The organism is Streptosporangium sp. NPDC051023 (assembly GCF_040689595.1).
Taxonomy (GTDB): domain Bacteria; phylum Actinomycetota; class Actinomycetes; order Streptosporangiales; family Streptosporangiaceae; genus Streptosporangium.
The window spans coordinates 115343-164729 of record NZ_JBFBCE010000012.1; the positions used below are offsets into that span (position 1 = coordinate 115343).

Sequence of the window (49387 nt, forward strand, 5' to 3'; positions counted from 1 at the left end):
GACCGCCTCCCAGGGGATGGCGGGAGTACTGGTGACCAGCCGCCCCCAGCGTGTCGGCGCCGAGGCGCTGGCCACAGGGCGCGTCAGGCGCAGCAGGGCCGCGTCCAGACGGCCCTCGGCGCACCAGGCCACCTCGCACGGGATCGAGGCGGGATCGTCCAGTGACCGGACGACGACGGGACCGCGAGGCGGATCGTCACCGCCGCGAGTCCCGGCGCCGAGGACGTGCTTGGCGGTCAGCACCAGATCAGGGGTGACCAGGTAGCCCGACCCGAACGAGCCCGTCCCGTCCGGAGTGGCCGCCCAGACATCCACCACACGCCCGATGTCCACCCGTGTTCCCTCCACGAGGATCCGGATCTCCACGGTGCCCCGTATCTCCTTGCCGGGACACCGGCACCGGATCGCCGGGCGGAACGGGTTCCGAGCGCATGACGTTCGAACTCGGAGCGAGCCGGGCTCCCCGCGCCCGGACCACCATAGCCGGGCACATCACTCCGGCCATGCCAAACGCCGAATACCGCGCACAATCACTGACGCCGAACGGCAAAGGCGATTATCAACCAGACATTTCCGGCGTTACCTATCAGACATTCCTCGAATCATCTCGGCATAAAAGCCCTGGTCGCGGACAAGGGCACGACCTGCCACGATGCGGCCGGAAACCGGAACGGCCGGGCGCGCCTCGCCGTACGGCCGGAGCATCTCCCCAAAACGCCATCAATCGCGTTATACGCCCTCCCAATGAAGGTGAAGCGCTCTATCGTGTGAATCGCGCCGTCAGACGGGAGCCGAGCATGGGTGACGAGCCACTGTCGCTGGCCGAGGCGATGGAGCTGGTCCGAGGAGAGGTCGCCAGGGCCCGCAGCCGGGCCGAGGCGCTGGGCGAGGAGCTGCGTTTCACCGTCGGCACGGTCGAGGTGGAGTTCCTGGTGCAGATCACCCGCGAACGCGGCGGTGAGGGCAAGCTCACCCTCGGCGTGGTCGAGGCCGGCGCCTCGGGCAAGGGCACCCGCGCCGACACCCACCGCGTCATGTTCTCCCTGACCCCGTTCTCCACGGCCACCGGCAGGCCTCCCACCATCGGCGACGAGACCCCCCAGCCCCCACCACGCCCTTCCTATCCATAGCCCCCGAAGCCGGCCCGCAAGGTCGCGGCGGCCAACGGGGTCAACCGCTCGCCGTCACCTCTCCGACGGCCAGTTTCGCAGCGCGACCTCGGCCGCCCTGAGCAGCTCGTCCCGGCTCGCGCCCCCGGCGGCCTGGACCGCGATGCCGTCGGTGAGCAGGATGACGAGGCGGGCCAGGTCCGCGGGATCGCAGCCGGCGGGCAGGTCGCCGTCCTCCTGTGCCCGCGTCAGGCGGGCCGCGAGCGCCACCTCGCCCGCCCGCCTGCGCGCCACCACCTCGTCCCTGACCTGGTCCGTCTCGGGGCCGCCCGGCTGCGCGCAGCGGACGCTCAGGCAGCCGCGGGGGGTTGCGGGGCCCGCGGTCAGCTCGATCGCGCCGTAGACCAGGCGCTCGACCACCTCCCGTGCCCGCAGCGCCTCGAGGGCCCGCGCGGCGTACCCGCCGGGCCCGTCGACGTAGCGGTCGAACACCTTGCGGAAGAGCTCCTCCTTGTTGCCGAAGGCGGCGTAGAGGCTGGGGCGGTTGATGCCCATGGCGGCGGTCAGATCGGATATCGCCGTTCCCTCGTACCCCTGGCGCCAGAAGACCTCGAGCGCGCGGTCGAGCGCGGCCTCGGGGTCGAACGCGCGTGGACGCCCTCCCGGCATGCGCACCTCCAAGTTTCTTACCAATCGGTACGTTACCCCGTTGACACCGTCTCGCGGGCCGGACTAGTTTTTTACCGATCGATACATAATTTGTGCGGGAAACACGAGCGAAGGAGAGACATGAGCACGGCATTCGCGCGCCCGATCCGCGTCGGGGTCGTCGGCGCCAGCCCTGGCCGGGGATGGGGCACGGCGGCGCACCTGCCGGCACTCCTCGGTCTGGAGGAGTACACCGTGACCGCGGTCGCGACCACCAAGCCGGACAGTGCCCGCCGTACCGCGGCGGCGTTCGGGATCGAGCACGCGTTCGCCGACGTGGGCGAGCTGGCCGCCCATCCGGACGTCGACGTGGTCGCCGCGGTGGTGAGGGCGCCCGGCCACGCGGAGGCGGTGCGGACCGCGCTCGCCCACGGCAAGCACGTCGTGTCGGAATGGCCGCTGGGAGTGAACCTGGCCGAGGCCGTCGAGCTGGCCGAGGCCGCGACCGCCGCGGGGGTCGTCCACGCCGTCGTCCTGCAGGGCTTCCACTCCCATCCCGCCGCCTTCGTCAAGGAGCTGATCGCCGAGGGCCGGATCGGCGAGCTGGAGTCGATCACCGTCGTGGCCGCGGGCGATCCGCTCGGCGGCGACCGCATCTTCCCGGACCTCGCCTGGAGCGTCGATCCGGCGGCGGGGTCGAACCTCCTGACCATCATGGCCGGGCACTTCCTGGCGATGGCCGAACACCTGGCGGGCCCGCTGACGGAGGTCTCCGCCTCGCTCGCGTACCGCCATCGCGAGGTCGTCGTGGCGGAGACCGGCGAGCGGGTGCCCAGCGGGGTGCCCAGCCACGTGGCCGCCCACGGACTTCTGGAGAGCGGGGCGACGGCCGCGCTGAGCGTGCACGGGGGAGGCGGGACGCCCAGCGGCTTCCAGATCAAGATCACCGGAAACGAGGGCGCGCTGACCGTCACCCCGGTCCGATCGTCGGAGTACATGCACTGGGGAGACTGGACGATCGTCCACTCGGCCCCGGACGGCACCCGCGCCGAGCTGCCCCTGCCGAGCCACCACGCGCCGCCCGGCGGCTTCCGGGGCCCGGCCACCCACATCGCCGCCTTCTACCGGCGGGTGGCCCCGGCGTTCGCGGAGGGCCGGCAGGCGTTTCCCTCCTTCCACGACGCCGTGCGGCAGCACCGCGTGCTGGCCGCCGTCGAGCACGCCTCCCGGACCGGCGCCCGCCAGAAGATCGTCCCCTGAGACCGCGCGTCTCCCGGTGAGGACTCAGGCTCGAGGCTGAGGGCGCCGGGCCTGGGGTTCAGGCCGCCGACGTGGAGACGGTCGGGGCGAAAGAGCCCGTCAGCGTGGAAGACCGGTGCGTTCTGGCGAGGAAGGGCAGCAGCGCCTCGGCGAGAGCCTCGGGGAACTCCGCCTGCGGGTAGTGGCCCGCGCCCTCGATCAGCGCCTGCGACGCCCCCATCCTGGCGGCCTGGAGTCCGGCCACGGCCGTGGGGTCGGCGAAATCGGGGTCGGCGGTGCCCATGACCACCAGCGCGGGGCAGGTCACGCGGTCCAGCCATTCCTCGCCCATCGGGCCCGCGGTGACGTAGGCGCGCGTCGCCTTCCTGCGGGCGGGCAGCGCGTCGACGGAGCGGGCGCGGTACTCGGCGAAGTCGGCGGGCGGCGCGGTGGGGTAGGCCATCTTGAGATAGACGCCCCACACGGCGGGGAAGGCCACGACCGCCCGGCCGACCAGCGCCAGCAGCGCCCGCTTGACCGGTCCCACCGGCAGGTTCGGGACGAAGCTCGCGATCGGCACCACACCCGCGACCAGCTCCGGGGACTCGGCGGCGGCGCACATGATGGACCCCGCGGCGTAGGAGTTGCCGACCAGGACGGCGGGCCCCGCGTCCAGGTGCGCGACCAGGGTGGTGATGTCGCGGCCCTGGGCGGCGTAGGAGTAGTCGTCCCAGTCGATGGAGGATTCCCCGTAGCCGCGGATGTCCATCGTCACCACCCGGTAGCCCGCCTCGACGAGCAGCGGGCGCAGGAACCGGTAGGACTCCCGGCTGTCGAGCATGCCCGGGATCATGACCACCGGGGGGCCGTCGCCCTCGTCGTCGTAGGCGATCCGACCTGCTTCGACCTGCAGGAACTGGGACTTCATGATTCCCCCATGAGCATTAGTCACTTTTGAGAACACTGCTCTCGATGGGGTAATCATGCCCCTCCCCCCGGAGCGAGTCAAGAGCAGTGCTCTCTATTTGGACTTATGATCCCTCGTGGTCGCCGCTTCCGGCGGCCGACCGCGGGAGGCGCGCTTCACCCGGAGGCCGCCCCCGTCGGCTGAATCCGCGAGGTCAGGGGCGCCGCGACGTCCCGCGCCGCTCTCCCCTCGTCTCGCTCTCCAGCACCATGGTCATGTACGCCAGAAGATCGGACCGACGACGCAGCGGGTTGCGATAGAGGGGCGGCCCGCCGTTCCTGATCCGCAGGGCTTCGCGGACGATCCGGTGCCAACGTTCGTCGAACACCTTTAGGGCGTACTCACCCGCGGCGGTCTTGGACCCTATCTCGCCCGTCACGAGAGTGTGGTGGAGCCGGGTGACGCCGAGCGCGCCCCACGTGGTCTGGTAGGCGCCGAGAACCGCGACTCCCCACGGCGACAGCAGCCGCGAGCCGTTCTCGACCCGTCGGCGTCCAGTAGGTCGCCAGGTTCTCCCGGGTACGGCGGGCCAGGGCGTCCCGGTCGGTGTGGATGCCGAGTTCCGCGACGGAGGGGCCGCGCACGGCCACCCCTCCCCGGGAAAGGACGTGCCAGGTCACCAGATGCCGCTCGAACCTGCTCGACTCCTCGAAGCGCCACTCGTGCACGGCGGGCCCCGCCGGGGTCTCCTCCGGATCCCGCCGCAGGTCATCCCAGGTGACGTACAGGCCGTCGAAGAACGGCCCGGGGTGACGCCTCCTCAGCTCGGCGTGCACCTCGCGCAGGGATCCCGCCTCGGGCCGCGAACAATCCGATCGGAGACAGACCCCGTGAACGACCTTCCGGTCCATTGTTCACAGGAAACGTGAACAATGGATTTCCCTTCGAACTTTTTCCCGCCAAGAACGTGAAAGCGGAGGCAGGTGGGGCCGTCACCGGAAAAGATGATTTTCAAGGGCGGGACGGGAAGTTATGGTGAAGGCACCGCCCGAGGGCGAGAGGAGTCGATATGGCCGAGCGCGACTGGAATCCCGATCCAGGCGTCGAGAACGAATCCACCGGCCGCCGCATCGCGCGGATACGGAAACGGCGAGGCCTCACCCAGACCGGCCTGGCCGCCAGGGCCCACGTCTCCCGCAGCCTGATCGCGCAGGTGGAGTCGGGCCACAAACCCGCCACCCCGGCCCTCGTCGCCGCCGTGGCCCGCGCCTGCGCGATCGACGTCGCCGAACTCAACGGCCAGCCCTACCGTGGACCGGACAAGCGCACCGACGCCGTACACGCCGCGATTCCCGTTATCAGACGTACCCTTGCCTACATCGACATTCCCCCCGAACTGGAAATCCCTCCCAGATCACTGGAAGAGCTGGCCGAAGAACTGATCAGCCTTCAGAAGCTACAAGAAGCAACCGCCCATATCAGTCTGAGCAGCCGCCTACCGGCCACCATCGAAGAGCTGACAACTCACGCATTGGAGTCAAATGCCCCGAAGGCATGGCACCTGCTGAACCACTCATATGCCTTGGCGGCGTCCCTGGCACGTCGGCTCGGCTACAACGACCTGGCGCAGGTCGGTATCGATCGGGCCGCAACCACCGCGTCACGCGCCAACGACCCCTACCTGCGACACCTGGTCCCACTGGGCCGCGCACTTCTGCTGCTCAACCTTGGATTCGGCGACATCGCACTGACGACGGCGAAACAGGCGGCAGACGACGTGGACCGCTCCGAACCTGCGGGGCAGGAGATCTACGCCTCGCTTCATCTCCGTGCCGCCGTGTCCGCAGCACGAATGGGACGGGCGTCGGAAGCCTGGGAGCATCACGGCCTCGCAACCGAAACAGCGGCTCGCATGACCTCGCGAAATCGACTGGATCCGTACGGATCGGAAGCAAGCCCCATTAACGTGGCCATCCACGGATGTGCGGTGGCGACCGAGCTCGGCGACTATGACGAGGCGGTCCGCCTGGACGCGGATTTCACGCTTCCCCCCACTCTCTACGCCGAACGCAGGGCACACCACGAGATCGACATGGCCAGAACCCACCTCTGGCTCAACGACCACGACAAAACTCTCAAGCGCATTCTCAACGCCGACAGAATCGCCCCCCAGATGACCCGCTTCCACCCCACCGCCCGGGAAACGGTCAGACAGCTCGGCACCCACTACCGCACCGTCCCCGAGCGGCTCCGCAATCTGGAAACCCGCATGGCCCTGTAGTCGTCCTTTTCTCCGGACAGTTGTTCACCCCGAACCGTGAACAGCCACCACCATCACCCTCCGTAATGTCGTCGTCACGATCAGGACGGCATTCCTCGCCGTCCGAGTCCGATCTCCGGCCCTGAGAGCGGCCAGGCCGCTGCGCGACGCGCCGCCCGCCCCGAGAACGCGGCCGAGGTCCACGACGGGTACGGCCCTGCGCTGCTGCGCGCCAGGGCCGGACCGGCGGCCTGGCGCGACGGGGACGAACCGGTCTCCCCCGGTTCGATTTCGGCCAGTACAGTACCTGGGTGTCGAATCTACGAGAGCAGATCCTCACCGAACTCGGCGTCAAGGCGACCATCGTCCCCAAGGTCGAAATCCGGCAACGGGTCGACTTCCTCAAGGACTACCTGCGCTCGACCCCGGCCAAGGGCTACGTGCTCGGGATCAGCGGCGGCCAGGACAGCACGCTGACCGGCAGGTTGTGCCAGCTCGCCAGCGAGGAACTGCGCGCCGAGGGGCACGAGGCCACCTTCGTCGCGGTGCGGCTGCCCTACGGTGTGCAGGCCGACGAGCACGACGCGCAGATCGCGCTGAAGTTCATCCAGCCCGACCGGTCGATCACCGTGAACGTCAAGCCGAGCGCGGACGCCGTCGCCGCCGAGGCGGCGCTCGGCCTGCGGGAGCTGCTGGGCGACGAGCCCAAGCTGCGGGACTTCGTCCGCGGCAACATCAAGGCCCGCGAACGCATGGTGGTCCAGTACTCGATCGCCGGGCAGCTGGGCCTGCTCGTCGTGGGCACCGACCACGCGGCCGAGGCGGTGACCGGCTTCTTCACCAAGTACGGCGACGGCGGTGTCGACGTCACCCCGCTGACCGGACTGACCAAGCGCCAGGGCGCCGCTCTGCTGCAGGAACTGGGCGCACCACCGAGTGTCTGGGAGAAGGTGCCGACCGCCGACCTCGAGGACGACCGGCCCGCACTGCCCGACGAGGTGGCGCTCGGCCTGAAGTACACCCAGATCGACGACTATCTGGAAGGCGCCGACGTCACACCGGACGTGGCGGCGAAGGTGGAGTCGGTCTACCTCGCGACCCGGCACAAGCGGGTCGTTCCGGTCACCCCACTCGACGCCTGGTGGCGTTGATCCCACGGTGATCGCCCCGGCCACACCGCATGAGACGGTCATCAGCACAGGGCATGGGGCTCATTGTGGTGCTTCGTTGCGTCCGAAGGCGCCTGGGCCCGCGTGGAAGAGGCCAATGAGCAGGACGCTCACGCCGATGGAGGCAAAGGCCGATTCGGGGTGTCGGTCGATGTGCGCCCACCACAGCAGCAGGCCGCCGAGGACGAGGCCGGCCCATCCCGCGACGAGGTTGGGGACGGGCCCGCTGCCCAGTGCGCTCGGGTAGTGCCTTCTGGTGATGCCGCGGATGAAATGAGGCAGTCCGTTGCCGGCGACGAGGCCGCCGAGGAAACCGAGAACGATCGTTTGCCACACTGCGAGGGGTCCTTATCGTCGGCCGATTTGATGGCTGAGCATGGGAAGCAGCACCGCGTCCACGAGCGTGTGCAGGAACGGGTCGTCGAGAGGTTCGCCGGTGACGAGGAGGCGAGACAGCAGCGCGGCCGAGCTGATCTCGGCGAGGAGTGCGTGGTCGATCGTCTGGGGAACCTCGCCTCGGGCTGCGGCTCGGGCCATGACGGCCGCGAACACATCGCGTTTGTGGTCGAGGACGTGCCGTCGTACGGTCTGCGCGAGATCGGAGTCGCGGCGCATCGCGGCGAGGAGCCCGAGAATGAGCGCGCTGTCCTGACCGGTGAGGCTGGCCCGCAGTGCCAGCAGTACCGCCACCAGGTCGTCACGCAGGTTCGTGGTGTCGGGCGGGGCAGCCACCGGTGTTCCGGCGTACCGCCGGATGGCCGTTCCCACCAGGTCGGCTTTGCCCGGCCATCGTCGATAGATCGTGGCCTTGCTGGCGTGGGCACGCTCCGCGATGGCCTCGATGGTCAACTGGTCGTAGCCGACCTCGCTCAGCAGGCTCATGGCCGCGAGCAGGATGGCTTCCTCCCGGATCTCGCCGCGTCGGCGCGTCGGCATCCCCACCTCCTATCGAAACGGTGCCGTTCACATACAAAAAGTGTACGCACACGTTTCGATTCCACGGAAGAGATCCACCCGAATCGGCTCGATCAGTTCGCCGTCCGCTCGCCGTGGCGCTTCGAAACTCATCACGCGGAACCTGGACCGGGAGTCCCCCGGAGCGGTTCAGAGCCCTGTGACTCCTCCACCCCCTAAAAGGAGCGGAGGAGTCACCGTTTTTCCCCGGCTGGAAGTCCGCGGGGAGCTTGTCAGGCATTCACACCGCGCGCCGAACGCTCGGTGAGAGCGCGGTCCGGGGCCTGTCTCAGGAGCAGTCTCCGTCGCCCGTCGGGCACGCCGATGTGGATGGCGGCCCGACGAGAAGAGTGGAGATGAGGGAGGTGCCCCGGCCGGTGCGGCCGCCCGGGCCAGGCTGGTAGTCGACCTGCTCGGCCGTCAGTTCGTCGCCGCACGACCGGCAGGTCACGGCGGCCTGGGTGTCGTTGCCACAGGTGTGGTGCCGGATGATCAGCGGCGGGCCCGCGTCACCGGCTTCCCAGCGGTCGCCCCACGCGGTCAGCGCGAGCAGGATCGGCACCAGGTCCCGCCCCTTTTCGGTCAGGTGGTACTCGTATCGGTCGGGCCGCTGCGAGTACCGCTCGCGCCGTAGCACGCCGCCCTCCACCAGCCGCTCGAGCCGTTGGCTCAGCACGTTGGTAGCCGCGCCGAGGTCGTGCTGGAGCTCGTCGAACCGGTGAAGGCCGAGCGCCACGTCGCGCACTATCAGCAATGCCCAGGGGTCGCCCACGATCGCCGCGGAACGGGCGATCGAACATGCGATCCCGGCGAAGTCGGTTCTGGTCATGTCTTAGTCCCTTGCTTTAAGCAAGTCAGCAGGATACCGTACGCCTCATGTATCACGCGATCGTACGATCAGTCGTCAGGAGGACCTGGCGCAAGGTGAACACCGGCGATTACGAGGCAGCGGTTTCGATGGCCGCGCCCGATCTGCGGTTCCGGTTCGTCGGCGACACCGCGCTGGGCGCGGACGTGCGCGGCCCGGAGGCGTTCCGGGCGTGGTTCGCACGGTTCACCGAGCACCTCCCCGGCGTCCGCCTCCGGCTCGTGGACGTCGTGGCCGGTGGCTGGCCGTGGAACACCAAGGTCGCGGTGTGGCTGCAGGTCGCGGGCACGCTGGAGGACGGGACGCCCTACCGCAACATCGCCATGCAGTGGGTCACTCTCCGCTGGGGCCGCATGGTCGACGACATCGTCGTCGAGGACACCCTCAAGCTCGACGCCGCGCTGCGCCGACAGCAGCGCCACCTCTTGGCCACGGCACAGCCGTCCGGCGACTAGCCAGGCGTGCGTCACGTCCGGCCACATATCTCACCTGAGGTCACACCCCCTCGTTGACGCACGCGACGCGCACGGTGGTCTCGTGGTGGACGGCGGGCTCGTCGGGTGTGCGGGGGCCACTCAGACGGGCCCTCCGGTACCGGCTGGAACCGCGTCGGCAATGGCGGTTTCCTCGCCTGGGAGCCGACGGGCCAGGTGACCGACTCCCCCGCTTCCTCGCACGCCTCTCGGCCTCTTCGGGAAACGGCGGTCGTCAAGGGGCCCGCGAGGCCGCGCCGATCTTTTCCAGAATCGGCGGACGCGTTCTCAGGGTATTCCACCGGAGACGGGACTCCGGTTTTCGGGCATCCATAAACGGGAAAGCAGGGAGCCGGGACGCCATCTCGTATTTCCCGGGGAAGTGCCAGTATTGGGGCACCGGATTAAGCTTACCCTTATGCGCTGAGGCGTCCCCGGATGAAAACATGGACAAATCCCCTCAAAAGCACTTCGTATCGCATCAAACGATTACTTCGCGGAAGAAAAAAGCCGCCTTCCGCGAGTGTTCCCCCCGCCCCGGAGGTCCGATCCGAACCGCCGCCCGGCGAGCCGAGGCCCACCGCGAGCGAACCGCAGGGCAGCCGTCACAGCCCCTTTCTCGACTGGTTCAACGCGATCGGGACCCTGGTGACCGGCCTCGCGACGGCCGGTGCCCTGATCTTCGCGGGCGGCTCGGTGCAGACGTCGTCGGACGCGGTGAAGGTCGCGCGCGAACAGTTGAAACAGGCGCAGGACAACCAGATCACTGAGCGCTTCACCAAGGCCGTGAACCAGCTCTCCTCCCGGGAGCCCACGGTCCGGCTGAGCGGCATATACACCCTGGAGCGAGTGGCCGGCGACTCGGCGCGTGACCAGCCGGTGGTCACCGAGGCGTTGTGCGCCTTCATCCGCGTCAAGACGGAACAGATCCTCTCCAGAAAGAATGGAAGACTCCCGGATCACCCCGACCTCGACACGCAGGCGGCTCTGAGCGTGATCGGCCGCCGCACGATTCAGAGGCAGCCGGAGGTGGTCGACCTCAGGAAAACCCACCTCGTCGGCGCGGACCTGATGTACGCGCATCTCGCCAACGCGAACCTCGAAATGGTGAACCTCTCCTTCTCGCAGCTCAAGAACGCCTCTTTGACGGGGGCGAAGCTGTCCAACGCCCGTTTCCCGAGCACGGACTTCACCCACGCAGAACTCGGGGGCGCGACGATGCCGGACATCTCGGCCGCCCATGCGAAATTCGTCGACGCCGACCTGCGCGGAGCGACGCTGAGAAACGCCAAGCTCAGCAGCGCCGACTTCAAAAACGCCAAGCTGGGGCAGGCCGACCTCGATTCGGCGGATCTGCGCGGCGCCCGGAACATCACCCTTGGCCAGCTCAGGTCCGCGAAGCGGATAACGGCGGGGACAAGGCTCCCCGAGGGTTTCCTGTGGACCGCGGCAAAAGGAGTGCGGAAGAAATGACCCTCCGCCATCCGATGCCCTCTGATGACCACGATCCGACGCGCTTCAGGGAGCACGCCCCGATTTCTCCCGGCGATCGCCGCCCGGCGCATTCCGGCGAGTACGGCCCGGCGCGTTCCGGTGAGCATCGCGGGAAGTACGCGGGAGCGCACGGCGTGATCTCGCGAAGGCGGACTCCGCTCACCGTTCTCACGCTCCTGCTGATCCTTGGAGCCTCCGTCACGGGCGGCTGCTCGACGAGTCAGGAACGGATCGTCTCCCTGTCCCCCTCCGCCACGGAGACCCTCTTCGAGATCGGCGCGGGAGAGGAGGTCGTGAGCGTTGACGAGCACTCCGACTACCCGAAGGAGGTCAGGGAGAGAAGGGACTCCGAGCTCTCCGGTCTCAATCCGGACCTGAACCGGATACTGACCTACCGGCCCACCATAGTGATCTTCTCGGAGCGCCCTCCCGCCACCGGTGTCAACAGCGTCGTCCCCGCTCTCGAGGAGAAAGGGGTCAAGGTGCTGATCGAACCGGCCCCCGAGGACGTCAAAGGCGTTTATCAGCAGGTCCAAGAGCTGGGCCTGGAAACCGGGCACGAGGAACAGGCGAAAAAGCTCGTCTCGGACATGCGACAGCGCATCAGCAGAATCATCAGGACAACCAAGAAGCCTGCCTCCGTACAGCGTTACTACCACGAACTCGACAACACCTACTATTCGGTCACCTCGGACACCTTCATCGGGTCGATCTACGACATGTTCGGGCTCGACAACATAGCCGATGAGTTCGATACCGAGGGATCCGGTTATCCCAAACTGTCCAGCAGGGACATCGTGCACGCCAATCCGGACATCATATTTCTGGCCGACACAAAATGCTGCGGGCAGAACGCCGCGACCGTCACCGACCGCCCCAGGTGGAAGAGGATCTCCGCGGTCCGCAACAGGAAAATCATCGCACTCGACGACGACATCGCGTCCCGTTGGGGTCCTCGCCTGGTAAACCTTTTCCAGATCATCTCAAAAGAGATCAGGTGATCTCCTCGGACACGTTCCGGCCCTCCGGAGAAACCCCTTAACCTCACATCCGGAAAAGTCGGCATAAACGGCTGCGGACAATCGAAGACGATAACGAAAGGCTTGAGCGTCTCAAAGAAGCACAAAAGTCCAAGGAAGGCAGTACCGCATGGATTCGGAAAACAGCCAGGACGGTCACATGCACCGGCGGTCGCTCCTCAGGAGCGGCCTGGCGGTGGCCGCCGCCGCCTCCGGGGTGGTCGCGCCGGACCTGGTGGGCGGCGCGACCCCGGCGTTCGCCGACAAGGCGCGGCAGCACACCGCGCAGGCCACGCGGGCCTCAGGGACGGCGGAGGCGGCGGGCCCGCTCGTGCCGCCCGTGGTCCGCTCCCGTGAGGAGCTCGCCCAGAGAGGAGTGGACTTCCCCGCACCCCCGAGGACCGCGACCGTGCTGCCCATCACCCCGAACGGGACGACCTACGAGATGGCGCAGACCCTGGCCTGGCTGGACGACGACCATTTCGCCGTTGGGCGCTGGGACGGGTCGATGACCGTCTTCAGGTTCACGACCTCGGCCACGGCGGGCCCGCTCATCAACGAGGCGGTCAACAGCCCGGCCTTCCAGGGGGTGCGGATGCTCGCCCCGCTGGGCCGCCGGGCGATCGTCACCTCGAACGACGACCGGTCCATCGCGCTGTGGGTCTCGCCGAGCGGGAAGTGGTCCGATCTGCGCCTGGCGAGGACGTACGGCTACGACGGCTCACTCGGGGCCGCGACCGGCGGGAACGGCGTCTCCGCCGGATCGCCGAACAGCCTGGTGGTCGGGCACTCGACGGGGCACCTCTCGATCTGGACCTACCATCCCGGGCACGAGACGCTCACCTTCCTGCGGTCGGCCGACATCAGGAACCCCAGGCCCGTCAATCCGTGGGACCTGCACGACGTCTACTCGGTCGAGGCGGTGACCGACTCGAGGAATCTGGCGCGCGTGGTCACCGGCTCCGAGGACGGGTACGTCTGCGTGGTGGAGGTGCCGTCGGGAAGAATCCTGTCGCAGACGGTCTTCAACCCCCAGGCCCAGCGGGGCATCAACCACCTCAGCGTGCGTGGCGAGTCGCTGCTGGTCGCCAACTGCTCGGTCGGCCCCGACGACCACAATCTCTGGTACTTCTCGATCGACAGGACGACCTGGCAGATCACCCTGCGCGACAAGGCCAACCTGATCGTCGACTCCCGCAGGCCGCAGGCGTTCAACTTCAGCACGATCTGGGGCGCCTCCTCGCGGGGGCCGTGCTGGTTCGCCTCGACCGAGGAGGGCGCCCTCTGGATGGGCACCGCGGACGCCGCCCTCGACGTCATCGGCTATCAGGAGGTCACCAGCCCCCTCGGCTCCGCCCTCGGCTGGAACGACTCCCCAGGACGGCTCGTCATGGTCGCCTACGACCTCTACGAGTTCACCACCTGAGGACGACCGTTCCCGGCCCGCCTCTCCTGCGCGGAGGCGGGCCGGGAGCGGGAAAGCAAAGTCCCAACGTGACGGAATCGCATTCCTTCCGAGATTGACAGGGGCGGCGACTACACCCGCGAACCCGGGAAACCACGCGGTGGAATCGCCCTGACATCTTCTCTCGTTTATTGACGCCCTCCCCGTTTCACGTAGATCCAGTAGCGGAAAAGCCTTACTGGCGGCATTCGCGGCACGGGTTATCTGACTTCGCGGACAACTCATTGTCAGGCAATCTATGGCGTTAGGCCCCCCCTTCTGCGGATGGCTTCGCACCGGCCCGGCTGAAAGGCCGGGCGATCCGCCGGAAAACAGAAAAGAGAGAACCGTGAACTACGTGAAAGAAACGAGAAGGCGACACCTCGGGAAAACATGCGCCGCCCTCACGCTCACCTTGCTGGCCACGCTGGCTGCGCCCTCGCCGGCGTCCGCGAGCAGCGCCGAGGTGGGCTGCGGCACCGTCGTGACCTCGGACGTGACCCTCACCGAGGACCTGAACTGCACCCCCGGCGGCGCGCTGACGATCGGCGCGGACAACGTCACCGTCGACCTCAACGGCCACACCATCTCCGGTGAGAGCAGCACGGGCGTCTCCGTCCTGCGTCACACGGGGGTGACCGTGCGCAACGGCACGATCGGTTCGGGAGTCCGGGTCGACCTCAACAGCTCCCTCACGCTCTCCCGGGTGAAGCTCACCTCAGGTGCGACAGTGGACCGTGACTCCTCGCTCACCGTCACCGGAACCCTCAGCAGCTGCCGCGTCGGGGGCCTGAGCCTGAGCAACCGCTCGACCCTGACGATGGAGCGGTGCACCACGTACGGCACCATCGTCGCCTCGGACACGCACAACTCGACGGTGAAGTGGAGTGAGATCCACAGTGCGCTGACCCTCAGCGGAGGCGGCTCGAACGCGTTCACCGGCAACGTGTTCGACGGCGCCTGGACGACCCTGAAGGACGGCTCGAACGACAACCTGTTCGCCGACAACACCTTCCAGAACTCCATCGTCGCCTTCACCGCGGGCGCCTCACAGGGGGCACCGAACAAGGTCGAGGACAACACCTTCAAGAACAACGACCTGGGAATGCTCTTCGGCCCCGCCTTCAACAACATATCCATCAGGGACAACCTGTTCCAGGGGAACAGCACGGCCGGGATATACGTCAACACCGGCTCTCCTGTCATCACCAACAGCTACCCGGTCGCCGACAACGTCTTCGAGGGCAACGGCCTGAACCCCAGCGGAATCGTCGACAGGGCGGGAAACACCGTCCAGGGAGGCCTCTACTTCCACAGCAGGTACTGGCAGGGCACGCTGACCCACAACACCGGCAGCGGCAACGGCGGGTTCCTCATCTGGGCGCCCACGGGCCTGGTGACCGACGGCGGGAACAACCAGGGCCCCTGCGGCCCCAACGGCAACTCCGCCCTGACCTGTAGCTGACCCTCGCCCCTCGCCCCGCGTCAGGGCGTCAGGGCACCCCGTCGGCGGGCAGGAGTTCGAGGCGACACGTCATGGGTCGCCCGCGACCTCCATGAGCCAGCCACCCGAAGACGACCGTGCCGGGCCCGCCCCTCCCGTGCGGCGGGCCCGGCACGGAAAGCGAAATCCACAGTGTGACGGAATCGCATTCCTCGCGAGATTGACACCCATGACGATTACGCCCGTGAACCCGAGAAACCACCCAGCGGAATCACGGTGACACTTTCTCTCATCAGTCGAGGCCTTCTCTCCTTCACGGTCAAGCCAGTAACGGAAAAGCCTTACTACTGGCATTTACGGCATAGCTTCTCTGACTTATCGAACCATCGGAGATCATGCAATCTATGGCGTTAGCACCTCCTTCCGCAGACGTTTCGCATCGGCCGGGCAAAAAGCCGGAGGCGATCCGCCCAAAACAGGAAAGAGGCGACCGTGAATCACGGAAAAGAACCGGGACGACGGCATCCGGCGAAGGTGGGCGCCGCCTTCGCCCTCACCCTGCTGGCCGCGCTGGGGGCGCCCCTGCCCGCGTCCGCGAGCGACGACGAGGTGCGCTGCGGCGCCGTACTGACCTCGGACGTGACCCTCACCGGGAACCTGAACTGCGCCGGCGACGCGCTGACGATCGGCGCGAACGGCGTGACCGTCGACCTCAACGGCCACACCATCACCGGCGACGGGACCGGCAGGGGCATCACGCTCGAGAAGAAGGCCGACGTCACCGTGCAGAACGGCACGATCACCAGATTCAAGCTGGGAGCCGAGGCCACAGAGAGCCACCTCACGTTCTCCCAGGTGCAGCTCGTCGGCAACCCGGTGAAGGCGACCCGCGTTTCCTCCCTCACCCTCGCCGGGACACCCGAAACCTGCCTGGCGGAAGGTGTGGACGTGACCGACTTCTCCGTTCTGACGATCGACCGATGTACCGTGCACGGCCTCATCCACGGTGTCGACGGGCGCCAATGGACGGTGAAGGGAAGCACGCTGAGCAACGGCTACGCGCAGCTCGTCGAGAACGGTTCCGCCGCCTTCACCGGAAACGTCTTCGACAACTTCCCGGTTGACCTGGTCGGGGGGACCAACAACAACCTGTACGCCAACAACGTCTTCCAGAACGCGTCGGTCGCCTTCAGGGCGGAGTTCTCCATGGGAGCCCCGAACACACTGGAGGACAACGTCTTCAGGAACAACGACTTCGGCATGGCCTTCTGGTCCACCTTCTACAACGTGTCCGTGAGCAACAACCTGTTCGAGGGCAACCGCGCGGCCGGCATCCTCATCGACCCCTCGCGCACCATCGCCACCAACCCCTATCCGATCATCGACAACGTCTTCGAGGGCAACGGCCTGGCGCCCAACGGAGCCGCCGACAGGGCGGGCAACCCCGTCAAGGACGGCATCCATGTCGCCATCTCCACCGGGACGCCGGTCAAGCTGACGCACAACAGCGGCGGCGGCAACGGCGGGTTCGTCATCTGGGGACCGGCGGGCCAGGTGACCGACGGCGGGAACAACCACGGCCCCTGCGGCCCCGAGGCCAACCCCGGCCTGGACTGCTACTGACCCTCTCCGCGCGGCGGGGAGACGGTGAGCCATGAGGGACCCTCGGACGCGGTGAAGGCGAGGGTCACCGCGGGCGAGGGTCAGCGCGCGGGCCGGGGTGTCCTCCCAGGAAACCGGGGCGGCGGAGGGGACGGCTGCCCGGTCCCTCCGCCGTCAGACCCGCTCCCAGCAGTTGCGCACCCAGTGGATCTGCTCCTCGGTCTGACTGAGGAACATCTGGACGAATCCGCAGGAGACGCAGGTGTAGAGATTGACCTTCTCGGCGTGAAGCATCTTAAACAAAGCGGTCGGGGTCTCCAGGTGAATCCGCGCGGTGTAGATTTCCTCACCCCCGCAGACGTCACAGCCACCATTTCTCATGTCAACCATTGCCGCATGATAATCCGTTCCGGCGAAACAAAGAGGATGTTTCCCCGCCCCCCGGCGGGAAAGCAGCCATAGCTTTTGGGCATCGGATATGGCGTGCCGTGCCACGGGAAACCGGTTCCCGCCGGGAAACCGTCTCCGTACCGGGGCACGGGCCTTCCCCGGTCAGTGGGCGCGGGCGGCGGCCCGGACGGCTTCGAGGGTGCGCTCGACGTCGTCGCGGGCGGCGCGGAAATCGGTGACGCAGACCCGCAGGACGTAGTGGCCGCCGACCGTGACCGGGAAGGGCGATCAGAGCCTCGCGGCCAGCCAGCCCGAGGGAACCATGAGCGCGGCGACGACGACCATGAACGTCAGCGCCGCCGTCCACGTCCCCGTCATGTCCCGTAGCAGCCCCGCGAGCAGCGGACCGGCGGCGGACATGAGATAGCCGCAGCTCTGCACCACGCTCGACAGCCGGTCCGCCTGGGAGGGGCCGCCCGCCCTCGCCGTCACCATGGCGAGGGCCAGGGGAAAGGCGGCGACGCCGAGCCCGAGCAGGAACGCCCACACGTACGGCACCGCCCCCGGCGCGGCCAGCAGTCCCGCCAATCCCGCAGCGCCCGCGGCCCCACACGCCATGGCGTACCACGCCTGGCCGCGGGAAGTCCGCGCCAGGGTCGACACCACCAGTCCCGTGGGCAGGCTGACGAGCTGGACCAGCGACAACGGCAGCCCCGCCTCCGCGGGGGCCATCCCCGCGTCGGTGAGGATACGGGGGAGCCAGGCGAGCACGACGTAGAAGACGATCGACTGCAGCCCGAAGAAGACCGCCAGAGCGGCCACCGTCCGCCGTCCGATCGCCTGCCCCTCCGCCGCCTCGCTCCCGTCCGTCTCGCCCTCGCCGGGACCTCCGAAGCCGGGACTCCCGACGCCGGGACCGTCGCGCTCGCCGGACACCGCACGGTCCGCCCCCTCAGACAGCACGCGACCCGCCGTCCTGGGCACCGTCCCCGAGGGGACCGCCCGTGTCAGGAGTGCCAGGGGCAGCGCGGCGGCGAGGGCGGGCAGCGCCCACACCGCGAGAGCGGGGCGCCAGCCGTGCGTCAGATCGTCCAGCGGCCTGGCCAGGGCGGCGGCGAACATCGCGCCGCCGCCGATCGCGGCGGCGTAGACGCCGGTCATGACACCGATCCTGCCGGGGAAACGCCGCTTGACCATGCCGGGCAGCAGCACGTTGCCGATCGCGATGGCCACCCCGACCAGGACGGTGCCGCCGATGAGGGCCGCGATGCCGCCCGCGCCGCGCACCAGGATTCCCACCGCGAGAAGGGGCATCGTCACCGCGAGCGCGCGCTCGGCGCCGAACCTGCGGCCGAGGACAGGGGCCAGCAGGGCGAACACCCCGAAACAGAGCAGGGGCAGGGTGGTCACCAGCGAGATCGTGCCCGCGCCGAGCCCGAGCTCGGCCCCCGCCTCCCCGGCGAGCGGGGAGAACCCGGCCAGCGCGGGGCGCAGGTTGAGAGCCAGTGCGACGACCGCCGCCACCGCGACCGCCGTCGCCGCGGCTCCCCTCCCGCCCGGGATCGCCGACCCTCCGGTCTCCCGTGCACCGGCCCCATGGAGGTTCCGGCCCTCCGGGGCTCGGCCCTCAGGCATTCCTGTCATCCGTCCCGCCACTGGTTCCTCCGAAGATTCACCCGAATCGTCCGGTGACACGATGCCAGACCCGTCATGGCTCACCGGCCGGTGCCCCTGGCGGCGGGCGAACAGGTGCTCGTGGAGCGTCCGGCTGACCTCGGCCTGGCCTCAGCTCTCCGCCGGCCTGGCGCGCAGTGCCGCGACCAGGTCGGCCTTGTGCCGGTAGGCGGCGGCCAGCGGCGCGCCCTCCCGCAGCGCGGCCGCCACCGCCTCCTCCGCCTCGGCGTAGGCGACGGCGTCGGCCAGCACCCGCGGGCCGGGGCCGGCCACCACCCCGCCCTCGTCCATGAGGATCGTGTCGCCGTCGGCGACCCGCACGCCCGCCACGGAAACCGGCTCCCCCACGGCCGCGACGTGCACCAGCGGTCCCGGTCCGGCAGTGGCCTCGCGGAGCGCCCACAGCGGCAGGCCCAGCTCCCGCACCGCGCCGACGTCGCGCGCTCCGCCTTCGACCAGGGCGCCGACGGCGCCCGCGTTCAGGGCCGCCAGAGTGAGGATCTCACCCCACACCGCCCCTTGCGCCGCCTCCGCCCCGGCGACGACGACCACGCGTCCGCCGAGGTCCTCGTCGAGGAGCCGGTGCAGGGGCTTGAGGCCCTCGGGGCCGGGGCCGGGTGCCAGCAGCACCGTCCGTGCCTCTCCCCGTACGGCGGGAGCCCGGTGGACGGGCAGCAGGGGCGGGCTGAGCCACCCCCGCAGGCCACGGAGCTGGAGCACGTCGGCGACGGCACTGGCCGGTGGCAGCACGTCAGATCATCCCTTCAACAGAAATTTCCGGATCTTGCCTACCGAGGTGCGGGGCAGTGCCTCGACGATCTCGAACCGCACCGGCCGCTTGGACCTTGCCAGTCTGGCCGCGCACCAGTCGGCGAGGTCGTCCAGGCCCGCGCCGTCCTTCGGCACCACGAAGGCGACCGGAACCTCGTCCCTGACCGGATCGCGCTCCCCGACGACCGCGGCCTCATACACACCGGGGTGGGCGGCGAGCACGGACTCGACCTCGACGACCGACACGTTCTCCCCCGCGACCTTCAGGATGTCGCCGCCGCGTCCGGCGAAGTACACGTTGCCGTCGGAGTCGACGGTGGCGAGGTCGCCGGTGGCGAACCATCCGTCCCGGAAACAGACGGCCGTCGTCTCGGGATCGTCCAGGTAGCCGCCGAACAGCGTCTCGCCGGGCGTCCCGCCCACGAGGATCTCGCCGACCTCGCCCGGCCGTACCGGCAGGCCCGTCGCCGGGGACACGACCCGCACCGCGCAGCCCGGTGTCGGCACGCCCATGGCCCGCGGGACCGGGGCGAGCATCCGGTTGGTCAGCACGGCGGGAAGGGTCTCGGTCATGCCGTACAGCTGGCGGGGACGACAGCCGAGCAGGGCGGCCATCGCCTCGTACTGGTCGTCGGTGAGGTTCTGCGCGTACCAGCAGTTGACCAGCCGCAACCCCTCGACCGGGGTCGCCCCCCTGGCGAGGATCATCCGCATCGGCGCGGCGAACAGGCTGGCGTGGGTCACCCGGTGACGGGCGGCCTGGGACAGGAAACGGCTGGCCGAGAAGGCGTGCACCAGCACCACGCTCGCGCCGACCGCGATGGCGGGCGCGAAGGAGTAGTACTGCGCGTTGGCGTGGAACACCGGCAGCACGACCAGTTGCCGGTCGTCCGGCCGCAGGGCGGAGGCGGCGGCCATCACATCGCCCGCGAAGGCGTAGTTCGCCTGGGTGACCACCACGCACTTGGGCGCGGAGGTCGTGCCCGAGGTGAACATCAGGCCGAGGGGCGCCTCGGGAGGCGGCAGCTCGCTCCACAGCGGCGGCTCCCCGGCCAGCCCGTCGAGCGTGACGTCCGACTCCGGCACCTCGACGACCACGACCCCCGCCACCTGGGAGGCCGCGACCCGGAAGGCGGTCGCCCGTTCCGGCGCGCAGACCCCCAGCACGGCGCCTGCGCGCCTCAGGTGGACGGCGAGTTCGGGAGCCGTCGAGGAGGGGTCGGAGGGGACCATCGCCGCGCCGAGTTTCGCGCAGGCCAGCCAGATCGCGACGAACGCCGGGGAGTTGCGCAGGGCCACGCCGACGCGCGAGCCCGCCGTGACCCCCCTTGCCGCAAGGCCGCCCGCCACACGGTCCGCCAGGGCGTCGAACTCGGCGTAGGTCCAGCGGGTCACGGACCCGTCCGGCCCCTCCCAGATGAGGAAGGGGTGATCCGGACGGGCCGCCACCGCGTCCCACCAGCGGGCGGCGAACGTGACGGTCATGCCCGCGATCCACCCGCGGGCGGGGCGGGCGCCACCCCGGAGACCGCGCCGGCGGCGGCCTCCCGGGTGTCCTCCACAGGCGTGCCGTACCCTCCGCCGCCCGGCAGCTCCAGCCGGACGACGTCGCCCGGCTGGAGGGTGATGCGGGCCTGGGTGCGGACCGGCTCCCCGTTGACGAGGAAGCTGCCCGTCGCCCCGGCCTCGCCGCCGAAGACGCCGAGCGGCCCCCTGGCCAGGCGGCTGGTCACCGCGTTGAGCGTCCACGGCGCCTTGGTGTCCACGGTGAACTCGATCGTCTGGCCGAGACCGCCGGTGTGCAGGCCCCGGCCGCCGGAGTCGCGGCGCAGTTCCTTGCGGAGGAACCGGATCGGGGCGGAGCCCTCGACCACCTCGATGGGCACCGCGGAGACGCCCGTCGGATAGGAGGTGGCGGAAAGGCCGGGCTTCGACGCGCGGGCGCCGACCCCGCCCGCGTAGGTGAACATCGCGGTGATGAAGGGGCGGCCGTCGTCGTGCTGCCCGCTGACCTGCATGGTCCACACCGCCGCCGAGCCCTCGGCCATCACCGCCTCGGGCAGCACCTGGGACATGGCCTGCAGCAGCGGCATCGGCAGGAACATGCCGACCACGTGCCGAGCCGTGCACGGGGACGGCGGCACCGCGTTGACGATGCTGCCCTCGGGGGCCTCGACGCGGATGGGGGCCAGCGAGCCCGCGTTGTTCGGGATGTCGGGGTTGAGCAGGCTGCGCAGCGTGAACGTGGTGTAGGCGTGGGTGTAGTTCTTCACCACGTTGATGCCGTACGGGCTGGCGCCGGAGGATCCCGCGTAGTCGACGAGGATCTCGCCGCGCTCGTTGTCGACCGTCAGCGCGACCTGGATGATGATCTCCGAGCCATCGGCCAGGTCGAGCACCGAGGACGCCTCGTAGCGCCCGCCGGGCAGGGCCCTGATCGCGCGCCGGGTGGCGTCCTCCGAGCGTTCGACGACCACGTCGGCGAGGTCCTCGATGTCGTCGAGGCCGTAGGCGTCGAGCAGGGTCCGCAGCCGTTGCGCCCCGACCTCGCCGGAGGCCATCTGCGCGTGCAGGTCACCGGCCATGTGGGTGGGCTGGCGGACATTGGCCAGGATGAGGTCCCAGACCGGGGTGTTGCGCTCGCCGCGCACCATCAGCTTGGTGATCGGGATCCACAGGCCCTCCTCGAAGACGTCCCTGGCCCCCGCACCGATGCCGTACCCGCCGACGTCGGTGTGGTGGATCGTGGAGCAGAAGAAGGCGATCGCCCGGCCGTTCCTGAAGACGGGGACCAGCACGGTCACGTCGAGCAGCTGCCCGGCGGTCTTGTAGGGATCGTTGGTGATCAGCACGTCGCCGGGTTCGAGCGAGTCGACCGGGTGCTTGTCCAGCACGTGGCGCACCGCGATGGCCAGCGAGTTGATGTGGCCCGGGGTGCCGGTCACCGCCTGGGCGACCATCCGACCCCGCCGGTCGAACAGCGCGTTGGCGAGGTCGCCCGCCTCACGCACGATCGGGCTGAAGGCCGCCCGCTGCAGTGCCCTGGCCTGCTCGTTGACGGTCGAGATCAGCGAGCCCCAGAGCACCTCGAGCTCGATCGCGTCAAAGGTCCTGCTCATCTCAGGCCTCCCTGGTTGCGATGACGGAGCCGTCGGCGGAGACCTCGCAGGTCCAGCCGTCCGGCACGACGGAGGTGGTCTCGCGTTCCTCGATCAGCGCGGGACCGCTGAAACGGTCTCCTGCGCCGAGGGAGGCCCGGCGGTAGACGGGGACGTCGAGGGGCGCCTCGCCGCGGCGGAACCGGGCCCGGCGGGTGCCCTTGGGGACGGGGGCGCCGGTCCCCTCCGGCAGGGCGGGCACCTCGAACGGCGGGGCGTCCGACCAGGCGGCGACCCGCCAGGTCACGACCTCAACGTCCACGTCCGGGATGCGCAGGCCGTACACCCGCTCGTAGGCCTGGTGGAAGGCCTCCGCCGCCTCGGCGACAGCCCCCGGCCAGCTCTCTCCCTCGCCGACCCAGACGGTGATCTCGTTGCCCTGCCCGGCGTAGCGGGCGTCCAGGCCGTAGCGGAACTGAACGTTCGCCACGTCGGCCCCGGCGGCGGTGAGGACCCGGCGGCCCTCCTCGCGCATCTCGTCGAGCAGCGCGTCGCGGTCGGCCTCGACGCCGTCGCCGAGCACGCGGAGCATGCTGCGGGCCAGGTCGATGCGGACCGGGCTGACCAGGGTGCCGAAGGCCGACAGCACGCTCGCGTTGACCGGGAAGATCACCCGGGGGGCCTCAAGGAGCGTGGCGACCCCGCAGGCGTGCACCGGGCCCGCGCCGCCGAAGGCGATGAGCGAGACGCCGCGCAGGTCGATGCCCCGCTCGACGGCGTGCATGCGCGCGGCGGCGGCCATGTTCTGGTTGATGACCTCGTAGACGCCGACCGCGGCCTCGTCGGCGCCCGCCTCCAGGGCCTCGGCGAGCGGCCCGAAGGCGTTCCTCGCCCGGTCCAGGTCGAGCGGCATCTCGCCACCGAGGAAGTAGTCCGGGTCGAGCAGGCCCATGACGAGGTCGGCGTCGGTGGTCGCGGGGATCGTGCCACCCCTGCCGTAGCTCACCGGTCCCGGGTCGGCCCCGGCGGAGTCCGGGCCGACCTTGAGCAGGCCGAGGTCGTCGATGCGGGCCAGGCTGCCGCCACCGGCACCGATCTCCACCAGGTCGACCGAGGGCACCGAGCACGGGTAGCCGGAGCCCTTCTTGAACCGGTAGACCCTGGCGACCTCGAACTCGTTGGTCAGCTCGGGCCGGTGGTCCTCGATCAGGCAGGACTTGGCCGTGGTGCCGCCGAGGTCGAAGCAGAACAGTCGGTCCTCGCCGAGCCTGCGGGAGTACCAGACTCCGGCGAGCGCGCCCGCCGCGGGGCCCGACTCGACCAGCCGGATCGGCACCTTGCGCGCGTCGGCGGCGGAGACGACCCCGCCGTTGGAGAGCATCATCAGCACCGAGGCGCCGAAGCCGCTCATCCGCAGCCAGCGCTCCAGTTCCTCGAGGTAGGGGCCGATCACCGGCATGGTGGCCGCGTTACAGGCCGTGGTGATCATGCGGGGGTACTCGCGGATCTGCGGGGTGACCTCGTAGGAGGCGCAGACCGGCACGCCGAGCCGCTTGGCCAGGCCCTCGGCGACCACCCGTTCGTTGTCGGCGTTGGCGTAGGAGTTGAGCAGGCAGACCGCGACGGCCTCGACGCCCCGCATGCTCTCGGCCAGCTCGTCGAGGGCGGCCTCGGTTGGCGCGAGCCGTACCTCGCCGGTCGCCGTCACGCGCTCGTCGATCTCGAAGACCAGTTCCCTGGGGATGGGCGGGGCGGGGAACTCGATCTGCAGGTCGTACATGTCGTAGCGGTGCTCGGTGCGGATCTCCAGCGTGTCGCCGAAGCCCCGGGTGGTGACGAGCGCGGCGCGTCCCGTCTTGCCCTCGATGAGCGCGTTGGTGATCAGTGTCGTCGCGTGCACGATGGGCCGGGTGATGTCGCCGGGCTCGATCCCGGCCTTGGCCAGGGCCGAGGTCACGCCGTCGCGCACGCCGCCCAGCGGCGCCGAGGGCGTGGTGAGTGTCTTCTCCACGACCACTCGGCCCGAGTCGGCGTCCAGCAGGACGATGTCGGTGAAGGTGCCGCCGATGTCGACGGCGAGGCGCCAGTCAGTCACTCGCTGCGCTCCCCTCGGTGATGGTCCACGTGTCGGGACCGTTGAGCAGGGTGGCGAGGTCGCCCTCGCCCTGGGTCTGTACGGCCCGGCCGAGCTGGTCGGCCATGAGCTCGTCGTAGGAGGGCCGGTCGACGTCGCGGAAGACGCCGATCGGGGTGGGGTCCGAGACTCGGGAGGCGACGAAGGCCTCGCCGAGGTCGTCGGTGGTCTCGACCTCACGGAACAGGTCGTCCCTGGAGAAGGCGCCGTCGTTGAAGATCGGGCAGTTCTGGTAGATCTCCACGAACGAGGCGCCTCGGTGGGCTGCGGCCCTGCGGAGCACGCCCTGCAGGTGCCTGCGGTCGGAGTCGATGGTCCTGGCCACGAAGGTGGCTTCGGCGCCGAGGGCCAGCGAGACGGGGTTGAACGGCCGGTCGATGGAACCCACCGGCGACGATTTCGTGATTTTCCCGATTTCTGAGGTCGGGGAGTACTGGCCCTTGGTCAGGCCGTAGATCCTGTTGTTGAACAGCAGGATGTTCAGGTTGACGTTGCGGCGCAGCGCGTGGATGAGGTGGTTGCCACCGATCGAGAGGCCGTCGCCGTCACCGGTGATCACCCAGACCGACAGGTCGGGCCTGGAGGAGGCCAGACCGGTGGCGATGGCCGGGGCGCGGCCGTGGATGGAGTGGAAGCCGTAGGTGTCGAGATAGTAGGGGAACCGGGAGGAGCAGCCGATCCCGGAGACGAACACGATCCGCTCCTTGGGAACGCCCAGCTCGGGCAGGAACCCCTGCATCGCGGCGAGGATCGCGTAGTCCCCGCAGCCGGGGCACCAGCGGACCTCCTGGTCGGACTTGAAGTCCTTCATGCTCAGCTTGACGCCGGACTTCGGCACCGGGGACAGGCCCAGGCCGTTCTGGATCTCACTCACTGTCGATCACGTCCTGGATCACACCGGCCAGCTCGGCCGCCTTGAACGGCATCCCGCGGACCTGGGTGTAGGAGATCGCGTCCACCAGGTAGCGGGCGCGCACCAGCGTCGCGAGCTGGCCGAGGTTGAGTTCGGGGATCAGCACCCGGTCGTAGGAGCGCAGCACGTCACCGGTGTTGGCGGGCAGCGGGTTCAGGTGGCGCAGGTGGGCTTGGGCGACCTGTCCCCCTGTCTTCCTGACCCGCCGTACGGCTGCCGCCACCGGCCCCTGGGTCGACCCCCAGCCGAGCACGAGCACCCGTGCCTCACCTCCGGGGTCGTCTGCTTCGAGGGCGGGGACGTCGATACGGTCGATCTTGGCCTGGCGCAGCCGTACCATCCGGTCGTGGTTGCCGGGGTCGTAGGAGATCTCCCCGGTGCCGTGGGCCTTCTCGATGCCGCCGATCCGGTGTTCGAGGCCGGGTGTCCCGGGGATCGCCCAGGGCCTGGCCAGGGTCTCCTCGTCGCGGGAGAAAGGCAGGAAGCCGTCGGGGCCCGCGGGCCCGGTCGCGAACTCGACCGAGATGTCGGGCAGGTCGGCGACGTCGGGGATGCGCCACGGCTCGGAGCCGTTGGCCAGGTAGCCGTCCGACAGCAGCACGACCGGCGTCCGGTACTTCAGCGCGATCCGCGCCGCCTCGATCGCCGCGTCGAAACAGTCCGAAGGGGAAGCGGCGGCGACCACCGGGACCGGCGACTCGCCGTTGCGGCCGAACAAGGCCATCAGCAGGTCGGCCTGCTCGGTCTTGGTCGGCATGCCCGTCGAGGGCCCTGCCCGCTGCACGTCCACCACGACGAGCGGCAGCTCGACCGCCACGGCCAGGCCGATCGTCTCAGCCTTCAGCGCCAAGCCGGGTCCCGAGGTCACGGTGACGCCGAGGGCGCCGCCGTAGGAGGCGCCGAGCGCGGCGCCGACCCCGGCGATCTCGTCCTCCGCCTGAAAGGTCCGCACACCGAAGTTCTTGTGCTTGGACAGCTCGTGCAGGACATCGGAGGCCGGGGTGATCGGGTAGGCGCCCAGGAAGAGCGGCAGCCCGGCCCGCTTTGAGGCCGCGACCAGGCCGAGCGCCAGGGCGGTGTTGCCGGAGATCGTCCGATAGCGGCCCGGCGCCAGCCTGGCGGGCTTGACCTCGTAGGAGACCGCGAAGTCCTCGGTCGTCTCGCCGAAGTTCCAGCCCGCCTTGAAGGCGGCGACGTTGGCGTCCCTGACGTCGGGGCGGCCGGCGAACCTGCGGTTCAGGAAGTCGACGGTCGTGGTGACCTGGCGGCCAAACAGCCAGGACAGCAGACCGAGGGCGAACATGTTCCTGGCGCGGACCGCGTCCTTGCGCGTCAGCCCGAACTGCTCGACCGCCGCCATGGTGAGCGAGGTCAGGTCCAGGGCGCTCACCGCGAAGCCGTCCAGCGAGCCGTCGGTGAGGGGGCTGGCGCCGTACCCCGCCTTGGCGAGGTTGCGGGAGGTGAACTCGGAGGTGTCCACGATGATCCGCCCGCCGCGCGGCAGCTCCGCGAGGTTGGCCCTGAGCGCGGCCGGGTTCATCGCCACGAGCACGTCGGGCGCGTCGCCGGGGGTGAGGATGTCGTGGTCGGCGAAGTGGAGCTGGAAGCTGGAGACCCCGGGCAGGGTCCCGGCGGGAGCGCGGATCTCCGCCGGGAAGTTGGGGAAGGTCGCCAGGTCGTTGCCGAGACGGCCGGTCTCGGAGGTGAACCGGTCGCCGGTGAGCTGCATCCCGTCGCCGGAGTCGCCGGCGAACCTGACGATCACCCGGTCGAGCTGCTTTACCTGCTTCATCGCCCGCCGCCCGCGTCCCACGGCGCCCCGGCGACCTCGCCGCCCGCGCCGGTCATGCCCATGCCCGTCGTGTCGCGCGGCGCTACGCCGCTCACGCCGGTCCGCCGTGCACGGCCTGACGCAGCCGCTCGACGAGCAGGCGCGGCTTCTCCGAACCCCAGACGTTGCGGCCGAACGCGACGCCCGCCCCGCCCACCTCGACGACGCCGCGCGCGACCGCGACCACGTCGTCTTCGGTCTTCATCTTCGGGCCGCCGAGCGCGACCACCGGGACCGGGCAGGTCTCCACCACGGCGGCGAACTCCTCCGGCGGCCCGGGGCAGACGGTCTTGACGATGTCGGCGCCCAGCTCGGCGCCGATGCGGGCGGCCCTGGCCACGTTCTCGGTCGTCCACGGCACGGCCTGCCCCCAGCCGCCGGGGATCATCTCCGCCATGACCGGCAGGCCGAGCATCTCCGCCTCGGAGCACAGCCGGGCCAGCCGGGTCAGCGACAGGTCCTCGTCGGGGGCGCCGGGGAAGGCCAGCACGACCAGGCAGTCCGCGCCGATCTTCAGGGCTTCCTCGGCGCGGTGCAGGATCTGGTTGAGGTCGGTGACCGCGCGCTCGCCGAGCTCAGAGGAGCCACCGTCGACCCGCAACACCAGCCCGGCGCCGGCGAAGGCGTCGGCGTAGGCGCGGGCCAGGTGCCAGGTGGCCAGCACCGCGTCGGGACCTCCCGCCGCGATCTCGTGCATCGGCTCGCCCAGCGGCGGGCCCTCGCCCATGTAGGCGGCGTGATCGATGGCGACGAAGACGGCACGGCCATCCGCGCCGAACATGCGGCGCATGCGGCGGAGCTTGCCCGCCCCGATGGCGGAGGTGTTCAGCAAGGCTGCTTTCCTTTCCTGGAAGATCCCTGGAAGACTCCGAAAGGATCCGTACGTGCTCTCAGCTGGAGATCTGGCGGGCGAACTCCTCGCCGTCCCAGTAGTCGACCCGGTGGGCGACGAGGCCGTCGGCGACCACGAAGCGGAACATGCCGCGGATGGCGACGGGCCGCCCCCGGTGGGTGCAGGTCATCCGGTACGGCACCGCCGCCCTGGCCCCGTCCACGATCAGGTCCTCGATCTCGTAGCGCAGTCCGGCGAACTCCGTCAGGAACCCCTTCAGGCGTTCCCGGTAGGCGTCCCTGCCGTGCAGATCCACCCCGGCCGCCGAGGTGTGCTCGTTGTGGAAGGCCGGGGTGACACAGGCCGCGATCTCGTCGGGGTCGTGCCGATTGAGCGCGGCGAGGTAGCGCTCGACCGCCTGGCGGGTCGGCTCCTGGCGGGTCGGCTCCTGGCGGGTCAGCTCCCCCACAGGGTGCGGACCTCCTCGAAGACCTGCTGGTTGTGCGAGATCTCCACGACGTTGCCGTCGGGGTCCTTCAGCGCGCAGATGTATCCGACCGGCGCGGGCAGCTCCATGGGCTCCCAGTGCAGGCAGCCCATCTCCCGCGCCTCGGCGGCGATGCGGTCCACGTCCTCGCGGTTGGGCACCTCCATGCCGAGGTGCGCGAACGGCGAAAGCTGCGGCTGCTGCTTTCCCTTGTCCTTGGCGAACTCGACCAGCACCAGCACGAACGGGGTCTCCACCTGCTTGTCGTTGGACAGCCAGGCGTTGCGCCCGTCCTTGTCCTCGTGGCGGGAGACGACCACCAGCGGGGTCATGGTGGTGTAGAACTCGATCGCCTTGTCCAGGTCGCAGCTGGGCAGCGCGATGTGCGTCCAGCGCGCCTCGGTGAGCTTCTTCTCCAGCACGTCCGTTCTCCTTCTAGTCCTTGTCCACTGGCCCGTCGAACTCGTCCGGGTCGAGTGGCGTGGCCACGTCCCGGCGGATGGCCTGCATCATGTGCTGGGCCCTTCCCTCCCACAGGCTGGGCGGACCCACCCGGTAGAAGGGCGAGCGCAGGTTCTCCATGAGCTGCGTCACCATGTCGGTGTCTTCCTTGTTGGTCTGCGCGAGACCGTCCAGTTCCCGGTTCTGCGCCTCAAGGTCGTCGGTGAGCCCGTAGATCCGGGAGAACAACCGCGAGCGGTCCGGCGCGACCGGGTCCACTCTGACCATGATGAGCTGGGAGGCGTAGGGCAGCGGAGTGAGGTTCGGGTAGATGAACTCCGCGTAGCTGCCACGCAGGTCCTGGGTCTCGAGGTCGGTACGGCCAGCCGACATGTCGTAGTTGTCGGAGTGCGGCTTGTAGCCGCTGGTCGTGCGTCCCTCGAAGCGGACGATGGTGTCCATCTGCTTGCGCACCTTGTTCAGCCGCCGGTGCACGAAGCGCACGTGGTAGTCGTCGTTGGAGTTCTCGACGAAGGCCTTCCAGTTGATCGGGAAGGTCTCGTCCAGCTCCCGGTGGTAGCGCTTGAAGGTGTCGATCCGGTACCGCTCGTAGCGCGGCAGCAGGGGCGCGATCCACTCGTCGAAGGACGGGGCCTTGCGCGACAGGCAGCCGAAGACCAGCTTGCCGAAGGCGACCTTGACCCTGATGGGGACCAGGCCGTAGTCCTCCTTGGGGAAGTCGGGGCCGTACATGCGGTCCATGTCGGGGATGCTCAGCAGCCTGCCGTCGAGCCCGTACGTCCACGCGTGGTATGGGCAGGCCAGGGCCTTGCAGTGGCCCGCGGGCCGGAAGGCGAGGCCGGCCGCGCGGTGCCTGCAGTTGTTGAGGAAGCCCTTGACCGAGCCGTCCTCCTGCTTGATCACGACGACGGGCTGGACGCCGATCTGGCCGGTGATGTAGTCACCCGGCTTCTCCAGGTCCTCGACGTCGCCGAGCCAGACCCATGACCGGCCGAAGACGCGGATCATCTCCAGGTCGAAGAGATCCCTGTCCCAGACCTCCCACGGTTGCAACATGTCGCTGGGCAGCGGAGGGTTCACGAGTCCGCGTGACTCGTCCGCCCACTCGCTCTGCCGCCGCGCGACCCGTTCGTCCAGGGCCTGCTCCGCGGATCGATCTACGAGCACGAGCTGCCTCCTGTCCTGCTCAAGGGGGGTGACGCCGATGTCCGGACGCTATGTCCCGCCCGCCTGGCGCCTCCATGTGCCCGCCGCACAAAGAACCGGGGGTCGCGCTGCTCCCGGGCAACATCGGTGCCCACCGGGCGGCATGGCAGGGTCGGTGTCGTGAACCATCGCACGCTCGGCCGTACCGGCATCCAGGTAAGCCCGCTCTGCCTCGGCACGATGATGCTCGGGGCCTGGGGAAACACCGACCCCGACGAGTGCGGGCGCATCGTCGCCACCGCGCTCGACGCGGGCATCAACATGATCGACACCGCCGACGTCTACGCGTTCGGCGAGAGCGAGGAGATCGTTGGCCGGGCCATCAGGGGCCGCAGGGACGAGGTGGTGCTCGCCACGAAGTTCAGCAGCCCGATGGACGGCTCACCCGACCGCCGGGGCGCCTCCCGGCGCTGGATCATGCGGGCCGTCGAGGACAGCCTGCGCCGCCTGGGCACCGACCACATCGATCTGTACCAGGTCCACCGGCCCGACCCGCTCACCGACGTCGACGAGACCCTCGGCGCCCTGTCCGACCTCGTACGGCAGGGCAAGGTACGGGCGATCGGCACCTCCTCCTTCCCCGCGGAGGAGGTCGTCGAGGCCCAGTGGGCCGCCGAGCGCCGTCATCGGGAGCGGTTCGCGACCGAGCAGCTGTCCTACTCGATCCTGGCCCGGCACGCCGAGGCCGCGGTGCTTCCGGTGGCCGAGCGGTACAACCTGGGCGTGCTGGTGTGGAGCCCGCTGAACGGCGGCTGGCTGACCGGCAAGTACCGCCGCGACACCGTCCCTCCGGCCGACTCCCGCGCGACCCGCAACGCCGACCACTTCGACTTCCGCGCCGAGGACGTCCGGGCCCGCAAGCTCGACCTGGTCGAGAAGCTGGAGGCGCTGGCCGCCCAAGCGGGCCTGTCGCTGATCCACCTGGCGCTGGGCTTCGTGCTCTCCCACCGCGCCGTCACCTCGGCCGTGATCGGCCCGCGCACGCTGGAGCAGCTGAAGGGGCAGCTGGGGGCGGACGCGGTACGGCTGTCGCCGGACGTCCTGGACGCGATCGACGCCCTGGTCCCACCCGGCGCGAACGTCAGCCCCGACGACGTCGGCCACGTCCCCGCCCCCCTCACCGACCCCGCCCTCCGCCGCCGCTGAGCCGTACCGGGTGGGCCACTTCCGGCCCACCCGATGAAGCAGGGCCTCGACAGCGCGGCTGCCCATCGTGGCCGTGCGCCCTCGTATCCCTCTCAGGTCCTGGGGCGCTGCTTCGTCCCGGCCGCCAGCAAGCTGACCATTTCGGCGATTCGCTGGGCTCGCACCTCGGGGCGGCGTTTGGTGCCGTCGATCCAGCGCAGGTAGGCCCGCCGATAGAACTGGGCCAGGGAGTCGAAGAACGCGCCCGCCGCCGGATCGGCCTCCAGCGCCGCCGCGACATCCTCGGCGAGCTCCGCTCGCTGCGGGCCTTCCGGCGCCAGCACCACGCTCACCTGCGTGCCCGGCTCCAGCCCGCCCCGCAGCCAGCCGGGGCCGAGCAGAAAACCGCGTTGTCCCTCGTGTTCGGTGATCACGGCGCGGATGCCCATCCCGTTGAGCGTGCCCGTCACATGGTGCACCGGCTTGGGCGCCCAGACCGCATCCGGATCGAACGACACCGGGACGAACAGGCGTCCCCGCCCACCCGGCCGGCTTTCGACGGTGTACCGCTGCTCCTGCACGCTCCGATACTGCCACAGCGAACCTTTCCAGCCGAGCCGACAGCACCGCCACCGGCCACGACCTCGACGCCCCCCTGACCCACGCCGCAGTCCCTATGGTGCCCCCCGTCCATCGTTGCCGAGAAGCCGGTCAAGAGGTCAAGAGCCTTCTGTCGAAGCCTGCGCGCAGGAGAACCTCGTAGGCGGCGTGCACAACCTCTGGAACATCCTGGGCGACGGCGAACCCGAGCCTGGGGTATTCGATGACTCGCTGGAGGTCACCGACGAGCATGTCGATGACGAGCTTGCCGTCTCCGATGGCCTTGACGTAGTCGTCAAGTTCCAGTGGTTCGGAGGCACACACGGCGTCGACCTCGGGCCACAGTTTGCGCGCGGTGGCGAACGAGCGGCGCTCCATGTACGGCTTGGAGATCAGCAGCACCGATCGGGGGTGGATACCGGCCTCGGCCAGGAGTTGGCGTGACAGGGCGATGTTGTGCCCCGTGTTGGTGGCGTTGGGCTCCAGCAGAATCACCTCATCCGGGACACCGAGTTTCAGAGCATGCTCGCGAAAGTGCACGGCTTCGCCACGCGGGAACCGCGCTGCGGTTGTGGGACTGTTCCCTCCGGTGAAGACCAGGTGCGGGAACAGCCCCGCGTGATACAGGTGGGCGGAGAACGCGGCGACGCCGAGATCGTGGCTGCCCAGGCCGATCGCCACATCGCACGGCCGCAGGGCATGGTGCATCTGGTGGTAGTCCCAGATCAGTGTCGCCTGGCGCCAGTGCTCTTCGGTGATGGCCTGCTCATCGTCGCCCACGATCGCTCCCCTGGTCGCTGTCGCGAGAGCGCGCTGCCCTCTTGACTCGTCTGCTGGATGGTCTCAATGCAGCCCGGCTGAGGAGATGCCGTGTCCCCACGGGATATCGGCATGCGAGACGGCTCAGACAGGAAACCCATGCGCCTACAACGGTCTCGGCTGTCAGCGCCGGGCACCTTCCGGCCAGATGATATGAACCGGCAGCCCTCGTCTCCTGGCTTCGGCCACGACATCGGCCGTCCCGCCGTATCCCCTGGCAGGCTTGCCGTCCCAGACGGCGAGCAGTTCGTCGGCGTGATCGAGCATGAAACGGCTAGCGACCATGTGCGACTCGGATGTGGACTCGACGAAGTCCATCGTGTGCACCCGCTCGGCTTCAACGAGTAGCGAGTCGTACTCCTGATGCGCCTCGGCGGGCAGGCCCTCCCGATATCGCCTGGCGGGAGTCACCACCTCCAGCGATCCCCCCAGATCGATGACGGCTCGGGCGAAAACCTGATCGGCTCCGTCCGCGAGACATGACAGACCCGTGATTGTAGGGGTGTGCTCGGCGAGCAGCGAGCGGATGGCGTCGTCGATCAAGGTAGTGGTCGCGCTGGAAAGGCCTCGGTGGCCGGAGACCGCGATACGGATCACGTTTTTCCTTCTACGAGAGAATCAGTCGAAGACGTTCGTCGAAGTCGCGAACGCTGCAGGTCATCGGACCGTCATAGGTCCGGCGGAATCGCCTGACACGTTGAATGATCCGCTCCGAGCCGTAGGTCGTCCCTACTGTGAAGGCGTCCGACACCAGCTGGAAAGCCTCGTCGTGGTCCCCGGACATGGCCTTGGCTGTGGCTATCTCGGTCATCAGCACTCCGCGCTGCTTGACGGCGGGCTGGGCTGAGGACAGCGACTCGGCGAACGCGGCCACGGCCTCGTCGGAGCGACCGAGTCGTACCATGACCAAGGCGCGATACCCCGCGAGCTTCGCGTGATCGAATGGGAAGACCCAGGGCCACGGCGGTGCCACCGCCCTCTCGCTGGCCATCACCGCGGATTCGGCCTGTCTCAGAGCGACCAGGGCCGCAGAAGCGTCACGGGCACTCGCGTGGCCAAGCGCCTCGATGCTGAACAACCACGCCCGCGCGGTTGCCGGTGGCCGCTCTCCCAGTTCTTTTCGCGCTTGGGCGAGCAGTTCCAGCGCCAGTACGGGATCACCGGCGTCGATCTCAAAGGCGGCCAAACTCCCGATCATGTAAGCCGCCAGCAGGGAGTGCTCGGCCTGACGGGCACTGTCGACGGCCAGACGGTAGTAGGTGCGTGAGGTACCTGCATCGTGCATATCAGCGTGGACCCATGCGGCGAAACCCGCAGCCTCACTCATTACCGCACGGATGTCATCGGCGAACCGGGACTGAGCGGCGCGTCCGAGAATGTGGCTCGTCAGATTCACATGGGTTACGGCTCCCCGGGCCAGCTCGCGAGCAGGTGTCGTTGCCTCCAAACGCCGTTGAGCACCGGTAATGCTGGTTAGCGTAGATGCGGTGGTTTCGTCTACCTCAGCACGTTTGGGTAGTGGTAATGCGGTAAGCGCCGTAAGAGCCATCGCCTTACCGAAGTCTCTGCGTTTCGTTGGATCGTCATCTCCTCGGGTACCGAATCGGAGTAGATGAAGAGGAATCCCGATTCGAAGTGATATTTCCCGGACCTGGTCCACCATGAGTGGCTGACGATTCCGTAGGACTTTGGAAACCCAGCTCTGGGAGTAGCCAACCGCCTCGGCCAGCTGGCCCTGCGTCCACCCATTGGCCCGCTGCACCTCGGCGAGGACCACGGGGATGTCACACTCCGCAAGGGCGGCTGCCACGGTAGGCGAGGACCAGAACTGAAGCGAAAGCCGCCCCTGCTTCTGACTCATGACATTAGGTTAGGCACCAGGGTGCTACCACATCGGCATTCGTAAGAAGAATAACCTCAGTGCCGTCAGCGCTAGGCATTAAGCAAGTCCGGCACCCGCAGCGATGATCGCCCTATGAGCGCTCTTCCACTCCGTAAGGAAGCGGCTACGATCCGCGTCTGCGCGCTTCACCTCTCCGACGTGCAGCGGAGACACGGCCTGACTCTCGCTTCCATTTGGGTGAATGACCTCGACCGTCGGCGACGAATGAGACAGGCACCAAACAAACGAGCTACTAGGACAGAAAAGCCCGTTTAACGACAAACCCGCCGGGACGACGAACGAGCGTCATAGAGGGGTGGATCCGCCTCAGCGGTCGCACACTGAGCGGGTCCCTTGACCGCACGGTGGAGGTGCGATCCATGGGCAACTCCAAGGCTGCCGCGTGTGAGCGAGGAACAGGAGACGATCAAGAGCATCAGTTCATACATCTGGTGCGCCTGGCCTGGGATCTGCGGGGGCTGGGGCTGGAGATCTCGGTGGAGCTTCCGCGCGGGGCGGAGCCGTACGTGGTGGTGCGGCGAATGTCCGGACCGCTGCGGGTCGCGGCGACGAAACACGATCAGGGGTGGGTGTTCTCCTGGGGACGTGGCCCTGACCGGCAGGCGCCCGCCCTGGACGCGGAGGTCCCGCACCGTATCCGGCAGGTGGCGCGGTGAAGGCTCTGACGCTGGGCGTCGTCGACCTGCCGGGCCGTGAGTGTTCGGTGGCGGTGGCGCGCAGGTACGTGGCGGATCTGCTCAGGGCGTCGGGGCACGTCGACGTCGACGACGCGGTGCTGGCGGTGAGCGAGGTCGTCACCAACGCCGTGGTGCACACCGCCTCGGGCAGAGAGGGGGGTGTGGTGACCGTGGAGGTCACTCATCTGGGGCCGTGCCTGGTGTGCGTCGAGGTGATCGACGACGGCCCGTCCGCGTCCTGTGTCCCACCAGGTGTTCCGGTGATGCGTCGCCACGAGGAGGGGAAAGCGACGTTGGAGACGGGCGGGCGCGGGCTGTGGCTGGTCGACGAGGTCACCGAGAGCTGGGGCGTCCGCCAGGTGGAAAAGGGCCGGGGGGCGGTGTGGATGCGGATCTCCACCTCGGCGAAAGCGGACGAGCGTTCATGACGACACTCGCGTCGAGCGGCGAGGACGACCGAAACCCTGAGAAAGACGCACTCATGGGTGGCCCCTGGAGGGCTTCCAGAAGTCCGACGACGATCGGACGGCGGGGCCCGGCACGGACTCACCCGAAAGGCCGGGGTCGGATACGACTGTCCGGGTGAGCCGGCGCCGGGCCCCGCGGGGGCCGGTCAGTTGTCGGCGGGCTTCCACCACATGACGATCTGGTTGCCCCAGGGGTCGAGGAACGAGGCGTGGTAGCCGTCGAACTCCTCCCAGTAGCCCTGCTCCCACAGCGCGGTCGCGCCGAGGATCACGGCCTTGTTGAGATACTCGCCGGGCGAGGCGTCGACCAGGATGTAGGTGCGGGCCTGCAGGCCGGAGCGCGGCTGCGGCGGCCTCGGCGCGGGGTCGGGGAACTGCTCGATCTCGCTCCAGAGCCCGAGGTGCAGTCCCTCCCCCGGCACGACCTGGTGGAAGACGCCCTCGGGGCGGCCGTTGACGGTCCAGCCGAACAGCTCCCGGTAGAACTCCGACGCCGCCTTGACGTCAGAGGTGGGGAGGTCGACGAAGACGAGAGTGTTGGTCACGAAATATCACTTCTCTCTGTGATCTCGGTGATCTCTGTGATTTGTCAGGACTTGTAGTAGGTGCCTTTGTCGCGCCAGAGCACGATCTCGGCGCCCCAGGGGTCGCGGAAGGCGGCGTGGCGGCCGTCGAACTCCTCCCAGTAGGTCTCCTCCCACAGCACGGTCGCGCCCAGCTCGACGGCCTGGGCGAGGAAGGCGGGCGGCTCGTCGACCATCACGTAGACCCGGGGCACCGGCCCGGCGACCGGCGTCTCCTCGCGGTGGATGCCGAGGTTGGGCTTGACGCCGGGGAGAATCTCGTGGAACTCCCCGGCGGGGCGGCGGTTGACCTGCCAGCCGAAGAGCTTCTCGTAGAAGACCGACGTCGCCTCCGGGTCGGGAGTCGGGAAGTCGACGAAGATCACGGGGTTGGGCACAGGAACTCCTTGTCTGTCAGGCGGAGCTCGGCGGCGTCGCCGAGCGAGACGAAACGCCGGTAGGTCTCGCGGTAGACGGACCGGGGCGAGGGCTCGACGACGGTCACCGGCGGCCGAGGCCACGACCCGCCGGAGGCCTCGCCCGGCCGCGGCCACCACCCGGCTCCCGCGCCCGCCGCCAACGCCGCGCCGTAGGCGGCCAGGTCGGTCTCGGCCGGGACCTCGACGGGAACCTCCAGCACGTCGGCCTTGATCTGGCACCAGAGCGGGCTGCGCGCGGGCGATCCGGCGCACACGAGCACGTCGAGCGCGACCGGCAGCGAGTCGGCGATGTTGCGCAGGCCGTAGGCGGCCCCCTCCAGCACGGCGCGGGCCAGGTGACCGGGGCCGCACCCGGACCCCAGACCGACGATCTCGGCGCGCAGCTGCCGGTTCCACCGGGGGGCGCGCTCGCCCTCCAGGTACGGCAGCACGATCACCCCGTCGGCCCCTGCCGGTACGGCGGCCGCCAGCTCCAGCAGCTCGGGCACCTGCCTGCCGGTCACCATGGTCAGCCACTCCAGCATCAGGCCGTGGCTGCTGACCGGGCCGCCCACGATGTCCACGCCTCTGGCCGGGCTGGCCAGCGTGTAGAGGTCGCCGTGCGCGGCGGACGAGGCGATGGCCACCGCGAGCCCGCCGGTGCGCCCGCCCGGGTCAAGCGCCCTGCCGGGCGTGTCGACACCACCGGCCCAGAAGGCGAGGTAGGCGTCCTGCGCCCCGGCGACCAGCGGCACCCCCGCGGGAATCCCCGAGGCACCCGCGAGCCCCGGGATCCCGGAACCCCCGGGACCGCCGGAGCCGCCATGGTCCCCCGCCTGCCCGTCACCGGTCAGGCCGATCACCTCTCCGGTCGCGGCGCGACTGCCGTACCCGTCGAGCGACGGGTCCCCGGGCCAGCGCGACTGGCGCTCCCGCGCGCCCAGCCGGGCCATCAGCCAGTCGTAGACCTGCCGTGGCTCGGCGTCCCGGCCGATCACCTCGCGCTGGGCGTGGTGCTGCTCGACCGGGCTGCCGGTCACTCCGGCGGGGTGGCGGCAGGTGACCGCGAGACCTCCGTCGTGGGGAACCGTGGTCGGGCTCTGCCCGCCGATGCAGATCGCCTCCGGCCTGCCGGTAAGCCGTTCGCCCAGCGCGGTCACCGCCTCGACGACCCCGGCCAGCCACGCGTGCGGGTCCGCCCGCCCCGCGGGCCAGCTCCCGGCTCCCGGATAAGCGCCGGTCGCCGCCCCGAGAACCTTTCCCGAGGGGTCGATCGCGACGGCCCTGGCCGAGTTGCTTCCGAGATCCACCCCGATGACCGCGTTCACGAGCCGCTCACCGATCCTTCTTCGCCGTACGGAGGTCGCACCCGGATGGCCCGGGAGAACCGACTCGCGCCGGAGTCACAGGCCACCGACCAGAACCCGGTAGACGGGCGTGGTCGCGGCCAGCTTGAGCGCCTCGGCCACGTCGCCGAGACCGAACCGGGCGGTGACCAGGGCATCCAGGTCGGCGGCGAGCGCGCCCGAGGCGATCAGCGCGGCGGCCTCCCGCCAGTCCTGCGGCTCCTGGCTGTAGACGCCGACGATTGACAGCTCGTGGTGGTGGATGGCGTCCGGGATCACCCCGACCGACAGGTCCTTGGGGAAGGCCCCGTACAGGACCACGGTGCCGCCGTCGTCGCACAGCCCGACCGCCGTCTCCAGCGCGCCCGGCGCGCCCGCGGTCACGAAGACCAGGTCCTGCTTGCCGCCCCGCTCCACGGCCTCCTCCGGCGTCGCGGTCCAGGCGGCGCCCGCGTCCCGCGCCTCGGCCAGGCGGGTCTCGCTGACGTCGATCACACCGACGGGTCCCGCGCCGCGCCACCGCGCGGCGGCCAGGTGCAGCCTGCCCATGTAGCCCGCGCCGACCACGGCAACCCGGTCGCCGGCGCGCAGGCCGCCCAGCCTGAGCGAGTGCAGCACGCACGCGACGGGCTCGCCCATCGCGGCGTGCTCGATCGGCGCGGACCCGGTCGCGTACGCCTGGGCGGCCTTGACCACCACGTGGTCGGACAGGCCCGCGCCGAACGAGACGGTCCCGTCGGCCAGCGTCCCGCCCTGGGGACGCTTGCACAGCGCGCTACGTCCACGGCGGCAGGGGCGGCAGGTGCCGCACCGGGTGAGCAGATCCACGGTGACGGTCTCCCCGACACGTGGCGATCCGGGCAGCTCCGCCACCCCCGCCCCGACCGCGGCCACCCGCCCGGCGACCTCGTGTCCCGGGGCGACGGGGTAGAACCTCTTCTCTCCCAGGTACAGACGGCGCTCCATCGTGCACAGCCCGCAGGCGCCCACCTCGACCAGCACCTCGTCGGGCCCGAGCGAGGGCGTCGGCTCCTCACGCAGCTCGACGGCCTCGGGGGCGGTGACAACGGCGACTCTCATCAGTGACTCCAAACGTGTGGCCAGTGGTGGCGTACGGCGATGCCGGCCCTGCTGAGCAGGTCGGCGGAAGCGTGGCGGACTTCGTCGCGCAGGGCCCGCTCGTCGACGGTCACGCAGCGGCCCCCACGGACCACCTGCCTGCCGCCGACGAACACGTCACGGACCGAGCGGCCGTCGGCCGACCAGACGAGTTGCTGGGCGACGTCGCCGCGCGGGATCCACTGCGGCCCCGTCGCGTCGTGGACGACCAGGTCGGCGAGCTTTCCCGACTCCAGTGAGCCGATCCGGTCCGCCATGCCGACGGCCTCCGCGCCCCGGATGGTGGCCATCTCCAGCGCCTCGGGGGCGCCGATCGCGCCCGGGTCGAGAGCGATGTCCTTGGCCAGCCCGGCCGCCAGGGCCGCGGCACGCAGAATGTCGGCGGCGTCGCCCGCGTTGCCCGCGTCGCACCCCAGCGCGACCCGGCCGCCCCTGGCGACCATCTCGCCGTGCCGTCCGGCCCGGGTCACCCCCTGGGCCAGGCGCAGGTAGGCCCAGGGGCAGTAGGCGACCGCCGTACCGGAACCGATGAGCACGTCCATCTCGGCGTCGTCCAGCCAGACGGCGTGCGCCAGCAGCAGGTGGGGGCCGAGCACGCCGAGGTCGGCGAGGTGGAGCAGCGGGCGGCGCCCTGTGATCGCGAGGTAGTGCTCGGCGTCGGCCGGGCCGGGCGACATGTGCATCGTCAGGCCCGCGCCGGTCTCGCGGGCCAGGTCGGCGGCGCCGGTCAGCAGCTCGTCGGAGGCCAGGCCGTGCCCGACGAGCGTGACCATCCCCCGGACGAGTCCCCCCGCCGGGTAGGAGTCGACCACGGCCCTGAGTCGGTCGAGCACCTGCCCGGCGGGGGCGCCGTGCGGGACGCCCTCGGCGTCCCAGCCCCAGGTCCCGACCGTGCCGCGCACCCCGGCCCGAAGCATGGCGGCGGCGACCCGATGAGGGTGGGCGACGGTGCCCGCCTCCACCACGGTGGTCACGCCGTTGCGCAGGCTCTCCACACAGGCCAGCAGGGCCGACAGCTCCTCGTCCTGGGCTCGGTGCGCCTGGTGCAGGGGCACCGACCAGCCGAAGATGGCCTCGTCGGATCGGATGTTGTCGGGGATGCACGCGCGGGCGAGCGGGTCGCCGGTGAGATGCTGGTGGGCGTTGACCAGGCCGGGCGTGACGACGCAGTCCGTCGCGTCCAGCTCGGGGACGCCCGGCCAGCGCGCCCGCAGCTCGCCGGTCGCGCCGACGGCGGTGATCGTTTCGCCCGTGATCGCGACCGTCCCGCCCAGGAGCACCTCCCTGCGGGCGTTCATGGTGACCACGTCACCACCGGTGATCAGGAGATCGGGAACCAGCTCCATGCGACCGAACGCTAGGTTCGCCGGACGCCCGGGTCATCCATCCCCGAGCACAACAACTCAGGCGTACTCCATGCCAGGGACACAGTGCCGCGTCCTGAAGCCGGGGCGAGGCTGTGCCCCATGCGTTACGACCCCACCTGGCTCGACTCCGATCCGCTTCCGCAGCTCATCGACGGTCGCGAATCCCGGCAGGGCGACATCCGCCCGGTGATCGACCCCTCGACTGGCCAGTCCCCCGCCTCCTACGCCGAGGCCACGTCCGCCGAGGTCGAGGCGGCGGTCGCCGCCGCCAGGCGCAGCCACGACGAGGGCGAGTGGCGCCGCATGCCCGGCGCGCGCAGGGCCGAGCTGCTGGACGCCGTCGCGGCCGCGATCCGCGCGGACGCGCGGCGGCTGGCGACGCTGGAGGCGCTCGACACCGGCAAGGCCGTCGGCGGCGCGCTGACCAACGACGTCTACGAGGCCGCCAACGCCTTCTCCTACGCCGCCGCCGTCGCCCGGACCCTGCACGGCGACGTACGGCGCAGCTCCTACCCGCCGGAGCTGCTTCCCGGGGGCGGTCCCGGCCTGCTGACCGTGCGGACGCCCGAGCCCGCCGGTGTGGTGGCCGAGCTGCTGCCCTGGAACGGACCGCTGATGACCGGCAGCCAGCGCATCGCGACGGCGCTGGCCGCGGGCTGCTCGATCGTGGCCAAGGCCCCGGAGGAGGCCGTGGTCACCCTCGTCGAGCTGGGCCGCCTCCTGACCCGCGCCGGGCTGCCCGCCGGGGTGCTGAACATCCTGCTGGGCCCCGGGGAGACCGTGGGCGAGCGACTCGTCACCGACCCCCGGGTGGACCTGGTCAGCCTGACCGGCGGCACCGAGACGGGCCGCCGGGTGATGGAGCTGGCCGCGCGCAACCTCACCCCGACTCACCTGGAGCTCGGCGGCAAATCACCGGTGATCGTCTTCGCCGACGCCGACCTGGACCAGGCGGTGGGCTGGGCGATGATGGCGGCGTTCGTCAACATGGGCGAGGTCTGTGTGGCCGGCAGCCGCCTGCTCGTCGAGGAGTCGGTCTACGACGATGTGGTCAAGGGCGTGGCCGCCGCGGCGGCCACCCTGCCGATCGGCGACGCGCTCGCCGAGAACACCTTCATCGGCCCGCTGATCAGCGAGGAGCACGCGAACCGGGTCCGCGGCTTCGTCTCCCGCGCCGTCGAGGGCGGCGACGCGGCCGTACTGGGCTCGCCGTCCCTGCCGGACGGCGCGGGGGCGGCGTTCGTGCCGCCGACGGTGCTGGGCGGAGTGCGGGCGGGCAGCGAGATCGAGCAGCGGGAGGTCTTCGGCCCGGTGCTGGCCGCCATGCCGTTCTCCACCGAGGCCGAGGCCCTGGCCCTGGCCAACGGCACCTCCTACGGCCTCAACGCCACGGTCTTCACTCGCGACCTGGAGCGTGCCTTTCGCGCCGCCGACGCCCTCGACTGCGGCGAGGTCAACGTCAACTGTCACTTCGCCCCCGACATGAACGGCGGCCGCGGCGAACCCCGCCGCGCCAGCGGCCACGCCCGCACCGGCATCGACGCCTACACCCGCCTGAAGGCCGTCAACGTCCAGATCCACTCCTGAGCCCGGGCGGGGACGCGCGAATCCGGGCGTCCCCGGGCAGAGCCTCGGCGGCCGGACCCGCATGCGGGAGAACCCTCGCCGACCGATCCACCGGCCTCCGGCGGGGCCGCGGTGACCGTGCACGACAGCCACACTCTCGACGGCACCGCGGCCCTGGCCGGTTCCTCCCGGGCCCCTCCGGGCAGGCGGCCTTTTCGTTCCACTACCACGTCAGCCCTGCTCAGAGCGCGCAGTACATGATGTGCAGCCCGACGTAGCCCTTTGCCGGATGCCGGAAGCCCTCCGGCAATGTGCCCAGCACCTCGAAGCCGAGTGACCGGTACAGCCTCACCGCGTTGACGTTCGTCTCCACAACCGCGTTGAACTGCATCGCGCGGTAGCCCGCCGCCCGCGCCCACTCCATCGTGTACGCACACAGTGCGCGTCCCACGCCCCGCCCGGTATGCACCGGGTCGACCATGTAGCTGGCGCTCGCGACATGCGATGCGTTGCCCATGTGGTTAGGGTTCATCTTCGCCGTGCCGAGGACCGCGCCGGAGTCGTCCACCGCGACGACCGTGCGGTCGGGAGCCGATAGGAGCCACCAGTCACGCCCCTGCTCCTCGCTGAGGTCCGCCGGATAGGTGAAGGTCTCCCCCGCGGCGACGATCGTATGGAAGAAAGGCCAGATGGCAGGCCAGTCATCCGTACCGGCTTCCCTGATCAGCATGCGGACAGCATGCCTCGTACGGGTGTGGCCCTCCAACGGGTTTTCGCCCCTGAGGCACCGCCGGATGCGTGGCGCCCGCCCCGCCTGCGACAACTGATGCGGGCGGTCACTCCTCGGCCGATCGGGGCCGCGACGACCGGGCTCAGCCCTCCGGGTCAGGTTCGAGACCGTCGCCCCGCACCAGCGCGTCGCCGACCGGGGTCCTGCGATAGATCACGCTTCGCCCCGAGCGCGTCCGGCCGACCAGGCCCGTGTCGCGCAGGACAGCGAGGTGATCACCGACGTTGCCCAGGCTCATGTCGAGCCTGGCGACGAGCTGGGTCGTCGTTCCCGGCGTGGAGAGGGCGTGCAGGACGGTGGCCCTGGAGCGGCCCAGGAGACGTTCGAGCGCCCCGGGCGAACGACCGGCCTCCGCCCCCCACACACCGGCGACGCCGGGAGAGGGATAGACCAGCGTGTACGGCCAGGGGGCGTCGAGCTGGAGGGCGAAGGGGGCGAAGACGCTTGGTACCAGCAGGAGCCCTTGCCCGCCGAGACGGTAACGGCTGTTCTCTCCCTGGTCGAGGATCTCGAGATAGCCGCAGGTGTCGTCGGCGCGCCACCTGACGTCCGGCATGGCCTCCTCGATCGCCTGGGCCCAGCCCGCCAGGGCCAGCCGGTTTCCCCGTCGCAGGATCTCCTGTTCGAGGACCGCGTTGACGCGGTCCCAGTGCGGAGCAACGAGCACTTCCCACGCGAGCGCCAGCGCCTCGGCCAAGCGGTGCGCCACGTCAGGCGCCTCCAGGATCGCGAGGACCTCGGGCGACGGGCGGCCAAGACCGTCCAGGTTCCTGCCGATCTCCAGGCGGGCCCGGTCCAGAGGCGTGGAGCGGACCATCTCCAGCTCATCCTCTATCGAAATCCCGGTTTGTCTCGGCGGCGGGACGATGAAATCAACGTTGTAGCCGAATCGCATGAGCGACGTAATCGCGAAGAGCGCTGGTTTTTCTGCGAGCAGGGCCCGGTATTCGCATTCGTGCCGACGTTTCCAGGCACCGTGCGGCCCGGCGGCCCTGCGGCCCGAAATTATCCATAGCGAGTGCACCGTCTCCAGAAGAGGAGATATGCCGAATCTGCTCTGCGCCAGATCCCGTGGAGTCGTGTCAACTCGAATGACGTTTCGGGCCACGCCGAAAGGCTAGCGCCGCCGGACCGGGCCATCAACACTTGGCCCACCACTCCTCGACGACCTGGATTCGGCATGAAAACCTCACTCGATCGTCCCCGGTCGGAACGCCGCCCACTGCCCCGGACCGTTCGGGTTCTCGCACCCGTCATAGGCCTGTCCAATTTCGGCGACGGTCTCGCCATCACCGCATTGATGCTCGAGTTTCACGACCGGCACGGGGGCGGAGCGGCGATGGCCGCACTGTTCATGGCCCTTTCGGTCCCCGGCGTGCTCCTCGCCGGTCTCGCGGGGCGGGTGGCGGACAGGGTGGCGGTGCGCAGGGTTGTCGTCCTGGCGGGCATCGTGCTGGTGCTCGTCTGCGCGGTGATGGCGTACGCCACGTCGATCGTCCTCATTCTGAGCCTGCTGTCGGTGCTGGCCGGGATCATGGCGCTCGTCATGCCCACGATGGCGAAGGCCGTGACCGACGCGTCCCCCGGCGATCTCTTGAGCCGCGGCCAGGCACGGATGTCCATGATGGGAAGCCTGGGCTTCCTGCTCGGGCCGGCGGCGGGCGGCGTTCTGATGGAGATCGTGGGGCTGCGACCGATCCTGCTCATGGACGCGGCGAGCTTCGCCGCACTGCCGCTGGCGGCCCTGCTCCTGCCGAGAGGAGGTGAAGGCCCGGCGGGCACGTCGTCCGCCGGCCCGGGCGGCACCCCCTCCGCGTCCGGGCTTCTGCCAGGGCTGCGCGCGATCGGCGCCCATCCCGCCTTGCTGCGGACGGTCGGCCTCGGGATCGTTCTCACCGTCGGCCTTCAGGCCCTGAACGTCGTGGAGATTTTCTTCGTCCGTGACGATCTCGGCGGAGGCGCCGGGATTTTCGGTCTTCTCACCATGGTCTGGTCGGCCGGTCAGATAGCCGGCGCCTGGTTGGCCGGCGACTTCCTGATGGAAAGAAATCCAGCACCGATGGCCTTTGTCATGACATTCATAGTGGCCATTGTCACGTTATCGACCGTCGTGATTAGCGATATCCCGCCGTTCTTCGTCCTCCTGCTGCTCGGCGGACTCGCCTTGGGCGGTTTCAACGTGGCCCGTCAGACGCTGCTGGCGAGATCGGTGGACCCGGCAGGCCAGGGCAGTGCCTTCGCCGCGCATACGGCATTGCTCAACACCGCGACCACGGTCGCGCTTCTGGTCGGCGGCGTCGTCTCCGTGTTCGTCGCCCCCCGGGCAGTTTACGGAATCGTGGGAATGGTCACGCTCGTTTCGGTTCTGGTCGCACGACCCCGGCGCCGGACTTTCCGGGACCGGCCCGCGGTGGAGGGAGACCTGAGTCACGGCCCGTCCGGCCCGGCTCCGGAGAACAGCGGTCACGGCCGGGCGGACGCCTGCTCAGGTGAGGGCGAGCACGACGCCGACGACGGTGCCCACCGCGACGACGACGTATACGCCAGGGCGCCGCTGATCGAGCCGGGGGCCAGGCCTACGGTGTTGGAGACGTTGGCCACGACCGGCGGGAAGCCGAGCGCGACCAGCGTCGGGAACGTGATGAGCGACCCCGATCCGGCGACGGTGTTCACCACCCCTGCGGCCAGGCCCGCGAGCAGCACGGCGAGAGATTCGACGACCGTCAGGCCGGTGAACATCGGGGTGCTCCTTACGGTGGCGACCGGCGGCGTGATCCCGACGGGGTCCGGGCCAAACCCCGGACGGGGTGAAGGGGTGGGGGATCCGGCTCTCCTGGAGGCCCGCCACGCGGGTGGCCGCGCCGCGTGGCGGGTGGTCAGGGGGTGAGCAGGATCTTGCCGCAGGCGTCGCCGCTCTCCAGGCGGCGGTGCGCGTCGGCCGCCTCCTCCAGCGGGAACACCGAGTCGATCACGGGCTCGCCGCCGGACTCCCAGTACCACCGCAGCATCTCGCCGAACGTGGCGTGGCCGTAGGACTCGGAGCCGATGATGGTCAGGGCCCGCTGGTAGGCGTCGACCAGGTTGAACTGGGCGGTCATGCCGGTGGTGTTGCCGCAGAAGACCAGGCGCCCCCGGCGGCGCAACGCGTCCAGCGACGCCTGGAAGAGGGCGGGGCCGACGTGGTCGAGCACGATGTCGGCCCCCTGGCCGCCGGTCAGCTCCCGGGTCGCGGCGGCGACGTCCGTCACCCGGTGGTCGAGGACGGCGTCGGCGCCGATCTTGGTCATCCGGCGGAGCTTCTCCTCCGAACCCGAGGTCACCACGGTACGAGCGCCGAGCCCGCGGGCGATCTGCACGGCCGCGACCGTGATGGCGCTGCCCGCGCCGTGCACCAGCAGGGTCTCCCCCGCCCGCAGCCCGCCCCTGACGACCAGCGCCTGCCAGGCCATGGAGTAGGCGGTCGGCAGGCTCGCGGCCTCCAGTGGCCCGACGTGCGGGGGAACCGGGTGGGTGTGGGTCGCCGGGACCGCGACCAGTTCGGCGTAGCCGCCTTGGCGAGAGCCGCCGACGACGCGCATCGCGGCGCAGTAGACCGAGTCGCCGGCGGCGCACGCCGTACAGGATCCGCAGTGCAGCGCGGGGTCGACCACGACGCGGTCGCCAACCGCGAGCGGGGGCGGGGCCTGCCCGTCCGGCCGTCCCGGGGATCCGGCGGGCGTGCCGGAACCGTTGACGCCGTTGGAGCCGTTGGATGCGGCGGGCGTGCCGGACCCATTGACGCCGTTGACATCGGTGGAGCCGTTGGACGCGGCGGGTGTGCCGGAACCGGTGGCCCGGGGGCCGACGTCGACCACGACGCCCGCGACGTCCATGCCGGGGACGTGCGGCAGCGCGAATCCGGGCAGCAGTCCCGGGCCGCGCCGCTGCAGCACGTCGAGGCGGTTGAGCGCGACCGCCTCGACGGCGATCAGCACCTCGCCTGGCCCGGCCACCGGGTCGGGCAGCTCGACGGCCTCGAGCACCTCGGGGCCGCCGTGCGCGGCGTGCCGGACGGCCCTCACGAGGTCCCCCGATCCCTCTGCGTCATGTGGATCTCCCGAACTCCCCTGTGATCCCCTGGACGGGGCCGGACTCCCCTGTGCCCCTCCGGGCAAGGCCCGGCCCTCATGTGATCCCTCTGACGAAGGGGACACCGAGCGCGGCGGGACCGCGCTGGCGCGTGGCGAAGAAGGTCATGGCGACCAGTGCCAGCAGGTACGGCGAGGCGATGAGGAACTGGGGGTTGAGCTCGTAGCCCAGGGCGGGCAGCGCCAGGCGCATCGCGTCGGCGGCGCCGAAGACCAGGCAGCCGGCGAGCGTGCCCTTGAGGGTCCAGCCGCCGAAGATGACGGCCGCGATCACCATGTATCCGCGTCCCGCGGTCATGTTCTGGTTGAACGTTCCCACCTCGGCCACGGCCAGGTAGGCGCCGCCGAGACCGGCGAGCATGCCGCAGACCATCAGCGCCTGGCGCCTGCGCCGGTTGACGTCGATGCCGGTGACGTCCGCCGACTGCGGATTCTCCCCGGCGGCGCGCACCTGCAGTCCCCATCTGCTGCGGTGCACCAGCCACCAGGCCAGCGGGACCAGTCCGGCCAGCAGGTAGGCGGGCCAGCGCTGGGCGAACAGGCCAGGGCCGACCAGCGGCAGGTCCGACAGCAGCGGGATCTCCAGTTTGCCCACCTGCCGGGGCTCGCTCCTGATCGTCAGGAAGCTGGTCAGGCCGAGCACCAGCACGTTGAGCGTGAGCCCGACGACGTAGGTGTTGACGGCGAGCCGGTGGCTGAAGCAGGCGTGTGTGAAGGCGATCAGCAGGCCGGCCGCGACGCCGCACAGCAGCCCGAGGTCGGCGGAGCCGGTGACGGAGGCTCCCGCGACGGCGGTGAAGGCGCCGCCGAGCATCATGGCCTCGACCGAGATGTTCAGGGTTCCCGCCCGCTCGGCGATCCACTCGCCGAGCGCGGCGAACAACAGCGGCACGCTGAGCCGTACGGCGCTGGCCAGGATGAGTTCGAAGCTGTCCATGACTGTCACCTCTCCGCAGGCCTGCGGCGGGCGCGGATCTCGGCGTAGGCCGAGGGGAAGACCGCGGCGAGCACCAGCAGGGCGGTCACGATCGAGACGAGGTAGCGGGGCACCCCCGTGGAGGCGAGGAAGCCGCCCCCGGCGCGCAGCGCCCCGAAGAAGACGGCCACGGGGATCGCGAGCAGGGGGTGGTTGCGCGCGACCAGGGCCACGAGCAGTCCCTCCCAGCCGACGTTGTCGGCGAACCCGGCCTGGATCCGGTACACGTTGCCGGTGAGCATGACGCCCCCGGCCAGGCCCGCGAACCCTCCGGACAGCAGCAGCGCCCCGCCGCCGAGCGCCGCCGCCCGCACCCCGGTCCTGCGTGCCGCGACCGGGTTGAGGCCGAGCATGCGGAGCCGGAAGCCCCATCTGCCGTACTTCAGCAGGAATGCGATCACACCGGTGACCAGCAGGGCGACGAGCACGCCCGCGCCGAGGTTGAAGTCCGGATACTCGCCGAGGCGCGGCAGCCGCGCCGTCTCGGGGAGCAGGTCGGACTGGGGCGAGAGGATCTGCCCCTTGATCGCGGTCTCCTGGAGCAGGTAGTCGCGGTTCACCGCGAACGAGACGACCTGCATCGCCACGAAGACCATCAGCAGTGTGCTGATCACGACGTCCACGCGGCGCCAGTAGAACAGCACGGCCGGGACCCCTGCCCAGAGCGCCCCGGCGGCGGTGGCGCAGAGCAGCGTGAGCGGCAGGATCAGCCAGCCGGGCCCGGGCGCGAACAGCGCGACGGCCGCGCCCGCCATGGCGCCGACGATGAGCTGCCCCTCCTGCCCGATGTTGAAGATCCCGGCACGGGCGCAGACGATCGCGCCGACGGCGACGAGCAGCAGCGGGGCCGCCTCGTCGAGCGTCTGGCCGATCGAGGCGCCTCCCTCGAGACTGCCCTGGTAGAGGGCCAGGATCGTGTCGGCCATGGAGTGACCGGCCAGCGTCACCAGCACGGTGGCCACGGCGAGCGCGACGCCGAAGGAGGCCAGGTAGAGCAGCGGGCCCCGGCCGCGACCACGAGAGGGGAGGGCACGGGACCGCGCGCCGCCGTGCGCAGGGCGCTGCTCGGCGCCCCCGGCGACCCCCGGTGGGCAC

48 protein-coding genes and 3 pseudogenes (1 of these 51 only partly in view) are annotated in these 49387 nt (G+C 69.9%); 15 read left to right on the forward strand and 36 right to left on the reverse strand.

Annotation, left to right across the window (positions count from 1 at the left end; translation table 11 throughout):
• Positions 1–366, reverse strand: partial view of a hypothetical protein gene (locus tag AB0395_RS10755; protein ID WP_366279087.1) — the 5' end (the start) only. It extends 3222 nt beyond the left edge of the window; the window shows 366 of its 3588 coding nt (coding positions 1–366); it begins with the start codon at positions 364–366; its stop codon lies off the left edge, out of view.
• A 431-nt stretch (positions 367–797) separates the two neighbouring features.
• Here AB0395_RS10755 and AB0395_RS10760 point away from each other — a divergent pair, with 431 nt between their 5' ends.
• Positions 798–1130 (forward strand): trypco2 family protein, encoded by a 333-nt coding sequence (locus AB0395_RS10760; protein ID WP_366279088.1) that lies wholly within the window; start codon positions 798–800, stop codon positions 1128–1130.
• 54 nt (positions 1131–1184) lie between these two features.
• On the opposite strand, the gene AB0395_RS10765 is transcribed toward AB0395_RS10760, so the two are convergent.
• On the reverse strand, positions 1185–1778 hold the full coding sequence (locus AB0395_RS10765; RefSeq protein WP_366279090.1) for a TetR/AcrR family transcriptional regulator: 594 nt from the start codon (positions 1776–1778) through the stop codon (positions 1185–1187).
• A gap of 120 nt (positions 1779–1898) precedes the next feature.
• On the opposite strand from AB0395_RS10765, the gene AB0395_RS10770 reads away from it, so the two are divergent.
• Entirely contained in the window at positions 1899–3017 is a 1119-nt protein-coding gene (locus AB0395_RS10770) for a Gfo/Idh/MocA family oxidoreductase (protein ID WP_366279093.1), read from the forward strand.
• Positions 3018–3075: 58 nt separating this feature from the next.
• On the opposite strand, the gene AB0395_RS10775 is transcribed toward AB0395_RS10770, so the two are convergent.
• The 3 genes from AB0395_RS10775 to AB0395_RS10785 all read right to left on the reverse strand — a co-directional run bounded on the left by AB0395_RS10775 (position 3076) and on the right by AB0395_RS10785 (position 4739).
• Positions 3076–3924 carry an alpha/beta hydrolase gene (locus tag AB0395_RS10775; RefSeq protein ID WP_366279095.1) on the reverse strand — a complete coding sequence of 283 codons (849 nt, stop codon included), beginning with the start codon at positions 3922–3924 and terminating at the stop codon, positions 3076–3078.
• 193 nt (positions 3925–4117) lie between these two features.
• Positions 4118–4342, reverse strand: coding sequence for a hypothetical protein (locus tag AB0395_RS10780; protein WP_366279097.1), 225 nt, complete (start codon positions 4340–4342; stop codon positions 4118–4120).
• Positions 4305–4739, reverse strand: coding sequence for a hypothetical protein (locus AB0395_RS10785; protein WP_366279099.1), 435 nt, complete (start codon positions 4737–4739; stop codon positions 4305–4307). Before AB0395_RS10785 ends, AB0395_RS10780 begins: the two co-directional genes overlap by 38 nt.
• 233 nt (positions 4740–4972) lie before the next feature.
• Between AB0395_RS10785 and AB0395_RS10790 the strand changes: the two genes are divergently transcribed.
• On the forward strand, positions 4973–6184 hold the full coding sequence (locus AB0395_RS10790; protein ID WP_366279101.1) for a helix-turn-helix transcriptional regulator: 1212 nt from the start codon (positions 4973–4975) through the stop codon (positions 6182–6184).
• Positions 6185–6474: 290 nt separating this feature from the next.
• Positions 6475–7314, forward strand: coding sequence for an ammonia-dependent NAD(+) synthetase (nadE, locus tag AB0395_RS10795; protein WP_366279104.1), 840 nt, complete (start codon positions 6475–6477; stop codon positions 7312–7314).
• A gap of 60 nt (positions 7315–7374) precedes the next feature.
• Here the strand turns inward: nadE and AB0395_RS10800 are convergent, their stop codons facing one another.
• The 3 genes from AB0395_RS10800 to AB0395_RS10810 form a co-directional block, all read right to left on the reverse strand.
• Complete coding sequence (locus AB0395_RS10800; RefSeq protein ID WP_366279106.1) at positions 7375–7668, reverse strand: hypothetical protein; 294 nt, start codon at positions 7666–7668, stop codon at positions 7375–7377.
• 12 nt (positions 7669–7680) lie between these two features.
• The gene (locus tag AB0395_RS10805; RefSeq protein WP_366279108.1) at positions 7681–8268 is read right to left on the reverse strand and encodes a TetR/AcrR family transcriptional regulator; all 588 of its coding nucleotides are present in this window, start codon (positions 8266–8268) and stop codon (positions 7681–7683) included.
• 307 nt (positions 8269–8575) lie between these two features.
• On the reverse strand, positions 8576–9115 hold the full coding sequence (locus AB0395_RS10810; RefSeq protein ID WP_366279110.1) for a helix-turn-helix domain-containing protein: 540 nt from the start codon (positions 9113–9115) through the stop codon (positions 8576–8578).
• A gap of 47 nt (positions 9116–9162) precedes the next feature.
• Between AB0395_RS10810 and AB0395_RS10815 the strand changes: the two genes are divergently transcribed.
• From AB0395_RS10815 to AB0395_RS10840, 6 genes are all read left to right on the forward strand, one after another.
• Complete coding sequence (locus AB0395_RS10815; protein WP_366279112.1) at positions 9163–9609, forward strand: nuclear transport factor 2 family protein; 447 nt, start codon at positions 9163–9165, stop codon at positions 9607–9609.
• A gap of 666 nt (positions 9610–10275) precedes the next feature.
• Positions 10276–11100 carry a pentapeptide repeat-containing protein gene (locus AB0395_RS10820; protein ID WP_366279114.1) on the forward strand — a complete coding sequence of 275 codons (825 nt, stop codon included), beginning with the start codon at positions 10276–10278 and terminating at the stop codon, positions 11098–11100.
• A gap of 155 nt (positions 11101–11255) precedes the next feature.
• Entirely contained in the window at positions 11256–12122 is an 867-nt protein-coding gene (locus AB0395_RS10825; RefSeq protein WP_366279116.1) for an ABC transporter substrate-binding protein, read from the forward strand.
• Positions 12123–12270: 148 nt separating this feature from the next.
• The gene (locus tag AB0395_RS10830; RefSeq protein WP_366279118.1) at positions 12271–13566 is read left to right on the forward strand and encodes a WD40 repeat domain-containing protein; all 1296 of its coding nucleotides are present in this window, start codon (positions 12271–12273) and stop codon (positions 13564–13566) included.
• A gap of 367 nt (positions 13567–13933) precedes the next feature.
• Complete coding sequence (locus tag AB0395_RS10835; RefSeq protein WP_366279121.1) at positions 13934–15049, forward strand: right-handed parallel beta-helix repeat-containing protein; 1116 nt, start codon at positions 13934–13936, stop codon at positions 15047–15049.
• Positions 15050–15520: 471 nt separating this feature from the next.
• Positions 15521–16651: a right-handed parallel beta-helix repeat-containing protein gene (locus AB0395_RS10840; protein ID WP_366279123.1), complete on the forward strand. Its 1131-nt coding sequence runs from the start codon at positions 15521–15523 to the stop codon at positions 16649–16651.
• 153 nt (positions 16652–16804) lie between these two features.
• Here AB0395_RS10840 and AB0395_RS10845 read toward each other — a convergent pair whose 3' ends face one another.
• From AB0395_RS10845 to AB0395_RS10900, 12 genes are all read right to left on the reverse strand, one after another.
• On the reverse strand, positions 16805–17020 hold the full coding sequence (locus AB0395_RS10845) for a hypothetical protein (RefSeq protein ID WP_366279125.1): 216 nt from the start codon (positions 17018–17020) through the stop codon (positions 16805–16807).
• Positions 17021–17308: 288 nt separating this feature from the next.
• Positions 17309–18655 carry an MFS transporter gene (locus AB0395_RS10850; protein WP_366279127.1) on the reverse strand — a complete coding sequence of 449 codons (1347 nt, stop codon included), beginning with the start codon at positions 18653–18655 and terminating at the stop codon, positions 17309–17311.
• A 150-nt stretch (positions 18656–18805) separates the two neighbouring features.
• Positions 18806–19444, reverse strand: a complete 639-nt coding sequence (locus AB0395_RS10855) for an RraA family protein (protein WP_366279130.1) — start codon at positions 19442–19444, stop codon at positions 18806–18808.
• A gap of 6 nt (positions 19445–19450) precedes the next feature.
• Positions 19451–20950, reverse strand: coding sequence for an AMP-binding protein (locus AB0395_RS10860; protein WP_366279133.1), 1500 nt, complete (start codon positions 20948–20950; stop codon positions 19451–19453).
• Positions 20947–22584 (reverse strand): hydantoinase B/oxoprolinase family protein, encoded by a 1638-nt coding sequence (locus AB0395_RS10865; RefSeq protein WP_366279134.1) that lies wholly within the window; start codon positions 22582–22584, stop codon positions 20947–20949. Before AB0395_RS10865 ends, AB0395_RS10860 begins: the two co-directional genes overlap by 4 nt.
• 1 nt (position 22585) lies before the next feature.
• Positions 22586–24658 (reverse strand): hydantoinase/oxoprolinase family protein, encoded by a 2073-nt coding sequence (locus tag AB0395_RS10870; protein ID WP_366279137.1) that lies wholly within the window; start codon positions 24656–24658, stop codon positions 22586–22588.
• Positions 24651–25562, reverse strand: coding sequence for a 2-oxoacid:ferredoxin oxidoreductase subunit beta (locus AB0395_RS10875; RefSeq protein ID WP_366279198.1), 912 nt, complete (start codon positions 25560–25562; stop codon positions 24651–24653). Before AB0395_RS10875 ends, AB0395_RS10870 begins: the two co-directional genes overlap by 8 nt.
• A gap of 1 nt (position 25563) precedes the next feature.
• Positions 25564–27402 (reverse strand): 2-oxoacid:acceptor oxidoreductase subunit alpha, encoded by a 1839-nt coding sequence (locus AB0395_RS10880; RefSeq protein WP_366279139.1) that lies wholly within the window; start codon positions 27400–27402, stop codon positions 25564–25566.
• Positions 27403–27493: 91 nt separating this feature from the next.
• A complete protein-coding gene (locus AB0395_RS10885; protein WP_366279142.1) occupies positions 27494–28273 on the reverse strand; it encodes a hypothetical protein in 780 nt (259 codons plus the stop codon).
• Between the two features lie 58 nt (positions 28274–28331).
• Complete coding sequence (locus tag AB0395_RS10890) at positions 28332–28742, reverse strand: nuclear transport factor 2 family protein (protein ID WP_366279143.1); 411 nt, start codon at positions 28740–28742, stop codon at positions 28332–28334.
• A complete protein-coding gene (locus AB0395_RS10895) occupies positions 28730–29182 on the reverse strand; it encodes a VOC family protein (protein WP_366279145.1) in 453 nt (150 codons plus the stop codon). Before AB0395_RS10895 ends, AB0395_RS10890 begins: the two co-directional genes overlap by 13 nt.
• 13 nt (positions 29183–29195) lie before the next feature.
• Positions 29196–30389: an aromatic ring-hydroxylating dioxygenase subunit alpha gene (locus tag AB0395_RS10900; protein ID WP_366279148.1), complete on the reverse strand. Its 1194-nt coding sequence runs from the start codon at positions 30387–30389 to the stop codon at positions 29196–29198.
• Positions 30390–30548: 159 nt separating this feature from the next.
• Between AB0395_RS10900 and AB0395_RS10905 the strand changes: the two genes are divergently transcribed.
• Complete coding sequence (locus tag AB0395_RS10905) at positions 30549–31574, forward strand: aldo/keto reductase (protein WP_366279150.1); 1026 nt, start codon at positions 30549–30551, stop codon at positions 31572–31574.
• Between the two features lie 92 nt (positions 31575–31666).
• On the opposite strand, the gene AB0395_RS10910 is transcribed toward AB0395_RS10905, so the two are convergent.
• The 5 genes and pseudogenes from AB0395_RS10910 to AB0395_RS10930 form a co-directional block, all read right to left on the reverse strand.
• Positions 31667–32134 (reverse strand): YdeI/OmpD-associated family protein, encoded by a 468-nt coding sequence (locus tag AB0395_RS10910; protein ID WP_366279153.1) that lies wholly within the window; start codon positions 32132–32134, stop codon positions 31667–31669.
• A gap of 130 nt (positions 32135–32264) precedes the next feature.
• The gene (locus AB0395_RS10915; protein ID WP_366279156.1) at positions 32265–32933 is read right to left on the reverse strand and encodes a YdcF family protein; all 669 of its coding nucleotides are present in this window, start codon (positions 32931–32933) and stop codon (positions 32265–32267) included.
• A gap of 162 nt (positions 32934–33095) precedes the next feature.
• Positions 33096–33569 (reverse strand): hypothetical protein, encoded by a 474-nt coding sequence (locus tag AB0395_RS10920; RefSeq protein ID WP_366279159.1) that lies wholly within the window; start codon positions 33567–33569, stop codon positions 33096–33098.
• A 10-nt stretch (positions 33570–33579) separates the two neighbouring features.
• A complete protein-coding gene (locus AB0395_RS10925; protein ID WP_366279200.1) occupies positions 33580–34368 on the reverse strand; it encodes a hypothetical protein in 789 nt (262 codons plus the stop codon).
• Positions 34369–34647: 279 nt separating this feature from the next.
• Positions 34648–34833: pseudogene (locus AB0395_RS10930) on the reverse strand (helix-turn-helix transcriptional regulator); the annotation flags it as partial.
• Positions 34834–35234: 401 nt separating this feature from the next.
• On the opposite strand from AB0395_RS10930, the gene AB0395_RS10935 reads away from it, so the two are divergent.
• Both AB0395_RS10935 and AB0395_RS10940 read left to right on the forward strand, forming a co-directional pair.
• Positions 35235–35531: a hypothetical protein gene (locus tag AB0395_RS10935; protein ID WP_366279160.1), complete on the forward strand. Its 297-nt coding sequence runs from the start codon at positions 35235–35237 to the stop codon at positions 35529–35531.
• The gene (locus AB0395_RS10940; RefSeq protein ID WP_366279161.1) at positions 35528–35980 is read left to right on the forward strand and encodes an ATP-binding protein; all 453 of its coding nucleotides are present in this window, start codon (positions 35528–35530) and stop codon (positions 35978–35980) included. The genes AB0395_RS10935 and AB0395_RS10940 overlap by 4 nt, the downstream gene beginning before the upstream one ends.
• Positions 35981–36165: 185 nt before the next feature.
• On the opposite strand, the gene AB0395_RS10945 is transcribed toward AB0395_RS10940, so the two are convergent.
• The 5 genes from AB0395_RS10945 to AB0395_RS10965 form a co-directional block, all read right to left on the reverse strand.
• Entirely contained in the window at positions 36166–36564 is a 399-nt protein-coding gene (locus tag AB0395_RS10945; RefSeq protein ID WP_366279164.1) for a VOC family protein, read from the reverse strand.
• A 44-nt stretch (positions 36565–36608) separates the two neighbouring features.
• The gene (locus AB0395_RS10950) at positions 36609–36980 is read right to left on the reverse strand and encodes a VOC family protein (protein ID WP_366279165.1); all 372 of its coding nucleotides are present in this window, start codon (positions 36978–36980) and stop codon (positions 36609–36611) included.
• Positions 36965–38329 carry an FGGY-family carbohydrate kinase gene (locus tag AB0395_RS10955; protein ID WP_366279168.1) on the reverse strand — a complete coding sequence of 455 codons (1365 nt, stop codon included), beginning with the start codon at positions 38327–38329 and terminating at the stop codon, positions 36965–36967. The genes AB0395_RS10950 and AB0395_RS10955 overlap by 16 nt, the downstream gene beginning before the upstream one ends.
• A 75-nt stretch (positions 38330–38404) precedes the next feature.
• Positions 38405–39427 (reverse strand): alcohol dehydrogenase catalytic domain-containing protein, encoded by a 1023-nt coding sequence (locus tag AB0395_RS10960; RefSeq protein WP_366279171.1) that lies wholly within the window; start codon positions 39425–39427, stop codon positions 38405–38407.
• Positions 39427–40812 (reverse strand): amidohydrolase family protein, encoded by a 1386-nt coding sequence (locus AB0395_RS10965; RefSeq protein WP_366279173.1) that lies wholly within the window; start codon positions 40810–40812, stop codon positions 39427–39429. The genes AB0395_RS10960 and AB0395_RS10965 overlap by 1 nt, the downstream gene beginning before the upstream one ends.
• A 120-nt stretch (positions 40813–40932) precedes the next feature.
• On the opposite strand from AB0395_RS10965, the gene AB0395_RS10970 reads away from it, so the two are divergent.
• Complete coding sequence (locus AB0395_RS10970; RefSeq protein WP_366279176.1) at positions 40933–42420, forward strand: aldehyde dehydrogenase family protein; 1488 nt, start codon at positions 40933–40935, stop codon at positions 42418–42420.
• Positions 42421–42640: 220 nt separating this feature from the next.
• On the opposite strand, the gene AB0395_RS10975 is transcribed toward AB0395_RS10970, so the two are convergent.
• The gene (locus AB0395_RS10975) at positions 42641–43129 is read right to left on the reverse strand and encodes a GNAT family N-acetyltransferase (RefSeq protein WP_366279179.1); all 489 of its coding nucleotides are present in this window, start codon (positions 43127–43129) and stop codon (positions 42641–42643) included.
• 142 nt (positions 43130–43271) lie between these two features.
• The gene (locus AB0395_RS10980) at positions 43272–44006 is read right to left on the reverse strand and encodes an ArsR family transcriptional regulator (protein WP_366279182.1); all 735 of its coding nucleotides are present in this window, start codon (positions 44004–44006) and stop codon (positions 43272–43274) included.
• 363 nt (positions 44007–44369) lie between these two features.
• Between AB0395_RS10980 and AB0395_RS10985 the strand changes: the two are divergent.
• Positions 44370–45596, forward strand: a pseudogene (locus tag AB0395_RS10985) (MFS transporter); the annotation flags it as partial.
• Between the two features lie 131 nt (positions 45597–45727).
• On the opposite strand, the pseudogene AB0395_RS10990 reads toward AB0395_RS10985, so the two are convergent.
• The 4 genes and pseudogenes from AB0395_RS10990 to AB0395_RS11005 form a co-directional block, all read right to left on the reverse strand.
• Positions 45728–45916: pseudogene (locus AB0395_RS10990) on the reverse strand (TSUP family transporter); the annotation flags it as partial.
• 149 nt (positions 45917–46065) lie between these two features.
• Entirely contained in the window at positions 46066–47250 is a 1185-nt protein-coding gene (locus tag AB0395_RS10995; protein WP_366279185.1) for a zinc-binding dehydrogenase, read from the reverse strand.
• Positions 47251–47353: 103 nt separating this feature from the next.
• Entirely contained in the window at positions 47354–48253 is a 900-nt protein-coding gene (locus AB0395_RS11000; RefSeq protein ID WP_366279187.1) for an ABC transporter permease, read from the reverse strand.
• Positions 48254–48258: 5 nt separating this feature from the next.
• A partial coding sequence (locus tag AB0395_RS11005; protein ID WP_366279189.1) for an ABC transporter permease occupies positions 48259–49387 on the reverse strand: 1129 nt, incomplete at its 5' end.

Coding starts and splice junctions, on each gene's coding strand:
- AB0395_RS10760 (WP_366279088.1), top strand. CDS start 798: ATGGGTGACGAGCCACTGTCGCTGGCCGAGGCGATGGAGCTGGTCCGA.
- AB0395_RS10765 (WP_366279090.1), bottom strand. CDS start 1,778: ATGCCGGGAGGGCGTCCACGCGCGTTCGACCCCGAGGCCGCGCTCGAC.
- AB0395_RS10770 (WP_366279093.1), top strand. CDS start 1,899: ATGAGCACGGCATTCGCGCGCCCGATCCGCGTCGGGGTCGTCGGCGCC.
- AB0395_RS10775 (WP_366279095.1), bottom strand. CDS start 3,924: ATGAAGTCCCAGTTCCTGCAGGTCGAAGCAGGTCGGATCGCCTACGAC.
- AB0395_RS10790 (WP_366279101.1), top strand. CDS start 4,973: ATGGCCGAGCGCGACTGGAATCCCGATCCAGGCGTCGAGAACGAATCC.
- AB0395_RS10805 (WP_366279108.1), bottom strand. CDS start 8,268: ATGCCGACGCGCCGACGCGGCGAGATCCGGGAGGAAGCCATCCTGCTC.
- AB0395_RS10810 (WP_366279110.1), bottom strand. CDS start 9,115: ATGACCAGAACCGACTTCGCCGGGATCGCATGTTCGATCGCCCGTTCC.
- AB0395_RS10815 (WP_366279112.1), top strand. CDS start 9,163: ATGTATCACGCGATCGTACGATCAGTCGTCAGGAGGACCTGGCGCAAG.
- AB0395_RS10830 (WP_366279118.1), top strand. CDS start 12,271: ATGGATTCGGAAAACAGCCAGGACGGTCACATGCACCGGCGGTCGCTC.
- AB0395_RS10845 (WP_366279125.1), bottom strand. CDS start 17,020: ATGGTTGACATGAGAAATGGTGGCTGTGACGTCTGCGGGGGTGAGGAA.
- AB0395_RS10850 (WP_366279127.1), bottom strand. CDS start 18,655: ATGCCTGAGGGCCGAGCCCCGGAGGGCCGGAACCTCCATGGGGCCGGT.
- AB0395_RS10860 (WP_366279133.1), bottom strand. CDS start 20,950: ATGACCGTCACGTTCGCCGCCCGCTGGTGGGACGCGGTGGCGGCCCGT.
- AB0395_RS10865 (WP_366279134.1), bottom strand. CDS start 22,584: ATGAGCAGGACCTTTGACGCGATCGAGCTCGAGGTGCTCTGGGGCTCG.
- AB0395_RS10880 (WP_366279139.1), bottom strand. CDS start 27,402: ATGAAGCAGGTAAAGCAGCTCGACCGGGTGATCGTCAGGTTCGCCGGC.
- AB0395_RS10935 (WP_366279160.1), top strand. CDS start 35,235: ATGGGCAACTCCAAGGCTGCCGCGTGTGAGCGAGGAACAGGAGACGAT.
- AB0395_RS10960 (WP_366279171.1), bottom strand. CDS start 39,427: ATGAGAGTCGCCGTTGTCACCGCCCCCGAGGCCGTCGAGCTGCGTGAG.
- AB0395_RS10965 (WP_366279173.1), bottom strand. CDS start 40,812: ATGGAGCTGGTTCCCGATCTCCTGATCACCGGTGGTGACGTGGTCACC.
- AB0395_RS10970 (WP_366279176.1), top strand. CDS start 40,933: ATGCGTTACGACCCCACCTGGCTCGACTCCGATCCGCTTCCGCAGCTC.
- AB0395_RS10975 (WP_366279179.1), bottom strand. CDS start 43,129: ATGCTGATCAGGGAAGCCGGTACGGATGACTGGCCTGCCATCTGGCCT.
- AB0395_RS10980 (WP_366279182.1), bottom strand. CDS start 44,006: ATGGTCCGCTCCACGCCTCTGGACCGGGCCCGCCTGGAGATCGGCAGG.
- AB0395_RS11000 (WP_366279187.1), bottom strand. CDS start 48,253: ATGGACAGCTTCGAACTCATCCTGGCCAGCGCCGTACGGCTCAGCGTG.